A 57,671-nucleotide genomic window follows, 5' to 3' on the forward strand; every position below is an offset into this window, starting at 1 on the left:
CTTTTTTAATGCCACAACCTCGATTTGACGAATCCGTTCACGAGTCACGGACATGGACCGCCCTACCTGCTCTAAAGTCCAAGCTTCATCCACTCCAATACCAAAGCGCAAACGGATGACTTGTTGCTCGCGAGCAGTCAAAACCTGAAAAATCTGATTCAACCACTGGGCATTTGATTTACGGGACACTTCCTCGTCCGGAGATTGGCACGCCAGATCAGGGATTAATTCTCCTAATTCAGTCTCTCCATCAACGGATGGAGCATCTAGAGATATCGGTTCCTGAAACGCTTCAATTGTTTCTTTCACCCTATCGCCGGTCATCTCCAGATGTTGTCCAATTTCTTCAAAGGTAGGTTCTCGATTAAATTGCTGCGCGAGACGCTGCGCAGTTTTGGCGATTTTGGTGGATGCCTCATTCGTATGAACCGGCACACGAATGGTCCGACTTTGATCGGCAACCGCTCGCGAAATACCCTGGCGAATCCACCACGTGGCATACGTACTGAATTTAAACCCACGGGTGTAGTCAAAGCGTTCTGCCGCTTTCATCAGTCCAATATTCCCTTCTTGCACAAGGTCCAGAAAATTCATCCCTCGCCCTAAGTATCGTTTCGCGACATCTACGACCAGACGAAGATTCCGTTGCACTAAGGCATCTTTGGGTTCTTCGATATCTACTCGGACTTCACCAATCGACCGACGAATTTCTCCAAACTGCCGACTGAGCTTTTGGCCTGCCTTGCCATACGTCGCTGAGAGAGACTCGATGTTAGACAAACATTCCAAAATATTTTCCACCACAGGAGCTGAATACCCATTGAGCTCTTTGAATTTCTTCAATTCTTCTTGAAGCGACTCAACCTCAGGCTGTGGACTCAGCCCTTTGGAAAGCTCTAGAGCCTGCTGTAACAATAAGCGAAGATCGGCCGTTCCCTGATACAGTTGAGTGGCAAGAGCTAATTCCTCCTGAGCATTTAAAAGTGGGCGCGAGCGAAACCCTCGAAAATACATGGATTCTAAATTTACCGATCCTGGTTCAGCAATGGATTTTGAACTCTCCTCCTGATCCTGATCCATATCCATCTTGTTAATGGAATTTCGATACCTTACTGGAGTCCGCTTCTTGGATCGGGCCTTATGCAAAGACGATGTGTGATTTTTCTGAGTTTCCGAGAATTGTGAAGCCGTTTGAAGTGTGATCATGAATTCCCCCTCCGAACATTACAGGGTTAAAGCCAAGTAGACTTGGCCGGTACATGAATTTGTCTAGGCAGATCAACCAGGATGCGAAAGGATCCAGACTGTGCCATTCAATGCAACCAAAAATTCGATTTCTGGCAACAGAAATTTTACTTTCCGTCATTCCTGGTCAAGGGTTACCTCCCTTAAGATTTGCTCAGTACAAAGAAATGTACCACCCAGAGATGAAAGAGAAATTAGGGGAAAATTAAAAATTTTTAATAGAGCGAGAAGTGTTTGTGTCTTTCACTTTCGCCGCGGAGGGAGCCAAAGGCAGGAAAACCGTAAAACAGGAACCACCATGAACGTCACTTTGAACCTCAATGGTCCCATGATGAACTTCCACAATCCACTTACAAATCGCCAAACCCAGTCCTGTCCCTTTTGCCGCATGAGCACGCGCTTCATCTGTCCGGTAGAACCGATCAAAAATTCTGCCATGATCCTCAGGGGCAAGACCAATACCGTGGTCTCGAACCACTAGTTTTCCCTTGTTTCCGGCAACAATTAAAGACAGCTCCACCGTTTGTCCTTCTTGAGAATATTTCACGGCATTATCGACCAAATTTAAAAGTAATTCCCGCAAACGCAGATCGTCTCCCTGGACAACGACGGGCTCAATGGCTTCGAGCACCGTGTGAATATTCCGTTCTTGGCCCAATACCAAGGCCTGCTGCTGGATTTCTCGCACTAAATCGTCCAACTGAACTGGAAACATCTTGAGCTTAATTTCTCCAAGATCGGCTCGTGATAGAAATAAGAGCTCATCCACAATTCGGCTCATGCGGTCAATCTCCTCCAAATTACTCTCCAACACCGCCCGATAATCTTCTGCTTGCCGCGGTCGCCGCAAGGCCAACTCAGTCTCCCCTTTTGTAATGGTTAAGGGTGTTCGAAGTTCATGTGAGGCATCCGCGCTAAACTGCCGGATTTGCCGGAACGACACTTCCAAACGTCCAATCATGTCATTAAAGGTCGAGGCTAATTGTCCGATTTCATCGTTGGAATGGGGAGTTTGAATTCGTTGGGTCCAATCTCCGGCCGCGATACGTTGGGCCGCTTGCGTAATAGCATGAACCGGACGCAACGCCCGTCCTGCCAAAAACCACCCTCCGACCAGGGATACAAGTAAGGCCAAAGGAGAGGCGATATAGAGACCGGCTAAGAGCCGATGCAACATTCGTTCTGTAGGATAAAGGGATGTCCCAACACGTAAAATATTCACCAATTGATCATCTTGACGAATAGGAACCGACAGCAATCGCAGGGGAACCCCTTTTTCAAATTGGACAGATTCAAACGTTGATTTTCCATCAAGAGAGGCACGAAACGATGTCTGACTCAATGGAATCTCTCGGCTTTGAATATTAGCCGACTGAATCGTCACTTGCCCCGCCGGGCCAAAAATTTGAAAAAATTTATCCAAAAGGGCAATCTCAGGAAAGTCCTGAGATAAATCTTCAAAAATCAAGAACGGGCCAAACCGATGTTCTCCCAACGTTCGAATCGCCACAGCAGCAGCCTCATCCAACGAGGCATCCACCTGTTCCCGAAGTGCGCGGGACATCACCAAATATAAAGCTACGGCAAAAAGAACCAGAATGAGAGCTAAGGCAGATCCATACCACAAAGTTAATCGAACTCGAATCGAGGTCGTTTTCACCCGTCCGACCTCATCATATATCCGCTCCCCCTAACCGTTTGAATTAAACTTCGTTCTCGTCCTTTATCGATTTTATTTCGTAAGTAGCTAATATACACATCAATCACATTCGTAAACGTATCAAAATCTAAGTCCCACACATGTTCCGTAATCATGGACCGCGTTAACACCCGCCCCGCATTTCGCATTAAATACTCTAGGAGCGCATATTCTTTAGTTGTGAACTCAAGTCGCTGTCCGGCACGAGTCACCTCTCGAGTAACAGGATTTAATATCACATCATCCACCTGAAGAATTCCGGTTGGTGCCCCTCCTGCTCGACGAAGGAGCGCTCGAGCTCTAGCGAGCAATTCTTCAATCGCAAAGGGTTTCGTTAAATAATCGTCAGCCCCCGCATCTAGCCCCTTAACCCGTTGGTCCACTTCTGAACGAGCCGTTAAAATAAGCACCGGAGCTTTGACACCTGCAGCCCGAGCACGTTTAAGCACTTCTAATCCAGGCAATCCCGGCAACATTAAATCCAAAACAATCAAGTCATAATTGACGGCTTGAGCCCAATCCAACCCTCCTGGTCCATCTGCGCATACATCGACCGCATAGCTTTCCTCCTCCAGCGCACGCCGGATAAAGGAAGCCACCTTTGGTTCATCTTCCACGACTAAAATTCGCATCTTAGGAAAAGCATACCATCTACATACCCGGACCGAGAAGGGGAACACAGAATGAGTGAATAGAGAATAAAGGATATGGCAAAAAAAAAGGCCCCGTCATATCCATGACGGGGCCTTATCCATTTAAAATATACTCAAATTAGAGATGATCCACCAAACTCCGAAGCTTGTGACTGCAACTCGGGTGACGAAGCTTCTTTAGTGCTTTGGCCTCAATCTGGCGAATCCGCTCACGAGTCACGTCAAAATCCTGGCCAATTTCTTCCAAGGTATGGTCGGTACTATCACCAATCCCAAACCGCTTTCGGATCACAGTCTCTTCGCGAGGGGTCAACACGCCCAAGGCATTCGCAATCTGACGTTGCAGATCATACCGGTTTGCCGCATCCATGGGAGAGACTGCATTTTTATCTTCAATCAAATCCCCTAACTGGCTATCCTCTTTTTCCCCGATCGGCGTTTCAAGAGAAATGGTTCCCTTGGAAATATCCAACATCATGCGGACCTTTTCAGGAGTTAAGCCCATCCGTTCGGCAATTTCCTCTGGGGTAGGTTCACGTCCTAATTGTTGCACCAACTGCCTTGCCGTCCGTGCTAATTTTGTATTGGCCTCAATCATATGTACTGGAATACGGATGGTACGGGCCTGATCAGCAATGGCACGTGTTACACCCTGTCGGATCCACCACGTTGCATAGGTGCTAAATTTATATCCGCGCTGATACTCAAACTTATCGACAGCCCGCATTAATCCAATATTGCCTTCTTGGATCAAATCGATAAACTGCAGTCCTCGATTCGTATATTTTCGTGCAATACTGACGACCAGTCGCAAATTAGCCTCGATCAATTGAGCCTTCCCTCGCTTCACCTTTTCCTCAGCAGTCTCCAGAATAGTCAGAGCAGCCGTAAATTCTTCCATCGGCATACCCAGCACCTCATTCTGAAGGCGCAAGAGGGTAGCTTTCCCCGCTTCAACTTCTTGTTTTAATTTTTCAATTTCTTCCGGGGTCAGTTGTTGTTTGCGCCTCAGGGAACTTCCCTTTGTGGTAGCACGTGGTTTTTTCCCAATCACCTGAATACCGTCCTGCCCAGCAAGCCCAAGCCTTTTCGTATGACGGGCAGTCATCATTTCAACTGATCGAATTTCCTGACCAATGTCTTTAACACGTCTTAACATTTGATCTTTAACACGCTGATGCAGATTAAGGGCTTCGATTTGATCCACAAATTGATCCGCCAAACCAATCCGGCGCTTCTCAAGTTGGGCCTTTGTATTTTTCGTTGTTTGCCCGTCCCTATTTTGGGTGTAAAGGGAAAGCAACCCACGCCCAAGCTTTCGAACCGTTGCCAGACTCTCTAGCGTTCGGAATCGGAGCTCCTCATCCTCCTGTTCACTGGCCATGGCCTCTTCTTCAACTTCCTCATCCTCCAGGGTCTCCTGAAGGAGCACAATATCTCGAACACGGATCTCCTCAAGTTTTAATTGGTCGTGGAGTGATTCCAGGTAATGGATATTTAACGGCATGCCATAGACGGCACATGCCAACTCACGCTTGCCTTCTTCAATGTGTTTCGCAAGCTCAATTTCGCCTTCACGGGTGAGCAATGGCACCCGTCCCATTTCTTTCAAATATAACCGGACCGGATCATCGATACGAGTAGGTTCACCTGGGGTCAAATCAATATCCAGGGAAGAATCCGTTTCCTCATCGGAATCATCTGAATCCTCTTGCCCCGCGTTCTTTTTTAAAGCTGCCAACTGCGAGGCCGTCCGCTTTGAAGGATCGATCACTTGAAGATTGACTTCGTGCAACTCACTCAAAATCGTATGTAATTGATCAGAGGTAATCTGATCGGCAGGGAGAATGTGCGTTAGGTCTTTTATGGTGACATGCCCTTTGGGCTTGCCAATCTCAATTAATCGCTGAATCACCTCCGGCAATGACGCTGTCTTCCCCATTAACATAGCTCCTTCAAAATTAATAGCTTAACCCAAATCATACCACTTATAGTACTGAACCAATGGGTGTTCCTCTCCATAGGAGGAACCTATCGCTCTTCTCTCGTCCTTTTTCTCAATGGACCACATTAGACTGCAGAATGGTGTGGTATCTTTTATAAAGATTTAGAGAGGAACCGCACCTCAGTCTATAGACTAAGTACGTCATATCCTCTTTGAGGCGAAACCAGGAAAAAGACCTATTGTTAAAAAAAATCGAAGGTAAAAATACAAGGCGCAATTTGATAACACTATATAAAAATTTTGACTATAAAGTAAAGTTAAATTTTCTAGTGAATTATGGAATAGCCTAGTATATAGTACTTATTACCTTATCTGAAATATTTATCGAGATTTGCTCCCTACAATCAGGAATAACCGATTGTTTTTATTATATATTTTGAACTTTACGATCAGGCCATCTATTGATGGTACTAACTCACTAAAATGGACAAAATATAGAGAACTATCAAGAAAATACTGTTATATCCGACAAGATAACTTAGGACCCTCTTCTCGAATCCATAAAATCTCCGGACAAAGGAACGAGCTGAAATGGGGAGAACGCTGCAATCATGATTTCACTTTTGTTGGTTGAAGATAACCCAAAAGAAGCGTTGGTTATCAAAAATATGCTGAAAGAAGGACTCCAGAACCAATTTACCTTGAAGCATAGTCGTTCTCTCGGTGACGCTCTCGACCTCATTCAACAAAATCAGTTTCAAGCCATTATTCTGGACTCCCATCTTCCGGACGGCAAATCATTTGAATCCATTCCTCAATTCCTGCAATTTTGCCCTGATGCCCCGATTCTGATTTTAAGCAGCGTGGAGGAAGAAGACCAGGCGATTCAAGCCGTGAAAAGTGGAGTCCAGGACTATTTAATCAAAGGCCAGACCAGCAGCTCGACTCTCTGTCGGGCCGTTCGCTATGCCATGGAACGCCAGAGGGCCACGCAACGCATTACCCAGCTGGCTCATTACGACCATCTGACAGGACTCGCAAATCGAGGTCTTTTCTATGAACGATTAAATTGTGCGGTGGCTCGCTGTCATCGGAACGACACGGCAATCGCTCTGATGTTTTTGGATCTGGACCATTTCAAAGACATCAATGACACGCTCGGCCATGATTGTGGGGATTCCTTACTCAAAACCGTGGCCGCACGCATCAAAAAATGTATCAGAGAAATTGACACAGGAGTCCGATTAGGAGGAGATGAATTTGCCGTCCTTCTGGAACAAATTGTGTCGATTGAGGATGTGGCCTCTGTTGCACAACGTATTCTTCACCTACTGGCTCAACCCGTCATCATCAAGCAGCACCAACTGCATGTGACCGGAAGCGTCGGGATCACCATCTACCCTTGGGATAGCGCCAATCCCCAGGAACTTTTATCTCATGCCGATGCCGCAATGTATCGAGCCAAAGCCCAGGGAGGAAATACCCATCAATTTTACACCGCCGGTATGAAAACAGCTGGCCTCGATGGCTCCACGCTTGAGATGGAACTCAGTCGAGCTTTGGCTAAAGAAGAATTTCTCCTCCACTATCAACCACAAATGAATCTTTGCACCAAGCAAGTCATTGGCATGGAAGCATTATTGCGCTGGCATCACCCCTACCAAGGCCTCATTGGTCCGAATCAGTTCATTCCTCAAGCCGAGGAAAATGGCATGATCATTCCCATAGGTGAGTGGGTTTTACGTACAGCCAGCAAACAAGCCAAATACTGGGAAAAGCAGGGATTTCCGGCTCCTCATGTCGCCGTAAACCTCTCAGCCAGACAAATTCATCAGGGAAATCTCCCTGCACTCATGCAAGATATCCTCAAGCATTCACATCTAGACCCGGAAAATCTCAAACTGGAACTGACGGAGACATTTCTGATTCATGAATCAGAAGAAACCATCCGGACGCTCCGTGAACTCAAGGCGATGGGCATCCACCTGTACATTGATGATTTTGGAGCAGGGTATGCTTCGCTTCGATACCTGAAGTCATTTCCCATAGACGGCATCAAACTTGACCAAAGCCTCATTCAAAATCTCCCTCACAGTACTAACGATGCCGCTATCGTCATGGCCGTCATTTCTCTAGCCAAAGCCCTGGGGCTACAAGTCATTGCCGAAGGAGTGGAATCACAAGAACAAGTCGATTTCCTGGAAGAATATGGATGCGATGCGATGCAAGGATATTGGATCGCGCCGCCACTCCCCGCCAATGAAAGCACCCAGCACATGGTGCACATGTCATAAGGACAGTTGGCTCACACCTTCTCTCTCTATCCTTAAAACTTCGGTCATCCTTTCTCTGATATTCCGTTCTCACTTTTCACTCTGAATTTCCCAATAGGTTGTTGTCTATCAATTCGGTTCTGAATTCTCTGGTTTCTTGCAGATTTTCCTAATAGTCCTATTTGAGGGCCGACGTAAGAAAAGGGGTCTAGGCTCTCTAATACTCATGGCGCCGCTCGGCGTCGGTATGGAACGCTCAATTTTTTGGTGATTGGGGCAATCCTTATTGGGAGTGTTGAATAAAAAAGATTTTCAAGGGCAAATTTGCCCAGGATTAGATTACTCATCAAGGCTCCGGGTCGGTTCAAAAAAGTCTGTCCAGCAAGGCCGCAGCCGTTTTTACGCGTGGAGCGTACGCTTAGTACGTGAGCACGGGAAAATGGCGAGAACGCCGCTGGCGGCTTTTTTCAACCGACCCTCTTTGGGATCATTCCATCAGTATTACTCAGACCCATCAGCATAACTAATTTCGAATATTGGAGCGATTGCTCGGCCATAATAAATTCGGAGCCGGGAATGTCCCGACCTCACCATTGTGAAAAAAATCGTCAATCACTCTGGCGGAACGGCTCCGATGCGGATGATTATCGTCACCATGCTGCCCATCTCACCGGACGAATGCACCTTCGAAGCCTAGAATTAGGAAGAGGCCAACAGTTATATTGTGAAACCCTTTGAAAACGATTACCCATTTAAAGCCATGGTAAAGGTAAAAAATACCGGTTTCCATTAGGCGTCCACTCGAAACTGGGCAAAGAACACCAACTGAATAATCCCGCGGTGATGGAGGGCCGTGCTTTTGATTGACGAATGCCTTTTTGCAGTACCGCTCCATCTCAGTTGTTTCACTTTCATTCATGGGATCGCCGTCAACCATGCCAAGCCGTGTTGAAAAACCTCAGCTCACCACTCTCCGAATTCTAATCGTCGATGATAGCCCAAGTGACCGATCCACCTATACTCAATGGATCCGGCGCACCGCCTCAATTCGCCTCGACATTCAAGAAATGGAAACAGGAACCCAGGCATGGGAAGCCTGCAAGATCTCCCCGCCTCACTGTCTGCTTTTGGATGACCAATTGCCGGATATGACCGGATTAGAATTCCTGGCGAAAGTACGGGGACCGCACGTACAGTCGAAAACTCCTATCATTTTTCTCACCGGATACGGTAACGACGAAATTGCAGGTCAGGCCATTCGATTTGGTGCACAAAAGTATTTCAACAAAAACACCCTAACGGAAAGATTCCTCTGGCATCATATAGAGCAAGCGATCGAGCAGGTCATCACCATACCTCGCATACGCTCGCTTGAACGTCAGGCCAGCATCATTTTGCAATCATCCAGCGATGGAATCCTTGTTGTCGGACATGACGGACTGATCCGTTATTCCAATCCTGCAGCAGAGCAGCTCTTCCAAAGGACATCCGAACAACTCACCGGGTCCCCCTTTGGTTTCCCGATCTCCGCAAACCAGACGACGGAAATAGGCATCATGGGCGAATCCGGACAACCGACTCCCGTAGAAATGCGAGTTGTCCCTATTGAGTGGGATGAAGAACCCGCCTATTTGGCCTCCCTCAGGGATGTGACAGAACAGCGAAGGGCCGAAGACGAACGACGCCGTCATGAAATTGAACGCCAATATTCACAAAAACTGGAAAGTCTGGGAGTGCTCGCCGGAGGAATCGCTCATGATTTCAACAATCTCCTGATGACTATTGTAGCCCGCTCCGGCCTCGCTCTTCGCGCTCTTCCTCCTGACGCTCCGGCTCGGGAACACTTGGACTTCATTGAAAAAGCCGGTCTTCGTGGTGGGGAACTGGCCAATCAAATGTTGGCATTTGCCGGACAGACCCGCCTAAACTTTCAAGTCATCAATCTTCCAAAACTCCTCGAGGACATGACCCCTTTCCTCCGGGCAACCCTTTCAAAACGATTAACGTTCGAATACGATCTTGCCCCTTCCCTTCCCCCCATTCGAGCCGATCAAGCTCAATTGCGCCAAATCATCATGAATATTGTGATAAACGCATCAGAAGCCTATGGAGAAGGAGATGGAGTCATCACCATCCGGACATTCGAATGGGAGCCTACAATAGAGAATTTTCAGAGTTGGTTTGTGATTGGAGAGCTTCCGGATAACCGAAGCGTTGCCCTGACCATTCAAGACACTGGGTGCGGAATGACCTCGGAGACAATCCCAAAAATTTTCGACCCGTTTTTTTCGACTAAACTTCCTGGGCGAGGGCTGGGACTCGCAGCCCTTCTTGGACTCGCTCAGGCCCATGCCGCCACCATTGCCGTCCGAAGTCAACCAGATGTCGGTACAGAATTTACGTTACTGTTTCCTGCCACCACGCCCAATCCTTCAACAAAGAAACGACCGGTCTTCTCAATTCCCACTCAGGAGGCCTCACTGCCAAAAAAAACCAAGGTGTTGGTGGTTGATGACGAAGAAGACGTTCGGGTGGCCTGTTCGATGATCTTTGAAGAAATGGGATTGCAAACATTAGTCGCTTCTGATGGACAGATCGGCATTCAGGTCTTCGAGCAACATCAACACGAAATTATGGTCGTGCTCTTAGATCTCACTATGCCCAATATGGACGGTCAACAATTCCTCGAACACATCCAAGGGCTTAATGCAACCATCCCGGTTATTTTGTCAAGTGGATATTCCGAGGAAGAAGCGATGAAAAGATTTCTCAACCCGGACATGGCAGCGTTCATTCAAAAACCCTATCAAGTGGAAACACTCATCGCCAAAGTCGAAGAGATCAGGCAGAAACAAATGGCCTCCTCCAATAAACCTGGTCTGTAGAAAGGCCCACCTCCATGCTCCACCATCTTCCAGCTCGCATGACTGCTGGAAACGACGGCCTCCTCTTAGGTGGCGTCCAAGCGTCGAGGACGGTTCCAGATGTTTCCAATACAAGGCAGAAATGACAATTGTCGTATTCTGAGAATCCACCTCCCCTGCCTGTCGAAATTGTCGAGTCTCTTCCTAATATTGATCCGGCATGTGCAGCGTTCATGGAGCCATAAACTGCCGCCTCCCAAAAATGCGGATCAATCTACAAGGCTGGGTCAATCGACTCAACGGCTTCCATCCAATTTCCAGACTGATAGGGATCAATGCCCGTCAAATTCAGATGAGTGCCAGGGGATGATCTAATTCGTAGGGAAGCCAGAAGAAGGGAAGTCGCTACACAGCCACTTAAAAAATAACGCCAGTCAATACCGAAGGACACAGAACGCAGGCCGTCCGGCAACTGCCTTTCCTCCTTGAAACCGTTCATGCTACATACTTCTACTCTTAATTCGACCATGTGAATATGCTCAATTCATCCATCAGAACAAGGCTTCCACATGACCCATTCTCATGACCTCATCATTATTGGAGGGGGCTCGGCAGGCTATGCGGCCGCTCGCACCGCTCAGGCGGAAGGAGCCGATGTCGGCATTGTCGATCAAGGTCCGTTGGGTGGCCTCTGCATCTTACGAGGATGCATGCCTACCAAAGCTATTCTCCGCTCCTCCGATCTCGCAGCGCTCATCCGCCGAGGTCCGGAATTCGGGCTTCACTCAACGAACCTCAAAGTGAACCTCGCAGCCATCATTGAGCGAAAAAACCGGTTAATCAAGGAATTTGCTGAAGATCGCATTCAAGCACTCCAGCACCCTCGATTTGCCCTCTACCAGGAACATGCACATTTTGTTTCGCCGACGACCATCCAAGCCGGCCCGCATCGGCTATCCGCGAAGGCCTACATCATCGCCACTGGATCTGTGGTGTCGCACATTCCCATTCCAGGATTGGAAGAAGCAGGGTACCTTACCAGCGATGAGGCATTAGAACTGGAAACCCTTCCTGAATCGATGATTATTCTGGGCGGGGGGCCGGTCGCATTGGAATTCGCCCAATTTTTTTCCCGCATCGGAGTCGTGGTATCTCTGATTCAACGAAGTGCCCACATTCTCTCGGACTCGGACGAAGACCTTGTTCGGCCGGTTGAGGCACACCTTCAGGCCGAAGGTATGAAAATGTATACCAACACGCAAATCCAATATCTCAGCACGTCCGGTGGACAGAAAACCATTCACTTCCTCCATCAGGGACAAAAAAAAGAGGTCACCGCCACCTCAATCCTCCAGGCCCTCGGCCGCCGCCCAAATATCGACGGTCTCAATTTGGAAGCGGCTCAGGTTGCTCATCAAACGAATGCCATTTTAGTCAACAAGGACATGAGAACATCCCAACCACATATTTTTGCTATTGGAGATGTCAACGGCGGGTATGAAATTGTCCATATTGCCATCGAAGAGGGCGAAATCGCCGGATGGAACGCCGTTCATCCCAATCTCCCTCCTAAACACTTTGATTCCCGCCTCAAAACCCAGGTCGTCTTTACTGATCCCCAGTTGGCCAGCGTGGGACTGTCCGAACGGGAATGCCTGGACCGTCAACTCCCCTATATTGTCGCTTCTTACCCCTTTAACGACCATGGCAAGTCTCTCTGCCTGGGAGAAACGTATGGACACGTTAAAGTGCTCTGTGATCCTCAGTCTGGTGAGATTCTCGGTGGCCATATTGTCGGACCCGAAGGTTCTGAACTTATCCATGAACTGATTGCCATCATGTATTTTCGTGGCACAGTCCACGATCTTCTCCGCATACCTCATTACCATCCCACTCTCGCTGAAATTCTCACCTATCCTGCTGAGGAGCTTATTGGAAAATTGTCGCCCATGTAGAATGACTTTGCACATTCAGAATCGCCCCTGTGTCAAAGATAAATTAAACGGTGGCCAAACCAGAACGGAACCGCCGCCTTTGTCTCTCGAAATTTCCTCGTAACAAAAATCACCAAATCAGGACTACAACTCAATGTCGCCAAATACGCAACGAGGCAATCGGCCAATGAATCAAAAATTTCTATCCCTGACCAACGAGAAGATTGGCGATACCTCGAACTCATTGCCGAAACTATGACTGGAGAATTGTCATGAAAACCCACATAATGGAGCCTCACATGTCCCATCCGTCTACCACCCCAGCCGACTCGCCGAATTCATTGATGGGAAAGATGCTCATCGGGTGTATTCTGTTAGGGGGGATCGGTACATTTTTCTATTTTGACCTTGGTCACTATCTCTCGCTCGAATCATTGAAGGAAAATCGAGACACCTTACTAGCCTATACCGCCTCACATTATGAAACCGCAGCCGCAGTATTTATTCTCGTCTATATTCTCCAAACAGCCTTCTCACTTCCAGGCGGAGCGATCCTCACGTTGACAGGAGGATTCTTATTTGGAAGCCTGATGGGTACCCTATTCGTCAATGTCGGAGCCACCGCCGGAGCCACGCTCGCCTTTTTGGCCGCCCGCTATCTGCTCCACGATTGGGTGGAGCGCAAATTTGGCGACCGGCTCGGGACCATCCAAGAAGGATTTGCCAACAATGCGTTTAATTATCTCATGACACTTCGACTTATTCCGGCTTTTCCATTTTTTCTCGTGAACCTGGTCTCCGGCCTCACCCGTGTCAACCTCGGCACCTATGTGCTGGCGACGTCCATTGGCATTATTCCCGGCAGTTTTGTTTTTGCCTTTGCGGGCCGCCAATTGGGCACAATCAATTCCTTGAGCGAAATTGCCAGCCCGCCGGTCTTACTCTCCTTTACGCTCCTGGGCTTGTTAGCCCTCATGCCGGTGGCCTATCAGAAATGGAAGAAGACTCAAAGCGGAACCATCAATTCTAAACCGTAAATGACTGAACCCTTTCCTAAACTAGAGGCCTCAGATGGACATCCCACAATCACCAACCCATAGCGGTTTAGTTCTTCCCCATGACGACTATAACCAGGAGTTGGTCAACAATGTGCATCCGCCCCACTGGCAGAATCCTAGGCCATCCGGACGATATAACCTCGTCATCATCGGGGCCGGCACAGCTGGATTAGTCACCGCTGCAATTGCGTCAGCCCTCGGAGCCAAGGTGGCGTTAATTGAACGACACCTGATGGGCGGAGACTGCTTGAACGTAGGATGTGTGCCCTCCAAAGGCGTCATACGGGCGGCTAAAGCTTGGCACGCCGTCAGAGAGGCCGAACAATTCGGGGTGCATATTTCCGGTGAGGTCAAACAGGATTTCGGTGCAGCCATGGCCCGCATGCGAAAACTCAGGGCCCGGATCAGTCATGTCGACTCAGCGCATCGCTATACCAAACTTGGGGTGGATGTCTTTATCGGGAACGGCAGGTTCACCGGCTCAAGCACGATCGATGTAGATGGAACGACACTACAATTTGCCAAAGCGGTCATCTGCACAGGAGCCCGCGCCACCGCCCCATCGATTCCAGGTTTGGCAGACACCGAATATCTCACCAACGAAACCATCTTTTCTCTGACGGAACTTCCTCCGAGGCTAGGGGTCATCGGTGCCGGCCCCATTGGCTGTGAATTGGCCCAATCATTTGCCCGATTCGGCAGTCAGGTATATTTGGTGGAAACTATGCATGGCATTCTTCCCAATGAAGACCGCGACGCGGCCGACATCGTGGAGCAATCGATGTTGCGGGACGGAGTGCAACTGCTCTGTTGCGGAAAAGACTTGAACATTCACTCGGCGAACGGCACCAAACACCTCATGGTGGACTCGCATGGCACACAGTATGACATCCCGGTTGATGCAATTCTGGTTGGAGTCGGCCGCAGTCCCAACATTGAGGGATTGGAACTAGAGGCCGTTGGGGTCGAATTCGACAAAACCGGAGTCAAGGTCAACCACCGGCTTCAAACCAGCAACCCTAAGATTTTTGCGGCAGGAGATATCTGCTCTCAGTTCAAGTTCACCCATACGGCCGATGCGCAAGCACAGATCGTCATTCAGAACGCGTTGTTTCCTCACCCGTTCGGCCTCGGATACGGCAGCACGGAACACCTGGTCATTCCCTGGGCGACCTATACCCAACCGGAAATTGCCCATGTCGGTCTCTATGAAAAGGATGCGAAGGACAAGAACATCCCGATCGATACCTACACCTTTCCTCTTAATGAAGTCGATCGGGCTATTCTCGATGGAGAAGACCAAGGCTTTGCCAGAGTGCATGTAAAAAAAGGGACCGATACAATAGTTGGAGCCACCATCGTAGCGGCCCATGCGGGGGATATAATTAGTGAATTCACTCTGGCCATGAAAGGAGGCCTGGGACTCAACACCATCGCCGGCACCATTCACCCCTACCCGACCCAAGCGGAAGTCGTCAAAAAGTCGGCGAATGCCTGGCGAAAAACCACCCTGACGGAAGGAAAGAAACAGTTCCTCCGCAAACTCTTTGCGTGGACCCGGTAATGTCATGTCCCATCAATCACCTAACGCCCGTATGTTGTGGCCCTTTGACCTGCCCAGGGCGAACGGAGTCAGTCAACAAATGATTCAAACACCACTCAGGCATTATCGGCAATCAGACATGACACGTATCACACCTCGCCCCGCATTCTTCTCTGTCCTCACACTCGTCCTCGGACTCTTGAGCCTGACCCATTCGAATGCGGTCATCGCCGCAAGTCCCGATCACCTCGTCGTCGGCAACTTCTCCATTGCTATTCCGGGAGAACCGTTTCCTCAAGGATGGAAGCCACTGACCTTTGACAACATCCCCGAACAAACCCGATATGATCTGGTCAAAGACGAACAGCAGGTGGTGGTCAAGGCCACCAGTCATCAATCCTCCTCCGGCCTGACTCGGGAGATCTCGATCGACCCAAAGGAATATCCGGTGATTGCGTGGCGATGGAAAGTCGAAAATATTCTTCAGAATGGGGATGTCACTCAAAAATCAGGAGATGACTATCCGGCACGCCTCTACATTACCTTCCAGTATGATAGCAGTCAGGTCGGGTTTTTTGAAAAGGCCAAATTTGAAACCATCAAATTGATTTATGGCCAATATCCCCCCATTGCAGCCATCAATTATATTTGGGAAAGCAAGAGCCCCGTCGGCACGATGGTTCCCAATCCTTATACAGACCGGGTCTACATGTTCGTCACGCAAAGCGGAGGTGCCGAATTGAATCAATGGGTAACGGAGGAACGCAACATCTATGAAGATTACAAAAAAGCATTCGGAGAAGATCCCCCAAACATCTCAGGAGTCGCCATCATGACCGACACGGATAACACCAAAGAGTCGGCCGTCGCCTATTACGGGGATATTGTGTTCAAAAAATCCGTAAAGGAATGAGAGGAAAAGAATGAAAACAATACATCAGTAGAAAAAATTCCTGGATCAACCCACATAAGGAAATCGTTGCACTCTACTTCTCGCGCATTAACGTTCCCTCCTCACACATTGTGTATCAATAATCCGGCTCATTTCCAGGCTTCCATTTAATACTGCAGCCCGCACTAGGCTTTTGCTCCACGGAAACAGGTTTCTTATCCAAAACGGCCTCCAGGGCCATACGTAAATCCCGTCCGGTCACGGGCTTCCCGTTTCCCGGTCGGCTATCATCTAATTGTCCCCGATACACCAGTTTGCCTTCTTCATTAAATACAAAAAAATCCGGTGTACAAGCCGCAGTCAAAGCCTTCGCCACCTCCTGAGATTCGTCATAACAATAGGGAAAACGAAAATCCAATTCCTCCGCCATTTCCTTCAGTCTTGCGGGAGAATCCTGAGGGTAACGTTTCACATCATTACTACTGATCGCCACAATGCCAACATTTTTCATTTGATAATCTCGACCGAGTTTGGCTAATTCCTCTTGCACATGAACGACATAAGGACAATGTCGACAAATACACATCACAAGAATGGCGTGTTTCCCGACAAAACTTTCATGAGACACCAAATGACCTGTCCGAACATCCGGTAGTTCAAAGTGAGGCAAGGGGGTCCCCAACGGGAGCATCGTCGAATCTTTCAAGGCCATGGTTCACTCCTTTAGGCTAATCAAGACTAAGGGTTCGTGTGAACGAGTACAGTCAGAAAATTTGAAGTCCTGTTTACCACATCGGGTGGAAAGGGAGAAGGGGGCCACTGGTCATCACTGCGATGAATTAATCGGTTTTAGAGTTGACGGAAGACTGAGGGGAACGCTGCTTCCAGGCCCGAAATCGCTCAAGAAGCTCCTCTTTCACATGTTGGGGGACGGGCTCAGGAGGTAATTGGCGTAGAGTCGCAATGGTGTATTTCATCTGACGCAAATAATTACGGCAGGCAAAACACAGGCCCAAATGCATTTGAAATCGAATTCCCTCCGTAAGAGTCAGCGACCCATCCAGGTAATCGGTGATGAGTTGGGAGATTTCCTGGCAGGAAAAATTTCCCACTAAATACCGCATAAGTTTGTGTTTCAGATTTGTATCCATTGTCCTTAGGAGTTCTTTCCCTGAACATAGGGATTAAGCTCTCGGCGCACCCTGGTGCGCGCCCGGTGTAACAGCACCCGTTGATTGGTCTCACTGATCTCAAGGATGTTACAGACTTCTTCAGAGCTGACACCCTCGATATCGCGCAAGGTCATCACCTGCCGCTGCGTAGCCGGCAAGTTTTCAATCGCGGTTTCTATAGCTGCTCGACATTCCTTTGACAGCAATATCCGTTCCGGTGTATCCGGTTCCCAGTCGTGAGGTGGATCTTTCCAATGACCCATTCTGGAACCTTCCGCCACGAAAAGCGAATCTTCCAAGGAAGGCCCCTCGTCGGCATCCGGAGGAGAAGTGCTCAGGCCAGACGGCTCATAGCGACTCTCTCGTATTCCACGTGTTTTGGCCCGATTCGTTAAAATTCGGAAAAGCCAGGTTTTAAAGGATGACCGGCTCTCAAACCGATGAATGCCCTCAAATACCCCCATCCAGGTTTCCTGCACGACTTCTTCGCCCACAGCCCGGCTGGGGACATAGGACATGGCTAACCGCAATAAGGAACCGGAGTACCTATCCATCACGGCCGCGAACACCTGCTCATCACCAGCTTGAAGAGCCCGCACCAACCCTGGCTCATCAAGATTGAGCTTATCGAGCACAGTGTGAGGAGAGGGAGAAATGAGCAACCTCTGAAAATTTGAAGCAACGCCAAACGGGGACAAGAGAATTATCCTTAGCCTGACAGTCACAATCAAGGGCTTCCTCAAAAGAAATCTCGTCCGGCAGATCCATCCTTCTAAGCAGACACGATGAACCAATAGAAAAAAATAGGCAGGCACTGCAGATCGACAGTCAAACGGATTATTCCATGATGGCAAGATTGAAGGGAAAATGAGAGAAGGGGCAGCCGGTCGGACGCCTGGATGCGTTAGGTATCCTGAAAGATTTGGGCAAGAATGCCCGTGCGAGTAGTGGTTTTCGTTTTTTTGAGAAGATGGCGAACATGTTCTTTTACCGTATGTTCACTAATCTCCAGATGCCGAGCAATTTCCTTATTGGTCCATCCCTCACTGATATATTTCACAATTTCTACTTCTCGGCTGGTCAAACGATACTGCTCCTTGGCCTGATTAGACACCACCCGCCGTTCACGTCCGATTTTCTCCATGATGATGAGCATACAGGCTTCATCTTTTTCTGTATGGGCCGCTAATGGAAAACCCCTCAGCAAGACGGGCGATTTCACATCACCGGTCACTCGTCTCAACTCATGCTGGCCCTCGACCAACTGGTTCTCGGGATTGGCTAATAGTGTCCGAAGGGATTCACATAACTCCAAGACATCAGCAGGCCACACACCTCGCGCCTCGGCATCATACGCGTCTCCCATGATTTGGCGGCTTAAGGTTTCTGCCTCGGCATTCATAAACAGCACGTCTCCGGATCCCGAGAAGAGCAACACCCCGGGAATTGATCGTCGATCGGCAATTTCCTGGAGCCGGGACAGACCACTTCCCTCTGTGGATTTTGGAACAGTCGTACAAGGAATGCCGATAGATCGTCGACTCAAGGTGTACTCCGTGGATCAGGTTATGTAGCGATGTAAAATCCCCTACCAACAGCCTGCAAGGGAGCAACAACTCACGGGGCTTGATGCCCCGCTACCGCTACGAATGATCTTATTGAACTGTTTTCGGAGTGTGACAGAAGAAACTTAAATAAACAGAGGGGGAGGATAAAGAAAACTTCCAAGATGCGGCACAACGCAATGGAGCCATGAAGACTGAAGCCTTTCTTGCTTATGCCCCATGATGCAAGAAGGAAAACACGAGTCTCCCAATGAAGAATCTTTTTCAAGCCGGATTCCGGTTCGGAAAAACCACCCGCCGGCTCCCACAGCCCGTACAGGACACCGACCCTCTTCCGTAGAACCAAAATCAGGGGAGGGGACACAACTAAAAACAATACATAACTGAAACTCGGAAAAAAGTCGACACAGTCCAAAAGACTCTAACCGTCGCACCTGCTGAACGGCTTAAAACCGGGCAGCCGTCAAGGTCACATCCGCATCGCTCCATACCTGACGAAACGACTGAAGGGTGCTTTCCGCCTCGTCGGTTTTTCCCTGGGCGCGTAAACTCTGTTCCAATCCGAAAAGCGCCCACCCGTTTTGAGGATGATCCTGGAGATCTTCTCGAAATGTGCGCTCAGCTTCGACAGCTTTCCCGGCCTTCAGGAGCACCGCACCCAACACCTGGCGCGAGGGAAGATACCAATCCTTCGGTTCCGTATAATTTAAGCCGTCTTCAAGTTCGACTGCGCGCTGCAACTGCCGCACCGCCTCATCGTAATTTCCATGACCTGCTGCTATTTCTCCTGACAAAACCGCTTCCGCAATGGCCAGGATATCGACGATATTATTCAGATCAAAAACAGTCAGCTTGGCTACTGCAGGGTCACGGGCAATCTCCCTGAGTTTCATGGATTCCTGTTGGGCAGCCTCCAGTTTCCCTTGACGCACCAATGCTAATCCCCGGGCATAATGCCAGATAGCCGTGGGATACCGTAAATCCACTGGAGGCGCTGGCTCAGCGAGAATGTTCGACCACTGCCCGAATGCAATTTTGGTATAAAGGGGAATAGTCCAAAAATGTTGCATGGTGCCGGCGATGCCGGGAGCGCGCATCATCTCAGGCTTGACGGACGCCGCGGTATCGAGAGCCGCCTGCATCGCCAGCTGCTGTTGCCCGAGCTTAATCGCCGCCGCCCAGAGGAAATGTGAATTGTGCGGAACATAGGCCGCCGTATACAGACTTTCCTCGTGAGCATGGTTCAAATAGTGCTCATCGACTTTGACCGCATGTTGATTCGCCAACACGGCATCCCGATACCGCCCGACACGAATATAGATATGCGCGGGCATGTGCACGAGATGTCCTGAGCCAGGGACAAGGGCGGGTAATCGTTCGGCACTGGGAAGAGCCTTCTCGGGATGTGGCGAGGCTTCCATGATATGAATGTAGAGATGATTGGCCAATGGATGACTGGCCGATTGATCTAACACGGTCTCCAGTCTCGACACAATTTCCGGGGTCCAGGGTTTAGGCTCTCCTCCCCTACTCCAAAAGTCCCAGGGATGCAGGTCCATCAGCGCTTCAGCTAATAAAGCGCCAATGGTCGGGTCGTCAGGAAACTGCCGGGCCACAGTCCGCATCGCCTCGGCATAGGCCACGTCGAGTGGGGAACGATCGGCCATCACCTTTTTGGAGTAGCGCATCCCCAGCGCCTGAATGAGCGCGGCCTCTTTTTCGGTGGCCTGATCCTTCAGCGCAACCGCCTTCTCCAGGGCTTCGAAGGCCTGGGGAACGACCGACGGATCCATCGGCGCATTGATATTCGGACCGAGTACTAACGCCTCACCCCAATAACACATGGCGCAGTCGGGATCGCGTCTTTGAGCTTCCTTGAAAGACCTGGCTGCTTCGGCATGATTAAAGCCAAAGGACAGGATGAGTCCTTGATCGAAAAACCGCTGTGTCATTGCTCCATTGGAGGAGATCGGAAAATGATGTCTCCCTAAGCCCTCTTGAAGCAGAACAGGCTCTGCCAAGGCAGTACCATACATGGCCATAACCCCCAAAACCATTGACAGCATGACCCGACTATGCGTGTTCATTGCATTCCTCCTCTTTTAGCATCCTAGTACCACATCTCTCACTATGGGCATTCTTAGCGCAATCTCCATTTTTGGCGCAACCCATTTCTCTGAACATTCTTGGTCCATGCATGTGTTTTTCAAAAATACCATCCTGATGGCTTCCCCTGTAGTCATCCCGTCACTTTTCCGGTAGGGTATCCCGCGGAGACACTGGGTCATCACCTTCACCTGGAGGACCAGACATGTTTGGAACGGATATCAGCATGGATTTAGTCATTCAGTACGGATTCCAAGCCGCGAGCGCATTTCTGATTCTGGCAATTGGGGCTTTCCTGGGCAGATCGGCTGGGCAATACACTCATCGCTCCTTAGCAAAAATTGAGATGGATGTCCCTATCAGATTGCTCCTTGTACGAATAATCAAGGGCATCATTTTTCTGTTTACCCTGCTGGTTGTGCTTCAACAATTCGGGATTCAGATTTTCCCCCTGATCGCCGGCCTCGGCGTCGCCGGCGTCGGTATCGGGTTGGCGTTACAAGGCGTGTTCCTCAACCTCTTTGCGGGACTGAGTATCATATTCACCAAACCGTTTCGTGTTGGGGAATTTATCGATATCCTTGGAGAGCATGGCGAAGTTCAAGCGATTGACATTTTTACCACCAAGCTACTTCATCTGGATCGTTCCATCGTCGTGATTCCCAACCGGAAGATCATTGGCGAAATCTTGCATAACTATGGAAAAATCCGCCAACTCGACCTGACGGTTGGCGTGGCCTATGCGACGGATCTAACCCAAGCTCAGGCTTCTGTGCGAAAGATCGTCGCGGCTAACCCACGCATATTACAAGATCCTGAACCGGTTATTGGCATTGCTCTTTTGGGAGATTCCTCAATTAACATATCTGTCAAACCGTGGGTAACCATCCCGGATTATGTGCCAGCCCAAGCTGAACTGTATCAGAGCTTTGTGGAAGAGTTTCGAACTATAGGCATTCAGATCCCCTTCCCACAGCGGGAGATCCGGATGCTCAAGGCGGAATGAGTCTCCAGGCGGCCAATTCGTTGAACCATGGCACCTTTAAAGCAGGTGATTGCGTAAAAGATTGCCTCCTCGAAAGAGAGAAAGGCAGAAAGGATTGTCTCAATGACGTACTTGTATTTGTTCCTGGCTATTGTGGCAGAAGTGATTGCAACCAGTTCACTCAAAGCAGCCGAGGGTTTCACCAAATTAGGCCCAAGCCTGTTAGTCGTCATTGGATATTTCGCGGCATTTTTTCTGTTAAGCCTCGTGTTGAGGAGCATGACGGTCGGCATCGCTTACGCGATCTGGTCGGGCGTCGGCATCATTCTCCTGGCGCTCGTGGGTGCAGTCGCCTTTCGGGAAATTCCCGATATGCCGGCAGTCATTGGAATGGGATTGATCATCGCCGGCGTGATTGTCATTCATGTCTTTTCGGAAACCGTTCGGGTATAGGGCTCCCGCCCCCACCCCTTAAATCCAATGCTTCTTTCGGAAAGCCCACAGCATGCCGATCGCAAGAACGAGCATGAGGCTCATCACAAGCGGATAGCCCCAGGGCCATTCCAATTCCGGCATCACTTCAAAGTTCATTCCATAGATCCCCACGACAAACGTCAATGGAATAAAGATCGTCGCAATCACAGTCAGCACTTTCATGGTTTCATTCAGCCTATTACTTAAACTGGTGAGATAAATATCCATCATGCCCGCCAGCATATCACGATAGGTTTCGGTGGTCTCGATCAACTGAATGGTGTGATCGTACACATCCCGAAGATAAATATGCGTGGACGAATGAATCAGCGTTGAGTCGCCTCGTTCCAAATGACTGAGCACTTCCCGAAGCGGCCAAATTGCTCGACGAAGGAGAATCATCTCATGCTTAAAGGAATGTAACGTTCTCAGCGCCTCCCGATCTGCCTGCGTGATAAGTCGTTCTTCAAGCTGTTCAATATCCTCACCCAATTGTTCCAACAGAGGAAAGTATTGATCCACGATCGTGTCAAGATGGGCATAGGTGAGATAATCACACCCCATTTTTCGTAAACGGCCTTTCTCATTGCGCAGACGTCCCCGGAGATCCACAAAAGGGTCATCCTTTCCTTCGAGGAAACACAACACAAAATTCTTTCCCACAATCAGGCTGACCTGTTCCACTATCAGTGACTGAGCAGGATCATTCCTTGATACGGCCTTCATCACCAAAAACAGATACTCGCCATAGTCTTCAACTTTTGGTCGCTGCTGGGTATTGACGATATCTTCCATCACCAAAGGATGCAGTCCGAATGCCGCACCCAATTGCTGAAGGCCTTCGATTTGATGGATGCCTTGAACGGTGATCCAGACATGTTCTGTGGTGTTTGCCAGCGGCAAGACCTCTTCCACTCGATGGGTTCGAATTTCGTGAAATGCGTGCTCTGAATACGTCAACGCCGTCAGGGACATCTCCTCGAGTTTCTGCTCACCAATATGCACCGGTGTCCCGGGCGGCAGTCCCGATTTACTGGATCGTTTTTTCCGGTGCCCTTTCATCGTCTGCTCCTTCGATACTTTCCATCAAGAAACGGCATGCGTGAACCGGCTCTCATTGTCTCACAGACCATGATCGGTTTGCATAGGAAGAGCGAGGAGGAGAACTCCGGAATCGCCTTCTTTGCTCCGTCTCCCCACAATATGTCCCCGGGCAGCCCTTCTCTTTCAAATAAGGCTTTGATGCCATAAACTTCCCTTCAAGAAAACGCCACATTCATACCTGAACACCTTCTGCTCCTTCTCATGGTTCAGACCAGATTGAACAACCTCGAAAATCTTTCCGGCACGACTTCACTGTAACGTCTTCATTTTAAAATAGACCATATCTCCAACATGCGAAACTCCGACCAGACATTGATGTCCCGCCGCCGGTTCCTTCAATTAAGCGGGACACTGTTCGTGGCTCCCTTATTCTTGTCAAAACAATCGGCCAGGGCCGGCATGTGGAGCCAGCTGTTCGGTTCCACCAAACGAACCACAAGACCCATCACCTCAAACGATGAATTTTATATCACGTCTTACCGTACTCCTCCGTTTGTACCTGCTGATCGGTGGGCTCTGACAATCCGAGGAACGGTCATGTCCCCGTTTACCCTTACCTACCAGGACCTGCTCGCCCAACCGGCGATCACAGAAATCGTCACATTGGAATGTGTCGGCAATGGGGTCGCGGGAGAAGCGATCGGCACGGCTGAATGGCAGGGAGTCCGGCTCAAAGTCCTCCTGGACAAGGCCAGGGTCACATCACCCACCCACGACGTGGTCTTTCATGCCGCCGATGGATACTCCGACAGCCTCACCATCGAACGGGCCATGATGGATGACATCTTGGTTGCCTATCGCATGAACGGGGTACCCCTGCCTTTGGGACATGGATTTCCAGCCAGAATGATCGTACCCGGGCATTACGGCATAAAGCATGTCCAGTGGCTCACGGGAATCGAGCTGGTGTCCTCGGATTACAAAGGGTATTACCAACGTAAAGACTGGTCGGATGAGGCCATCATCAAAACCAAGTCTTGGATTACGGATCCGCAAACCGGAGATACCCTGCCCGCCCAAAAATTATTCACCATGCAGGGCTTTGCTTTTGCCGGATCACGGGGGATTCGTCAGGTGGACATCAGCACCGATGGAGGGGAATCCTGGTCGGCCGCGACCCTGGCCCCGTCACTTTCTCCCTACTCATGGGTTATGTGGAGTTATCCATGGAAACCACAAAGACCTGGTGACTTCTATATTCTGGCTCGAGCGACTGATGGAACAGGGGAACAACAACCGGCGCAAGAACATCCGCCATTTCCCGACGGAGCGTCGGGCTTGCAAGAAGTAATCGTTTCAATTATCTAAGAACAGGGCCCTGCCAACATTATGGAATGGATCACGCGATTTTTAAGCCCGGTGAAAGCGCCCGTCATTCTTATCATTTCCTTTGTCCTTTCCATGGGCTGCTCGACTATTCCCCATACGTTTACTCCTTCTCATCCCATTTCTCCGGAGGCTTTTAGCCATGAAAACTTTCATCAAGCACTCATGGCTCATGTGAAGAACGGCATTGTGGACTATCCCCAACTCGCTCACGATTCACACTTCACTCGTTACCTTCACCTCCTTCAACATATCGCCCCCCAGCAACTTCCGACTCCCAACCATCGTCTGGCCTTTTGGATTAATGCCTATAATGCTTTTGCCATCAAAGGCATCATTGATGGATATGCTCCAACCTCGCTGACCGGACGATACACGTTTTTTATCGGCAGGACATACCAGGTGGGAGGGGAATGGTTGAATTTGTATGACCTGGAACAGCACCTCCTGATTCCCGACTTCAAAGAACCCCGTATACATTTTGCAATTGTCTGTGCCTCACAATCCTGTCCAAAACTTCAATCGGCAACCTACACTCCCGAGTCCATTGACCAACAACTCACGGCAAGTGCCCGACAGTTTATTAACGATCCCACACGCAACCGGTTCGACCGTCAACGCCACATCGCCTATCTGTCAAAAATCTTCGATTGGTTTTCCGAGGATTTCATCAATCACTCAGGTTCACTGCTGGGCTATGTCGCACAATTCCTCACAGATCCGGATCTCGCGAACGAAATCCGCCAAAACCTATATACCATCGAATTTCTCGACTATGACTGGAGCCTCAATGGAGTCCCCCCTCTCCCCCATACATGAAATTTCCAGAGGGCTATTCCCATCTCTTTCGATCATTGGCCCCCAACTTTCTCCATGAAATTTTGTTGGTGGGCTGTAACATCCCATAACCCTCGGAGACTGCCTAAATGAAGACGCGTTTCCTGATGAAAGGAGAAAGCTCTAAACAGAGCCCTCATGCCCGTCTAAATGTTGCAGGGCGCAAGAGTTTGGAGAACATGTCGGTATGCTGGTGAAATCTGGCGAGCATATCCACCTGGCGCAATTACTCCAATTTATGGTCCTGGGCGAACAATTGGCCCACGATTGCGCGAAAGCGCAGGCCACCTTGGTAAGGGAACCAGGTCTGCAGCGGTTTCTCGCCGGTCAGGCCAAGCAGGAAGGGCGACATGCGGTGATCTTTCAGTGGGCGATCCGATGTCTGACTCCACGGGGTCCTCAGTCTCTTATCATTTCTCACCAGATGAATCAGTACCGCCGGCTCATCATGTCCGCCCTGACACGTAGGGACCTTGCGGAATCTCTTCTGGCGGAACAAATTATTCTAGAGGGATTAGGCCAAGCCATTTTACAAAGGCTGGAAACGGGTCTTCTCAAACGAGGCGCCCCGTTTCGAAAACTACGCCGAATACTCCTCCAACAGGAAGAGGCCCACCATGGCTTTGGACTTCGGACGTTGCAGAGACTGTTGGACGATGGTCACACATCCACCGACCGCCTGAGGGAATTAGCTCCCGCATATTTGGAATTGGGAAAAGCCCTTCTGTTTTCGGCCCAGGACTCCTTCTATTTCATTCAGGAAGATCCTCACGAATATTGGAACGACTTTCAACGCGGCCTTCCGGAATGGTTACGAGAGCATCCTCAGGATAGCTCCTCCCTCCCGAATGGTCTTTACGTGGCCCGGTAAACGGCGAGCACAGAAGAGTGTTATGATTTGGGTCATTATTCCCACCTACAACGAGGAGAAGGCCCTACCGCACACCATCAAGTCCGTGTTGTCGCAATCAACACCCTACCGGGTCATCGTCGTGGATGGAGGAAGTACCGACCGCACGCTTGAAATCCTTCGCCAGGATCCACACATTTCTTGGTGTATGGCCCCCAAAGGGCGCGCATCACAAATGAATGCAGGCGCCCGAATGGTGATCCAGATGCAGGCCTCCGCCGATGACTGGCTCCTGTTTCTCCATGCAGACACTCAACTCCCTCGCGGGGCCTTCCGGCAATTACACCATCTTGCCTCCGACCCTTCCTCTCAGGCGGGAGGATTCCGCCATCGCTTCTCTGGAAAGGATTGGCGGTTACGCATGATTTCCTGGTTGGATAATCTCCGATGCACACATTCCCATATCGTCTATGGGGATCAGGCCTTATTCGTGAGACAAGGCCTGTTCACTCAATTAGGTGGATTCCCTATGCAGGCCGTCCTGGAAGATGTCGTGTTTGGACAGACCCTTCTGACGAAAACGACTCCCCGGCTTTTGCCTTTGACGGTCATCACCGATTCCCGGAAATTTGTCAAAATGGGAATATGGCGAAGTTTTATTCGTGTCCTCATGATTATCCTGCATGTGGAATTCGGGCTGCCCACATTTTCTCCTGCTTTTTTCCGGGATGTCCGGTAAACCCCGTCGGCTTGTCTCATTCTGTGGGATTTCCATAATTTTGTAGTGGATACGAGGAATCTTCTTCGCGCAGAAACTAACGCTCAGGAATGGTACACAATGAACACATTCGCCACTGGGCATCATGCTTCGATGGCAGAAGCCCCATCGGGTTACTGAAGAAATTCTCCCGAAAACCTCAAGAGTTCAGGGGGCCCGCACCGATATGTTTTTCATAAGAGATTCCATCATGAGCCATCGCCACGAACCCATGCCCCATACGGAAGATTTACCGAACTTTCTTCGGGAATTCGACGACAGTGATTTGCAGCGCTATACCTGTTTTTCCAGCGAATTCCGCGATCAACGGATGGAAGCCGGCGCCATGGCCGAAGCAGGCTTTTGGAATGCCGTCGTGAACCTGTGTATTGATGAACGATTGCGGCGGGACCAGGATATTAAGCGATTAGAATATATGTATCGAACCGGCGTGGATCCGGAACACAACTCCTGAACGATTCACACCCATCACGTTCCCTCTTCCGGCTTCTCTGTCTTCCAGACCTCTAATCGCTTCCGAGCTTTTTCAGCAAATTCACTCTCAGGATGTTGCTGAATAATCTGTTCGTATAATTCTTGAGCATGGGGGCGATTATGCTGTTGCTCCTCGAACTGAGCCGTTTCAAATAATTGTCGAGGATCTTCCCCACAACCCCACACCATGACACACAATACTCCAATCCCGATCCACCGATAACAGGCGCTCATACTGAATGACATGTGTTTCATCGAGAAAATTCCTCCCAAGAATTCATCTCACACTAAGGAACGCGCAAAGAACCGCCGATACACATTCTCATGCTCGCTGTGACCAACAATCATTATTTACATCTCCAACTTCAGGAAGGCCAGTTGACTTATGCATGCTGAAGACGAACTGCTTGAATCGCTCAGAAGTTTTAACGATTGCGAAATTCGAGTGTATACCCGTTTTGCGACGGAATGGCGAGACCAACGGTTAAGCGACGGGTCACAGGCTGAAGTCTCCTTTTGGAATTCTGTGATCTCCATGCTGGTGGAGGAGCGTCACCGCCGCAAAGAGGAAGTACAGCGACTTGAGGCCATGTTTCAAACCGGTCACGATCCCGGGTAAAAGACCCGGGGGCACGCCCCTTACACGTGCACGTGGAATATCTTTTTGCTCAGGCTCCCTGCTCACCTTCCAACACCAGACCCCGGTCATATGCCCCTCCACATGGATCCCCCTCACAGCCCCGCACCCTAGCTCTCCCCAAGAACGGTTTCGTACAACGCCTTCGTGCGTTTGGCAATTTTGTCCCAACCAAAAAATTCTTCCGCCCGTCGTCTCCCGGCTTGTCCCATGGGCGCCCGTAATTCAGGATCCCGCATGAGTTGATTCAACCGATCGGCCAAGTCCTGTGCAAACCGCTCAGGATCCTTCGGACTAAAGGGAGCTTCTTCCAATTGGTCAACCGGCACCAAAAATCCCGTCTCATCCTCCACAACGACCTCAGGAATGCCGCCGACGGCAGAAGCCACCACAGGCACCTCACAAGCCATGGCCTCTAAATTAATGATCCCGAATGGTTCATAAATAGAAGGACAACAAAAAACCCCGGCATGAGAATACAATTCAATGAGACTCGGTTTGTCGAGGATATCCGCTATCCAATAAATATGCTTTCGATGGGCCGAAATCTGGTCGAGCGCCTCTTTCATTTCCGCGGCCATGGCGGGCGTATCAGGAGAGCTGGCGCACAACACTACGGGAAACTCCTCATCCAAATAGGAGAGAGCCTGAATTAAATAGGTAATACCCTTCTGCCGGGTCATTCTCCCCACAAACAACACATAGGGTTGTCCCGCAGGAATCCCATATCGGGTTAACACGTCCTGGCTTTGGACATTCCGAAATTCCTGAAGGTCGATCCCGTTATGAATGACATGAATCCGTTCTTCAGGAACCTGAAACAATTTAAGAATGTCTTTCTTGGTTCCTTCCGAAACGGCGATAATGGCATCAGCCATCTCCAGGGCAGTTTTTTCAACCCATAGAGAAAAATCATACCCGCCGGCTAACTGCTCTCGTTTCCATGGCCGGAGGGGCTCCAATGAATGCGTGGTGATGACCAGCGGAATACCGTAATTAAGTTTGGCCATAATGCCGCCAAAATGGGTATACCAGGTATGGCAATGGATCAGGTCCGCGCCCAACCCCTCGGCATTCATTTGCCAGCAGCGCTGCACCGCGCCAAGGACCGAATGCAAGGGCTTGGGAGCTGTAAACGGAGTGTCTCCCAAGGGAATCCCATGCACTTTCAAATTGCCTTGATCCAGGCGTTGATCACCAAAACAGCGGACTTCGATGGGAAGAAGATGTGATAATTCCCGACTCAAATACTCCACGTGCGCCCCGGCGCCCCCATAGGTGTATGGGGGAAATTCATTGGTGAACATCAAGACTTTCATGGGCAGCGACACTCCATTATGATCGTAAAGACTTCCAGCAGCCTGCTACATTAAAAGATTATTCATACGAAGTCACCTTCCTTTCCAAAAAATGTACGGAGAAAAATGGAAGGACCTGATTCAGACAACGCGCTACCGGTTTGACTGAGGGCTGTCACCCTCACAGGTTCCTTTCAAAATCACGGAGGGATCTTCTAAAGTACGGAAGACTAAAAACTCGAGACTCACTTGAAGTTTCAATGAAAGAAAACGCACAATCAAGGTTCAAATGGACACGAGATTGCCAAGCAGACCGGAGAGCGATTTGGACGAACCATCAGATCTTTTAGGTTATAGACGAAAAGGGGAATGAGAAACATGGGCGAATTCCAGTACCAGGAAATATTTGAACATCAAGCAGATACGACCAGCTATCGAAAACTCACGTCGGACTATGTCTCTACCACGACCTGTGACGGCCAGGAACTCCTCAAGGTCCACCCCGAAGCCCTCACACTTCTGGCGAGAGAAGCCATGGATGACATTGCCCACTTATTACGACCAAGCCACCTCGCGCAGTTGGCCAAAATTCTGAAAGACCCCGAGGCCTCCGACAATGACCGGTTTGTGGCGTTAGAACTGCTCAAAAATGCCAACATTGCGTCCGCCCGCGTGCTGCCAGGCTGCCAGGATACCGGAACGGCCATCGCCATGGGGTATAAAGGGCAACAGGTTCTCACCACCGGCGATGATGCCGAAGCCCTCTCCCGCGGTATCTTCGAAGCCTACGATACGCGCAACCTGCGGTACTCACAGATGGCGCCACTCGACATGTACACCGAAAAAAATACGGGCACGAATCTTCCAGCACAGATCGACCTCTATGCCAAACCGGGATCGGAGTATCATTTTTTATTCATTGCCAAAGGGGGCGGCTCCGCGAACAAAACCTTTCTCTATCAAGAAACCAAAGCTCTTTTAAATCCCAAATCCCTGCTTGCGTTTGTGGCGGAAAAAATTCGTACCCTGGGCACCTCGGCCTGCCCGCCCTATCATCTGGCCTTTGTCGTGGGCGGCCTATCCGCAGAATTCACATTGAAGACCGTGAAACTGGCCAGTTGTCATTTCCTGGATGATCTGCCTACCTCAGGCAATACGCAGGGGCGTGCCTTTCGCGACCTCGACCTGGAAAAGCAGATTTTTCAACTCTGCGCCGAAACCGGCATCGGCGCCCAATTCGGCGGAAAATACTTCGCCCACGACGTACGCGTCATCCGCTTGCCACGCCACGGGGCCTCCTGCCCGGTCGGTTTGGGCGTCTCCTGTTCAGCCGATCGACAAATCCTCGGAAAAATTACCAAGGAGGGCGTTTTTCTGGAACAGCTCGAAACCAATCCTGCGAAATACCTCCCCGATGTGACAGAAGAAGACCTGGAAGGGCATGTCGTCAAGATCGACCTTAACCAGCCGATGCCGGAAATTCTGGCTGAATTGCGCAAGCATCCGGTGGCCACACGTCTTTCCCTCACCGGTCCCATCGTCGTGGCACGGGATATTGCACATGCCCGACTCAAAGAACAATTAGATGCTGGAAAAGGATTGCCCCAATACCTGAAAGATCATGTGGTCTATTACGCCGGACCGGCAAAAAAACCCCAGGGGCATGCATCGGGATCGTTCGGCCCCACCACGGCCGGACGCATGGATTCGTATGTGGATCAGTTCCAAGAAGCTGGCGGCAGCATGGTCATGCTGGCCAAAGGCAACCGCTCCAAACAAGTGCGCGAGGCCTGCGGAAAACATGGAGGGTTTTATCTCGGCTCCATCGGCGGCCCCGCCGCACGCCTGGCCGAGCATAGCATTAAAAAAGTGGAGGTCCTGGAATTCGAAGATCTCGGGATGGAAGCGGTGTGGAAAATTGAAGTGGAAGATTTCCCCGCCTTCATCGTGATCAACCACGAAGGCAAGGACTTTTATGCCGATCTGACCAGCCAGAAGTCTTCGGGGCTCATCCAGGTTGGCAACGCCGAACAAAAATGAAACCCTCAACCAGCGAGCAATTTCATTCTGTGCGGAAGTCACCATGATAGCCAAAAAATATTCATTGAGTGGGAGGAGGCGACGTTTCCTGGGCTTCAATCTCTGTTTAATGCTCCTCTTTCTTTATCCCCCTCTGTATTCATTCCCTCAACTGTACTACTCTCCCCATGAGGAAATCGATACAACCACGGTGTCCTTCCGCCCTGATGGAAAATACATCCTATCTGCAGGTTTCGATGGAGATTTTCGGCTTTGGAAAACCGACCGGTGCGAACTACAAGGGATAGGCTTTATCCCTGACCCACGCATTCCAACCACAGAATCGGACTCCGTCCTTCGACCATATTCAAGTCTCCTAAAAGGCATTCTTTCCCTCGCCTGGAGTCCCGATGGAGGCAAATTCGTTATTGGACTGCGAGACGGAACGATGCGCATGTATGCCATTCATCCTCCCCCTACTGGCAAGCCACTATTTGAGGAACAGGCAGTATTCGATGAACATGTGGGCGGTCTGCGAGCGGTGGCCTATAGCGCGACTGGAAAATATATTGCTTCGGCAGGACACGATGAGGCCATCCTTCTTTGGGATGCACATAAAATTGGATCGAGTGTAAAACGGTTGTGTTGTCATTTCCCCTTTTTGAAAAATAAAAGCTGGATTATGGTGAATACCCTCGATTTCAGTCCTGACGAAAAATTTCTTGCATCTGGAAGCTCGGACAGAACAGTTAAATATTGGGAAACCCATTCCGGAAAAAGCATTCGGACCTTCGAAGTGCCTGGTGAAGTGTATGCAGTGGCATTCAGTCCAAATGGCAGAACAATTGCCGCCTCATCATTTTTGGGGGACGAAAGCTCTATTTTCTTATGGGATAGGGAGACCGGAAAAGAAGAAAGAAAGCTATACCACCCAGGTGGCAGCTGGAGCATACATTTTAGTCCCGATGGGCATTTTCTGGTTTCAGGAGGTTACAATGATGCAAAAGTCATGATTTGGGATCTGCAATCGGGCGAACCCATTCAAACACTAAGCTCTCCAGAGCCTCAAACAATTCGATCTCTATCCCTTAGCCCCGATGGGCAATTTCTTGTCTCAGGGCACACTCGTGGTCCCCTTCCACTTTGGAATATGAAAACGGGTGAAATGGTCCGGGAATTTGGAAAATGCTCTCAACAGTAAACCGTCTCCGTTTCTTTCTCATTCAGCTTGATATTTTTTAACTTATTTTCACATTTAAAGAAGGCAGGGACTTTTATACCAAACCCTGACTTCTCAACCATCATCCAATCTCACTCAAGCCAGTGATTCAGGGGAAAACAAAACATCCTGGGAGGACTGGAGTTTGAACGTAATCGACAGGATTCAAGGCAATAGCCAATTCATCTTTTGTCCGTGCTATTCATAGCGAGAAAAACACTTTCCAGTAGCACCTTGGCGAGATCATAGATGTCATGATCTTCGCTCGCTCTGGGGCCGGCCACATTCAAGATGGCCGGGTGAAGATTTTGTAACCATCGGCAGACCTCTGGCACGACCTGGTCCATCGATTCTCGATTGAGATCCACATGAAAAACGGCCTTGCCCAGACGCATGGCGACTTCAACCGTGAACGCCGATCCTCCGGTCGGTGCCCCACGGGTAATCAGTATCGTCGCGTCAGAATCCCGCACATTGAGCTCAGTCCGGATATTCGGATCGTCGGAGTCTGTCTCGACGAGGTTCGGGTAATGTGCGGGAATGACGCCGTCCTCCCCCATGCGCCCTTTCGGAACCCACCCGCCGCACTCGATTCCAAATTTCAGCGCGAAATCAAGGGCTGCCCTGTCAGCACCCGTTTGTCCGCCTGAGACAATTCGATGAACCATAGGAATGGAATGTTTTCCTGATGTATTATCTTCATAGGTAGAATGAAGGTTACTTTTTCTGCGCCGCATCAATCCTTTATCACGTCCCAATTTCTTTCCCCAGGTCCGGTCTATTCCATGAACAAATCATCCACATAACACCATCGCCAATCTTCCCCTGGTTCGATAGAACGGATAATGGGATGGCTGGTTGCATGAAAATGCTTCGTAGCGTGTTTGTTCTTGGAGGAATCGCAGCATCCGACGTGGCCACAGGTGAGGCACATTCGCAAATGGACCCAGCGGTCATTCATGTTCACACATGCCCCGCAGACAGCGGCGTCCGGTAGGACATTGCGGATCTGGTCGAGATGGGTGCAGGAGGGTTGGGACATCATGTTGGCCTTTCTCACAATTCCTTGAGGTATTCATGCACGAACTGAACAGCCATCGCCCCTTCACCGACGGCCGAAGCGACGCGCTTGATCGAATCGGCGCGCACGTCCCCTGCGGCGAAAACGCCAGGACGGCTGGTTTCCAGCAGGAATGGTGGCCGGAGAGAAGTCCACTGTGAGGACTGTGCCAGTGTGGTGCCGGTCCGGACAAAGCCTTTGTCGTCCCGCTCGATCTCAGTCGGCAACCAGTCCGTTCGTGGCACGGCTCCGATGAACGTGAATACGGCAGCCATCTCGACTGTTCGCTCCTCACCCGTTTGGCTATTGGCCATATCGATGGAATCGAGGTATCCATTCCCGTGCATCCGGCAGATTGTGGTGTGACGAAGGACCTCAATGTTGGCTGTCTGTTCAATCCGTTTGACCAGGTAACTCGACATATTCTTATACAAGTCATCCCCTCGAATCACGAGCAGGACCTTCCTGGCCTGTCCCGAGAGAAACACCGCAGCCTGGCCTGCGGAATTGCCCCCACCTACGACGGCTACCTGGCCTCCCCGACACATTTGCGCTTCAACGGGTGTTGCAGCGAAATACACTCCCCTTCCCTCAAATTTCTCCTCATCTTCGGCGCCGAGTCGGCGATAATCGACGCCCGTTGCAATCAATAGACACTTCGTCGTGATATATTCCTCACCATCAAGATGGACGATGGAGTAGGCTTTGTCGAATGTCAGTTGGGTGACCGGAGTCGGGACGGAAAGGCGGACACCGAATTTATTCGCTTGGATCATAGCGCGGTCAGTGAGTTCACTACCCGTCACGCCGGTAGGGAAACCGAGATAGTTTTCAATCCGCATGCTGGTACCGGCCTGCCCGCCGGGAGCCGTGCGCTCGAGCACGGCGGTACGTAACCCTTCCGAGGCACCATAGACCGCAGCGGCTAAACCTGCGGGACCGGCTCCCACCACTACTAAATCGTAGACCGCCGCCTCCAGGGGATGGCGGATACCGATGCCATCAGCCAGGTCGCGGTTCGATGGGTTGCGGAGGAGCAGCATCTTGCTGCAAGCCACCACGGGCGTGTCAGCTTCGGTCACGCCAAACTGCTTAAGAAGCTGGTCCACCTGCGAATCCGTCTCCACGTCCACCCAGGTGAACAGCACATGGTTCTTAGCCAGGAAATCACGAACCCGGAAGGTGTCGGCCGAAAAACGCGAGCCGATCACCCGCAGACCGGTAAAGTCCGGCGACTTGTGAAGAAGTTGCCGCCGGGCAATGAAGGCCTGAAGAATGATGTCACTCAGGGTCGGACATTGATTCAAGACCTGCTTGAGCGCATCCCCTGAGATTTCGTACACTTCACAATCTCCCTTGGCAACAGCGCTGACCACCGAAGGATTGCCGGTGAGGTGAGAGATATCGCCCGTGAACCCGCCTTGACAATGGACCGTCAGGGTCTTCGGCACATCTCCGGAATAGTCAAGGATTTCGACCTCACCTGATTTGATAATATGGAATTTGAAATTGCGGTCTCCGACGGCAAACAGCGTCGTTCCGTCCGGATATACCTTCGGCATGGCGGCGGCGCAACGGCTGAGATCGGCGATTTGGGATTCGTCGAGGGTTGGGAAGGCGATAGATTGAAGGTCAGATACGGCCATACTCTTCTCCTTTAGTCCAATTATTTATGGCGGTGCATTCATGGGAAAAGAGATACATGCATTACGCTGGAGGCTTCTCTCTTTCATAACGTCCAAATCATCAAGACAACCAGACTCACCCGGCCACAAGGCCGGTGGCGGCAGGGGCCGGTATGGCTTCAAGTGGAAAGTTCCGTGCGCGCCAGGCGTCGAGGCCCCCGGCCAGGGGCCGTACTTTCCTGATTCCCCGCCTCCGCAACATTAACGCCATCATGGCAGCCGTTGCCTCGTTCGGGCAGGCACAAAATAAAATGATGTCACTCTGTCGCGGGATATCGCCATGCCGCTGTTCTAATTCATCCGCGGTCATGCGAAGAGCTCCTGGAATGGTGTAGGGGTCCGCTTCGTGATCCAACGGACCGCGCAGGTCCAACACAAACACCTCCTGGCCGTTGTCCATCATCTCTTTCAGCTCGTCTACGGTCATGCGGGCCATTCGCAACTCGCGCAACACCCATTGCCGATGGACAAACTTGAAGGCGATATAGGCCACGAGGCCGATACCCAATGCCACCAGGAAATACATGCCCGCGCGGGACTGTTGCGCGGCAATGGCTTCGATCTCGCTGCTGAAGATATACCCCGGCAATACGAATGTCAGAGCCCAAAGCCCGGCACCCAGTCCGTCATAGCCCAGGAAACGCGTGAATCTGATCCCAAAAAGACCGGCCATCGCCGGCGCCAGGGTGCTCAAGCCCGGCAGGAACTTGGCGAGAATCAGCGCGCGGATCCCGTGACGGGTAAAAAAATTCTCGGTCCGCCGCACACAAAAATCAGGTTCCAATGAAATGCGGCAGAGAAGACTGAGAGCCTGCCGGCCCCGACGCCGGCCCACCTCGTACCACACCACATCGCCGGCCAGACAGGCGACGAGAGAAAGAACTATGGCAACACCGAGATCCATCTGCCCGACACCCGCCAGGGCACCGGCTGCCAACAGGACCGGGACTGCCGGAATCGGAAGGCCGACCTGCTCGGCGAAGACGATGGCAAACAGCACGATTCCGCCATACTGGGAGACGAATACGCTGATTTCGTTCACATGGACTCCTGCGCAATGGGAAGAGTGTTCAGATGACCTCAGAGGGGGCAATATGCGGTTGAAGGGAGTGTTGAATAAAACTAAATTCCACGGGCATATTGCCCCCCAGACACGTTGCATATCAAAGGCCTCGGGTCGGTTCAAAAAAGCATGACCTGAGTGTTCCCGAAGGGTTCGTCCAGTCCAGTCCTGAGGCCCCTCGAAGGAAAGGCCTCAGTCATTTTTGCGCGCAGAGCGTACTTCCAGTACGTGAGCACGAAAAAATGGCGAGAACGCCGCTGGCGACTTTTTTCAACAGTCCCATTAATACACCACAGAAGGCAGAAAGGCCCCGTCAGGTTCGTTATAGAGCCCCATACTCATCAGGGTCATCGGCTGAACAACCCGCAGCCCTTTCTCCAAACACCAGCGAAGCAACTCACTATTGCGCGTGGGGAGCAGGAAACCCGGCCCGGGAAAAGCGGGAGCCGCCCCGATGAGCGCCTTCAGATCTTCGTTGTCCTCGGCGACCGCATGGCCGAAAAAACCAACCACAGTGGCATAACCGGTAATGCGGCCCTCGCATTCGACCACGGTGGCGGTCTGTTGTTTGATGGCGTCCAGCAGCTCGGATTTCCGATCGTGGCCATGGACCTGAATACACAGCCGGTTGCAGCCCGGCACATCCCCTTCAACCGCCGGACGGACCGCATGGCCGGGTATCCCGATTCCAAGAACCGATCCTTGAATCGTCGAAAGCGGTTCACGGGCGTTGAAACCCAGCTTGGTATAAAGAGACAGTGAGCGATTATGATACGCGGCTTGCACCAGCCGGATGCCGGCAAAACGAATCTCCCGCGCCCGTTCCAACACATGCTCCATCAAACGTCTGCCCACAGTTCCATTTTGGACCGCCGGGTCCACGGTGATCGGACCGACCCCGGCAATGACGGTATTCGCCCAGAGGAAATTGCTCCCGATGACTCTTCCGTCCATTTCCGCCACAACGGAATGGACGTCAGGATGCGAGAACAGGTGAGAAAATAATTGAACGGCCATCCCCGGGGCGGGGAAATCAGGAGGAAAATTATGCTGTCTGGCTATAGCCGTAAACGCGTCGAAGCAGATCGAGCCGCATGTTTCAGCATCTGCAGGACCACCATTTCGTAATCTGAGGTTCATCGCTCTCATTACCCCCACATGGTCAATCGTCATTCGCTCGGGGACGACCGGCCCTGTTGTTTTTTCCATTCATCAGTCAGCAGTCCGGAAAATCCCCAGTCTTCCTCATTAATCTCTTGAATCACCACATGGATGTGGGCGGGGTTTTTTCCCAACACGCGAATCAGGGAATCCGTGACATCTTTCACCAATTCCGCCTTCTGTTTTCTGGAAACACCCTTCGTCACTTGAATATTCACATATGGCATAAGGCGTCCTTATGTGAGTCAATTATTTACATGACATATTACACACCTTGGCAGACAACAAAAAACTATCCTACCGAGGTGCCGAGGCGATGGCTGCAACTCCCGGAAGAAGTCTCCTATTCGGCAACATGCCGTCGTACTTCATAGTGGCTTTGCACCAAACCATTCACAAACGGTCGTGTCTCAAGATGCTGCAAGTGGATCTCTCGAGAAAGCGGCCCGAACAAGGGAATGCCCGTCCCGAGAAGAATCGGAACCGTCGTAATAATCAGCCTATGAATCAGGTCTTCGCGAAGGAATCCTTGAATGGTCTTGCCCCCGTCGATATAGAGATGCCTCCATCCACGTCCGGCCAGGCGTTGCACCACCTCATGCGGTGGTGCATTTATGGACTCGACCGTCCTTGCGATGTCTTGACCAATAGCTACCGTTCGACTGCTGAGAACCACAACGGGCTTTTCTCCATACGGCCAGGCACCGAAGGATAATGCCATCTCATAGGAGTATCGCCCCATAACAATTGCATCAATGGAATCAATAAATTCGTGATATCCGTAATCCTCCGTCCCGACCTCTCCCACCCCGGGAAGCCAGTCGATCCCGCCATCCTCGCGGGCAATAAATCCATCGAGGCTTGTAGCAATAAAGACCGTGCCGATCATCTCTCCCGCTCTTTGGCTCCTGACGTCCATATGACCATCAGTTTCTCTTCTTCGCTTTCTTTCCCGGCTTTTTTGCACGCACGGCCGCCTCATACGATCGGAGAGCCCAGCCTTTCGCCTCCGCAGGATCCCCAAAGATCTCCTCCGGGGCCATATAATACGACATTTTGAACGTCTTGCCCTGTTTTTCATACTGGAATGGTTCTAATCCCCGTTTTTCAAAAAATGGAGCCAAGGTCTCGTCGGCTTTCAGATACAACACATCATCCGCCACCAGCCCGAACATCAATCCTTTGTGAAAAAGTCCGTAGCCCCCGAACATCCGTCGGGGATGAACGGGTCCGAACTCCTCGAACACCTCTTTGAGAAATTCGACGTATTCGCTCATAAAAATTGTTTGGGATATTGCGGCAGCATGACGGTCGGAGTCTAGCGACCGCCGAGGGGAGTCTGCCGGAATGAAAAGTTAGACATGGGTTGTGAGCTTGAGACCAACGATGCCGGCAAAAATAAGAGCAAGACTGAGCAGCCGCGCGGGATTCGCCTGCTCCTCAAACAAGACAATGCCCAATATGGCTGTACCGACGGCACCTACACCGACCCAAACCGCATACGCCGTCCCGACGGGAAGTGATTTCATCGCCAGACCGAGCAAACCAAGGCTGATCACCATGGCAACCACGGTACCGACTGTTGGCCAGAGACGCGTAAAGCCCTCCGTGTACTTGAGACCGATCGCCCATCCAACTTCAAACAGCCCGGCGGTCACAAGAATCGCCCAGTTCATAACAAATTCCTCCAAAAATTGTGGGGTCGTCTTCGATACCAGGCGGAGCTGTGAGATCCTCCTTACCTCATAGTGGTGCCTACCCTTGAAGTTTAGCAGCCACCGAAGTCGGCCCGCTGGAACGACAAGTGAGACACGACTGTATCTATACCAAAAAGTGATTGCCCAAGCATTATATCTTTTGGACAGTGTGGAATGGGTCCGGATTGCTGGAATATCCCTTTAGGAAGTACAACGTATTCGCTCACAGAATTGTATTTTTTGGGGGATCGAATTGTTCCGCCACTGAGTGGCAGAGGAATGATAATGCTTTCGAGCCCTGCTCGTCAGCCTGCTCTGAAGTGCCCATGAAAAAGACCATCCGGATCATAGGTACCACCAAGCACCAGGGTCACTTAAGCAGTGCGTAACCTGTTGGCAGGGCTATTCACCAAGTCCATCCAAATGAACCACCCGCCCACTGAAGTCTGGATTGTGTTCAATACTGCTCACTACTGAAGGGAGTTGCTCCAGTTCAACTAGGTAGAATGTGTCGAGTGTTTTCCCATCCTCGAAGCGAAAACGAAGCCACGGTTTTTCGTTGATGTTACCATTGGGCGCTCGACGTTTCGCAATGATTTCGATACCCGAGAGAGTTGCGACTGGATAAGATTCAGTGATGGGGCTGAAGAAGCCACTCATCGATATGTCGCTATTCGAAACCCGTAGGAACGTATCAAAAGCAACACAGTTTAGTATGGTGGCGAGACCCGCAATCAACCATAAATCTGTAGAAAAAAAACGAAGCTCTTGTCGAATTGTGGATGGGGTTCGGCTTCGGTTTGGTCTATCGAGGATCTCATATAACCGTGAGCCGAGGCGCCACTTGTGGAGTTGATATGTGAGAGCGAATGACAGGAATATGGAGACAAACAGACTGGGAATAAAAGGGTACACTGGATTATCCGTGGCGCGATTGAGAAAGACAGCACCGTCGTCATTGACCAGACGGAAGAGGGAGTCTTGGGCTATCCCGATAGGATATGCAAGTAAGACGAACCCGATTGCAAACGGAAGTGAGAAAGATAGGTGTTGCGCCAAGGTCAGCTGCGAGGTGTCAGGTTCGGAATGAGACTGTGCCGATGGCTGAGATTCGGGGAGTCGCACTGGGATCAGAATGCGAATGGCCCCGGCAAAAATTAGAGGAAAAAAGCAGGCAAGGGTGGTCTCAATCACGATCATTCATTTGCAAAAAGATGGGCGAATCGACATAAAACATCAAAAATTGCCATTGCCCGTCTTACTGAATGAGTCGAGTATTGATACGGCCATCCCCATTCTCGAATGTCGCGTTCACAACATAAGAAGCTATGGTGACCTTGCCATGCTCAGTTGTAAAGGAAATGTGAGAATCACTCTTCACATCGCTAAAGAACCTCAAAGCACCAAGATGGGAAAGCTTCCGAAATAGCTGGTCAAACTGCTCGGGCTTTTCGTTGACAGCTTTTAATAATTGCGGTGAGGACCGCTTTAGCAACTCATTCGTGGACCAGGTGTCAAGGATGACGGGGAGGTTTGCCTCGACATAAGCTTTGCTCGATGCGTCCAAAGCTCGTCCATGAAAGGCGGCGTATGCTATAACACCAAACCCGATAAGAATAAACACCAAAAAGATGCCACCAATGATGGATAGGAAATTCTTCATGAAATTATGAGAAATTTCAAGAACCCCTCACCTTTTTAATTTGCATTTCGAGTCCAAAACTTCTATTGCATTCATACCCTCTGAAGCCTGGAAACCGGAAGATAGCTATTAGTCGTCGATAATTAAAAATAACTTAACCGCAGGGAAAAGTGAGTGAGGACAAGACGTTCTGTTTGTGCGTGTTTTTGTTAGATCTAGGGTTTATGAATATTTTTTCTTAGCTTTCTGCTTGGGCGTATTTGATCGAACTGCCCCCTAAGAGGAGGGGACATCCCAGATTTTGGCATCCTTTAGATCGCCAATATTTTCCTGGAGTGCCATATAGTAGAACACCTTGAAGGTCATTCCATCGTTCTTGCATTGAAACTGTTCCACCTGTTCCACGCCCTTGATAATCAAAGAGTGGTAAGGCCGCCGTGAAAAAGACTATCAGGGTCGTAGGTACGGCGGAGAGCCTGAAGCCGTTGCCAGTTCGCAGGCGCAAATGACCGTTCGGCACGCCTCGGTTCCGTGACAATGTCCGACTCCCCCACGTAATGCCCCACGGCAAACCGGTTCAGTTCCGCAATTGTCTTACGATGCCAGTCGGCATTCACATCGTCATCCTCCTGTTGTTCCCATATCGCATAACAGAGAAGTAACGTCTTGGCTGTCATCGAGAAGGCCGCGTCGGGTCGTACAGCCGCACGCCCCCCCACTCCGGTAGAAAATGCACACAGCGCGAGTGACTTCGGTGAGGGTGCCTGCAGAAAGGCATCGCGCACGGTCGCCAGTTGTTGCTCCGGTGGGGAGTTTGACCAAACCGTATCAGCCAAACAGCGATGGTGCTCCGGCCAGAACCGGCCGCCCAAGTCAAGCAAGGCCTCCATTGTGGCGGTCTGGTTCACGTCCTTTCCCAGGCATTCAGAGATAACGGGGCAGGTCTCCAGAAGACTCAGTGTACCGACGGCTTCATCGTGTGTATCGAAGAACCCGGTCGCGCTCAGAATACAAATAAAGCCGTTGCTGGACCGACAGTGCTCGTCGAAAGCGGGTGGCGCCTGCGCGCAGAAAATCGCCAGCTCTACTTCTCGCGGCAACTGTCCGGCAATACCCGCTGCCCATGCGCCAACTTCTCCAATGCGTTCCAACGGGTAAAAATAGGTGCTGGTCGTGATGGCACGCGGCATCGGATACAGCTTGAGAAGATATTGTGTGACGACGCCAAAGAAGCCGGGCCCCGCCCCGCGGATCGCCCAGAGCAGGTCGGCATGCTGTTCCTGATTGGCAACGACGAGACTACCATCAGCCAGCACGACATTGGCCGCCTCGACACTAAAGCAGGCCGGCCCCCATGTGTTCCAGTTCCAGCCTAGCCCGCCATTCAGCAGATAGCCGCTCAAGGGAACCGACTGGCAATGCCCGACAGGAAAGGCGAGCCCGTGCGGAGCCAACTGTTGGTTGAGTGCCTGCCCGGTGACCGCCGGCTGAACCACCGCCGTGCGAGTCTGATGATCAATCGAAATTCGTTTAAGCCGTCCGAGATCGATTAACAGGCTCCCGTTACAGAGCGGGAAGCCCACCCAACTATGCCCCCCGCCACGCACGGCAATGTTCATGTTCTGCCTGCGGGCAAACCGGACGGCCTCAATGACATCCTGCTCACTCGCCACTTGGACGACCACCTGCGGATAACGCATCGGCATCAATTGATTCCAAATGAGCGAGCGCCTGAGGTCTTCGTATCCGGCGTCGGTTGCCACCGTCACTTTGCCCTCAATACGGCTCTGCAGCGCTTCCACATCCATTTTGACATTCTACCCTCTTCGAAGGCCGGCAGGCAGCCGGCAGAACAAATTGGTTTATCCGGTAAAAGGTGGTCTTAAACAGCCTATGCTCTTCAGGGGCAGTCTTTCTGTTTTGATCAATCATCCGCCATCAGACAGAACAACAACCCTTTTTGAGTCAGCGTTCCACGGCCGGAGAAGTGTAATGAATGAAGGGGTTGGGGATGATTTTGCTAAAGCGGGCGATGTTGCGTGCCCGACCCCAGCGTCACATGAAGCATACGACTTGGTGCATGTACCTTGGCGGTGTGCCAGACGCCTCGCGGAACCACCATGGCCCCTGAACCCCGGATTTCTATAATACGCGTGCCCTTCTCCTGTTCAAGCAACATATCGATGTCGCCGGAAAGCAGATAGACAAACTCGTCACCGTTGGGGTGCATCTCCCAGTTCAACCAATCCGAGGTCGTCTCAAACTCCGAGATGAGCCAGCTATGGCCATAGCGCTCGAGATCAGACTCGGGCAACGCCCAGAAGGCTTCGCCACCCGGCAGTCGGGTCGCGGTTCCTTCCGGCCCGAGATGAATATATGTCTGCTGTGGGTTCAATTCCATGCGGATGTTCTCCCCGGTTATGTGAAGTGCCTGCCAACCAATGTTCGTATTCAGGAAAATCAGAACTCCTGCAACAACCTTCCCCCACCCACCAACGGCCCTTCGAACCCGTTTTCCCGGAGCGCATACCAGAAAGTCACCGCGTTAATCCCCAGGATAGGAATCCCTAGCACCGGTTCCAATTTCTCCGTCACGTTGATCAAGCTCATGTTCGTTCCACACTGAATAACGGCATCCAAGGCATGTTCCTCAGTTGCCAACAATTCCAGAATGGCCTTTTCCTTGGCCGAGTCCGGAACATGCGCGATATGCAGCGCGTTCGCGCAGGAGAATCCCACGCTCGACACCACCTCGTATCCCAGGTCTTCGAACATGTGTGTCGCAGACTCATTCCCTTTCTTGTCGAACGGCGTCAGGAGGCCGATCCGCTTCGCGCCAAACTTTCCCAGCGCCGCGTGAACGGCATCATGCCAGGTGGCCCAGGACAGGCCGGAGTATTCTTCAATCTCCTCCATCGGGCCTCGAATGGCTTCGATGCTGCCAATGATATGCTCCAGGCTCATGCCCATGATCATGTATTGGGGCTCCGCTAACAGCGCCACGTCCACCGCTGCCCGGAGTCCGCCCAGGAACTGCTTCTTATACGCCCGCAAATCTTCTTCCGTTTCCAATCTCGGTCTCGGCGTCATGACGGTGGCCGTATGAAGGCCGACCCCACGTAACCCGTCCGGCCCCTGGTTCTGAAAAATGATGCTCCACAGTTCGTGCTCCATACTGGTATTGGTGGCGGGAATGATCAGCCCGAACTTTCTTCTGAAACTCCTCACATCGGGATATCCGATGGACGAATCGATCTCGTCCAAGTTCTCCGCTTTGGTGCCATTGTGAATCACGCCGGGAGGTGCCAGAGAAGGCATCGGCGGGACATTCACATCGGGAATGGTGATTGATTTCCCGGACAGTTTGCCAATGATTGTCTGGTCGCCGCGAGGATTGGGGTTCGGTTGGTCGGGCATAGGGTCATCCTTCATTCATGTATAAGAGTTCATAATAGACAACCTCTCATGGGCTTTAGAATACAAGGTAGGATCCGTTCTCAGCAAAAACCCTTTATTCTTGTCCAATAGTTTCCGCTCTGTCTGGAAGTGCCGGGTTTCGGCCCGGCAGCCGACCCACTTTTGTTTCGGCAAAAGTGGGCAAAACCAGTGACGCCCCGTCCGGCCTCATTGGATTGATCGGACGCGAAACAGGGAGACGGGCTAACTCGCAGGGCTCAAACAAGCCCGTCAAGGATAAAAGCGTCCGATCAGGGGGCCGACCGGCAGGCGTCGGTTTAATGGGAGACCGGGAATTCCATATGACTAAGGTGACCTAGCACCACGTTGCCGAAAAGACAGGATTACTTGGGAAACTATGTGGAATCATTCTAATTAGGAGATGCCGGGTGTCGGCCCGGCAGCCGAAGTCCTTTTGTTTCGGCAAAAGGACCCAAAACCATGGACGCCCCGTCCGGCCTCATGGGATTGCTCGGCCGCGCAGAGATGGGAGAGGGGCTAACTCGCGAGGCTCAAACAAGCCCGTCAAGAACAAGAGCGTCCGATCAGGGGGCCGAACGGCAGGCCTCGGACAAGGGAAAAAAAAGCGTGCCGTCTCGCCTCCTTGCCAACCAAAATCAATTTTAAGGGTTTTTGCCAGTACCCAATCCCTTCATCCTGTCCTAAAAATTGAAGGAGTTAATTAATTAATTACTCTGACAGGGAATGTGGAACGATTTATAAAATGCATGCAGGCAAAGAAATTCTGTTCGGTGATGTGAGAGAAGGAGCTGACGAGGTGAAATCGCCCTCGAACACTCTTATTATCACCGGCAGCAGCGGTCTGATCGGCAGTTCCTTCATTGATCGCGTGGGGGAGAGCTACTGGGAAATGGGCTTTGATCGGGAAGGCCCGCCTCATCCTCCTCCTAGCACCGAGCAAGTTATCGCCTGCGACCTCAGTTCTGATGAGAGCGTTAGCGCCGCGCTTAACGAAGTGCGTCAGCTCGGATGCACACACATCGCCTCGGTCATTCATCTTGCCGCCTATTACAGTTTTTCCGGAAATCCCAGTCCGCTTTATGAACAGGTTACCGTACGGGGCACCGAGCGGCTGTTGCGTGGATTGCGTGACTTTGAAATCGAACAGTTTATATTTTCCAGCACGATGCTTGTGCATGCACCATGCGAACCCGGTGAATCCATCAATGAAGATTCCCCCCTCGGACCGAAATGGGATTACCCGAAGTCAAAGGTAAAGACGGAGCAACTCATTTTGCGGGAACGAGGCGACGTGCCGGTGGTGTTCCTGCGTATCGCCGGTGTGTATGACGACCACTGCCATTCGATCCCCATCACGCATCAGATCAAGCGTATCTATGAAAAGAAGATGGTCGCCCGTGTGTTTCCCGGCGACATCACGCACGGACAATCCTTCGTGCATCTTGACGACCTCATCGACGCCCTGGTGCGGGTCGTCGAACGTCGCAAGTCACTTCCGGCAGTTACTACGCTGCTCATCGGCGAGCCGGAAACGATGAGCTACGACGAACTCCAGCGCACGATCAGCCGTCAGCTACACAACAAGGACTGGAAGACCTATCGTATTCCCAGGGCGGTCGCCAAGTTCGGGGCCTGGCTTCAGGGCTTGTTGCCCGGCCCAGGTCCGTTCATCAAGCCATGGATGATCGATTTGGCAGATGACCATTACGCGCTCGATATCAGGCGCGCCCGCAAGCTTCTCGGCTGGAAACCGCAACATTCCCTGCGCGAGACATTGCCCAAGATGACCGCTGCGCTGAAGGCCGACCCGGCCGGCTGGTATAGGGAAAACAAGCTGAAGGCGAAAACAACTTCACCGGATCGGCCGACGTGGCCGCATGTGGCCAACATGTTTCTCGGTCTGTGGCTGATTGGTTCTGCGCCCGCCCTCGGCATGATGACACCCGCGCTATTCTGGAGCGATCTGGCGAGTGGGGCGGCAGTGATTCTCTTTAGCTCCTTCGCGTTTCGTCATGCCTGGGCAGCCTGGGCCGGGTGTGCGGTCGGTCTTTGGGTGATGAGCGCCCCGCTGCTGTTTTGGGCGACGAATGCCGCAGTTTACAATAACGACTTGATTACCGGTGCACTAATAGTCACCTTTTCCGTCATCATTCCCCGGCTCGGGCTTTCCTCCCCTACCCGCAACTCAAAAACAGGGAACGTTGAGCGAGAAAACGATTCCGGAACCGAATTGTCCGGTTCAGGTATTCCCCCGGGCTGGAGTTATTCTCCTTCCGGGTGGGAGCAACGATTGGGAATCGTGTTTCTGGCGATGGTCGGATTTTTTCTCTCGCGGTATTTGGCGGCCTTTCAACTCGGTCATATCCCGCATCCGTGGGATCCATTTTTTGGCAATGGCACGAGGCAGGTGCTCACCTCGGACATCTCAAAAATGTTTCCGGTGTCGGACGCGGGACTAGGCGCGTTCTCGTATCTGCTCGACGCTCTGGCCGGTTTGATTGGGGGACGTCGGCGCTGGCGTACCATGCCATGGATGGTGTTGCTGTTCGGATTGTTTATTATTCCGCCGGGCGTGACCAGCATTGTGCTCGTGATTCTCCAGCCGGTCAGCATTGGCGCCTGGTGTACACTTTGTCTGGTGGCGGCCGTCGTGATGCTCCTGATGGTACCGCCGGCGTTAGATGAAGTGATTGCCACCAGTCAATTTCTTCTCCACACGCGGAAGGAAGGTGGGAACGTCTGGCGGGCCTTGTGGTTAGGGGAAGGCCACGCGGAGGAAGAACCGGAGTCCTCACAAAGGCGCTCATCTCTCAAGGAAATCATCCACGGCATTGAAGTATTCTCCGCCCCATGGAACCTTTTGCTGAGCGCACTCGCGGGCATGTGGCTCATGGCCATGCCTTCGGTGCTCGGACTGAGCGGGGCGGCGGCGGACAGTACCCACATCGTGGGCGCGCTGGTCGTGACCGTAGCCGTGGTGGCGTTCGCCGAACCGGCGCGCTTGGTGCGGTATTTCAACGTGCTGTGCGGCGTGTGGCTCATCCTCGCGCCGTGGCTTGTGGCAGGCGGCACGTCAGCCTGGCCGTGGAGCAGTGTCGCCAGTGGACTTGCGCTTATGGCCTTGAGTTTTCCCCGCGGCCCGGTTGAAGATCGATATGCCGGCTGGCAGCGATTGATCCGTTGAGGAGACAATGAATCAACGAACGAGATTGGTTTGGTTTCGGTTGGTCGGTGCTAAGGTCATCATTTATCTATAAGTAAACTTATGCAATGAACAATGTTTCGTCGGATTTTGCCGGGTTTCGGCCCGGTAGCCGAGGTCCTTTTGTTTCGGCAAAAGGACCCAAAACCATGGACGCCCCGTCCGGTCTCATTAGATTGATCGGCCGCAAAGCAGGGAGACGGGCTAACTCGCAGGGCTCAGACAAGCCCGCCAAGAATAAGAGCGTCCGATCATGGGGCCGGCCGGCAGGCGTCGGATTAGGGGAACAACCTCAGACTTCAACCCTTGGTAATAGCTATGGTCTTAAGAGGGCGACTCTTGTCTTGAAGATTCCCCGCCTTTGTAAGGCGGGGTTAGGGGAGGTAGAGTTTTCCCCTTCACACAAGAAACAATGAGCCGGGAAAAGGACCATGACCGTTTTTTGGTCATACCTGTCGTCTTGGTGTCAGCGTAATGTTCTGTGTTGCCGGGTGTCGGCCCGGCAGCCGAGCCACTTTGGTTTCGGGCAAAGTGGCCAAACCCAGTGACGCCCCGTCCGGCCTCATTGGATTGATCGAACGCGAAGCAGGGAGACGGGCTACCTCGCGGGGCTCGAACAAGCCCGTCAGGAACAAGAGCGTTCGATCAGGGGGCCGGACGGCAGGCGACGGTTAGGGAAAGGGATAAAAATGAAGAAGGAAGAATTCATAGCCACCGAACATCCATCGGGGATGTATGGGTCCGAATTGTTCGAACATCTCTTTGAGATATTCAAGATACTGGCTCATATAGATTGCTGGAAGTCTTTTAGTATGACGCACACTCTACGATTGTGGCGGGCGAAGATCATTTCCAGCCTCGCCGAACTCAATCGGCATCCGCCACCCCCTCCGATCGCGGGTTAGGTTTCTTCCCCTGCGGATGAAGAACGTTTAATGAGGTCCACACATTCGCGTCGAAGCACAGGCACGTCTGTCACAACGATGGCCCAAACCAGAGCGTCATCCACAGTAGAATACTCGTGAGTCAGTTGATTGCGAAAATCGACAATCCGGCGGGACCGCGTGATCGCGCTAAAAGTCGAGGGCGCAATGCGGGCAAGCGCTGCCATCGCTTCACCCATTATGATGAATTCCCGTTCGACCGATGAGCGAATAAGACGATTATCCTGGTATGCCGTCAAATCTAGGTTCCGCACTGCGCTCTCGATTGCGTCGCAGGCTTCAAGAATGTCGGCCAGGTAGGCTCGCCCGTCACGAGGCATAGAGCAACTGCTTGGTCCGTTCGATGTCGCGAGAGATGTATGGATTCTTTACCGCCCCGACCATGACCAGATCGATTTCCCGATCCAACAACGCGCTGAGTTCGGCGCGAAGGTCGAAGTACGCATCGACTCGCGCATACAGTTCCATAGGTCCGAACTCGACGAGCAGATCCACATCACTCTTCTCCAGCTTAAAATCTTCGCGAACCGCCGAGCCGAACGCGTCAAGTCGGGCAACGCCGTAACGCCCGCATATTTCCGCTATTGCTTCGCGTTTAGTCTCTAGTAGTCTAATCACGGTAACGTCTGTCTCACTTTAGTCATTGTACCCGCAAAGCCGACGGTGAAGATAATAGCATCAGATCTCAACAAATCTCAAAAAGCGGCCACCCCTAGCTCGAGCTAACAGATTCTACGGCTGGGTGGCGCGGGGCCGGAGGCACCTTGGGTCCAGCGACGAATTTAGCCAACACGGAAGACGGAGGAGCAGCTCCAAGTTTACTGTCAAATAATTTCCGCTTTTCAGGGGCATAATTATACTAACTGGACGGTTTGAAAGGTATGGGATAGATGGCGGGTTTCGGCCCTGCAGCCGAGATCCTTTTGTTTCGGCAAAAGGACCCAAAACCATGGACGCCCCGTCCGGCCTCATTGGATTGATCGGACGCGAAGCAGGGAGACAGGCTAACTCGCGGGGCCCGAACAAGCCCGTCAGGAACAAGAGCGTCCGATCAGGGAGCCGACCGGCAGGCGTCGGACAGCGAAAGGGAGGAAACATATAGTGGAAAGAGAGGTTTTTCCCACAGAGCCTGAATTGGTCGGAATTGCTCGAACACTTCCTGGAGATATTCCTTACTCGCTTAGGAATGTCCTGAGTTATGAGCTGGAGTATTGAAGGATTCGGGCGATTAAACTTTGATTGTGGATCTGTCTTTCCTCATCTGGATCGTCCACCGATTCAATCGATTCGATGGAACGAACGTAGGCATCGGGAAACCGTAAATGCCTGGCACCCAGAATAATCAGTTCCTTATACCAATGAAAAGGCTTTAGGCTATTCTGAATGTACGATGGCTGAGCCAGGTATGTCAGGCAGGAGTACGCTTGCCCATGGAATTCTACCGTGAGTTGGCTATCATGATAACCATTCCCCTCGAAACGGTCGAGGATAGGTTTATGGGTTGAATCAATTTGATAAATGGCCCCATACACTCCATCCGATTCGTCTCCCGTGCGGGCCAGGCTGCACTTACTCGACCCATCCTGCCCTCTTTTCTGAAAAGTCAGTCGATAGTGTCTCAACTCAACCACATCAAGCAATTCGGCAGACGGCACGCGTTCCCGTAACCGGACAGGGTGGAGGTTCGAACCATAGGCCAAATAATAGAGCAAACTCTCACTCATCCTTTATTTGAATTTCGTAGAAGCAAGCGTCTTCTAAACCACACTACGATTCAAAAATCCCTGTCGGCTTCCCGTCTATACTGAGCTGATTCTTCTTTTGCCAATACTCCGAGATCCCTTCCTCACCCTTCTTCTCAGCCCACGTTGAAAGCACACGACGGTCCTCAACATAGTTCAAAAAAGGCACGGCATACCTGCAGGAGGTTTGTACTAACTCAATAGACACCAAAAAGTATTGTCGGGTCCCTATCGTGGAAGGCAACTGAGTCGAAAACTCCGCCCAACGAGCATCCCTCGGATGAAAGACCTTCGCCGTCCCATAGACGCGAAGAATTCGCGGCGGCCCTTCAAAGGCACACCACATCATGGTTATTCGGTTGAATTCGGCCAGATGGGCTGCCGTTTCGTTCCCGCTCCCGGTCAAGTTCATCCAGAGTATCTCGCGAGAGTTAAGCACACGTAGCGAATCCTGCCCCTTCGGGGAGAGATTGATTCTCCCGTCGGGGGCAGCCGTGGCCACAAAAAATACTTTTTGGGCGCCGATAAATCGGCTTAACTCATCACTCAGCTCTGGAAATTGAACAGCCACGATTACGCTCCATTGATGTTAGTTGCTCACACCGCTGCCCATTTCTCAGATCATACCTAAATAGGGCACAGAGGCTAAGGATTTCTACAGCGTAGCCTAACGATAATTTCCCTGACTGTAAAATTTTGAATTTGATGCCGGGTCTCGGCCCGGAAGCCGAGGTCCTTTTGTTTCGGCAAAAGGACCCAAAACCATTGACGCCCAGTTCGGCCACATCAGATTGATCGGACGCGAGGAAGGGGAGACGGGCTAACTCGCCAGGCTCAAACAAGCCCGTCAAGATAAAGAGCGTCCGATCAGAGGGCCGCACGGCAGGCGTCGACCAGAGAAAGAGAAGGAAGTGGAATTTAATTGGGATGCTTGCAAGCCAGCCGTGGAAGATCCTGTATCCCCGAAACATTCATGCCCCAATGGAGCCACTGCGGTCTCCTAAGACTCAATTTTTGATGTCTAGCCAACCTAACGGCATTAGTCCTTCTAAATCGCAACTGTCTGACGCGCCCTTAATCATTTCATCATCCTGTTTCCAAAAGCTAACATAATAGCCATTGGGACGATTAGATTCATACTCGAACCAGTGCTCTGTGCGCCACCTTCGGCGATCCCTGCCTAATGCAGATTCATAGATAAGGCATAGTGCAGCACGGTAGACCTCTTCGCCTTGACGAATTGGCATAAGGTCTCCACTTAATTCAAAAGTAAAAATGTGGTTGGTATTCCCTGGTGGAAGGAGGATTGTCTGTGCCTTAGAAGTCTCAGTTCCAGAAATTCCGTTTAACCAAGTCATTCCTCGATTCTGAATTATCCGAAGTGGGTCCTCAGAAGAGTTCTTCACGATGGCCACAATTTTGCCAGGAGCTTCTGCATCATTAAAAGAAACACGCAGTAATGGACGGTGTTCATCAATCAGGCGTTGAAGATTATTACGGTCTTTTTCTAACTCTTGAAGAGTACCCTTAAGGTGGCGCGTTTGTAACAGTTCTTTATTTAGCTGAGATTGTGTTGCTTCAAAGTCTTTCTGCTGTCGTGAAATTTCGACGCGAAACTTTGCATTTTCTTCCCGCTCATTTTCAAGTTTTACTTGAAGGTTTTGGATCTCAACCTGGTGGCGCTCCAAAAGAAGCTCCATCTGATGCCTAAGGTGAGATAATGATTGTTCGTAGAGTGTCTTGTGTTCTTCAAGGCTGCTACTTCCGAGCATCTGGCCGTACTGTATGAGTAAAAATATCCCGCCAAAAATGCCAGCTGCTGTAAGGAAATATGCTATCGCTCTCTTGAATAAACCTTTCTTCCTCGTTCCCTCGCTCCCCATATATTTCATTGTCCGCAAGCAATGATTATATTGATCCGTATAAGAACCGGAACTGAAAATTTCTGTCCATATTACACGCAGTCAATTTTATGAACAAAACGCCATATTCGTTGCCATTTTAAGTTGAATGGGTCGGAATTGCTTGAGCTCTTCTTTGAGATATTCCACACAATCGGTCATCGGGAATACTCATGTGATTTTTGTAGGACTTACACCAGCGTCCAGGCGCTACCTACTGGCACCCAAACCTAAATTTCCATGAAACGCTTTGTTGGCGAACTCAATACAAAGTATTCTGCACCATATTTTCCCATATCTCTTCCCGCTGTAATTTGCTCCCTTGAAAGATCACAGTGCCGAAAGTGTCGTCGATGAGCCGACGCCCATTTTCGTACACGTGTACATGTATCCCTTTCTCTTGTGGCCTACCTGCGGTCCATAAGACGGCAGGCGTGGATGCCCAGAGCTCAAATCTGATCCCAGCGTATTCGTCTAAGTTAAGTGACCTTTCTGGGGCTATATAGGTATTGCTATTACTGAACTGATCATTCAAAGGTTTTAATGGAGTCGATACAATTGGCTTTGAACTCCAAATGCTGTCGTTTCCGCAGTTGCCGCAGAAGTGCTTTGTATGCGGTTTATTCGCAAAATCACCTAAATCCAAATGTGGATAGCCACACTTTTTACAAGTAACGCACGACATTTCGCGCCCCTCTTCAAGAGACCTGACAAATTCAAAGGCCGCTGGAGGTGTGACTTGGATTTTGGTAATTTCTGGGTTTTCAAATAAGCCCAAGTCTTGATTGTAAGAGCAGACAATGGCATCGAAGTCCCTGTCTAGCACCTTTCTTTCCTTTCCACTAAATCTCTTGTGAACATGTATTTTCGGCGCCCTTTGTTCAATCGATTCGCTTGATAAACCTGGAGGAAGGGAGCACCAGATGCCGATCTCCTCGAAATCCTTAAACTCTATTTCCAGTGGATTAATAACATAGCTCATCTTTGTAAGATGATTGCTGCAATTTACCTCCCCTGATTCGGACGCTGCCGCGTAATCAGCTTTTATGCCCCAATGAATTTGGTGGGTTTTGCAGTACCATCTACTGGCACCATTTCGAAACTTTCCAGCTGGAATAATTTGGCAGGGCAATATTGCATCATTGCCAGAGGTACCCTCGAAGTTACCGAAGGCTTCCTCTGAACTAACCGCAATATTTCCGATGGTCCTACCAGGTGCCCAACAGACTGCATCGGCAGCACTATAATCATCGTGAGAGAACTCAATATCTTCTTCATCACCAACCTTACGTAGGTAATCCTTTCTCGCCATGCCAGTGCCTTTGTTCGACCACTCGCATTCCCAGACTTCAACTTTCCTAGTTTCTTGGTTAATTTTTCTTGAGTAGAACATGTTCTCTAGACAGCCTATTCAGGTGACAAATGGCTTAACCCCTAAGTTAACCTGCGGACCTTTTGGAATGGCAAACTTGAGGAGCCAGGACCGTCGGGTTAAACGTCTGATTGAGCCTCTGAAGATTCACTCCGCATTTGCCTCTGATTGATTGGTCCAATCACAGACGCCACAGCTTACGTAATAGTCTCCGTCAGGTTGTATGGAAATGTCGAAATGGGTTCTGACCTTTCGTGACTTACAGATTGGGCATTCATCCGTCTTATCAGTGCGTGCTCTCTCAAGAATCTGCACGACATGTCCAATGACCGTCTGGCATGCATTAATTGCGATCGAAGAGGCCGTCCTGTTTGCATTTCGGTCGTGGGTCAGCCACCCAACCAATTGCCACGTGTCCTTTGCTGTATTTTTCAGATGCTGACGCAGCTCCTTATTGCTGCTGCCTCCACAGAGGTGATTCATCAGGACCTCTATCCATCCAATGAAGTTTGCCGCTTGCGGTTCCTCGATTTTTCCGGGCAGATCCGTCCGTCGTCGCACGGCCACTACAAGCGAAATAAGCGCTTCGCGAAGCGACATCCCCACTGACTGGAAGTCTTCTGGCTCGATCGCGCCATCATTCTTACTCTCAGCCTGCTCTACGCGTCTGAAGACCTCATCAAATGGACTTGGATCATCTGCATCCACCCGACCAGAGCGATTCCGTAGCCGCGCCATCAAACCGATGTGAAACGATAGGGTGTAGTCGAGGCTCGGGAAGTGCTGCTGAGAGTAAAGATTGGTCAGATTGGTCAAGACCCACCAACGGCTCTTGTCGGTGGCTACGTCCCAGATCTCATAGGCCTCACCCAAAACAATCTCTTGCTTGATCCTCTCGACGTGCTGAACTGTCTCGTCTTTCGCCTGTCCGTGCACGTAGGCGGCTATGTCCATTTCTGAATGCGGGTCACCATCGACGCTGTAGCGACTGAGCTCCCCAGCAGGGACCGGGTGGGTATGAACGATGCACCCATCAGCTAACAGTGCCTTTTCTCCTTCATTGCTCATCTCATGCTCTCAAGGTGCCCAACAGTGATTAGGGGGATACGCATAACTCCAACTTCTTGAATGCGTTCAAAGCTCATTCACCGGACTGCAGATTCATCCAATAGCCCTTCTTAACCTCCAAACCAGAAACATAGTTTAATAATTCTTGAATTTTGTCAAGGAAAGGTTTGTGTCTCTTCCAGATTTATTCGAGATTGAAACAAAACGCTTCCATCCACCTGTTCCCTTTTTTAAGCTCCAAGACCGTCGTTCGGCTGGACACAGATTCTTCGCCGGTGGCTCAGAATGTCAATTCAGGTGAGAACTCCGACGCCTGCCGCCCGTCCCCATGATCGGACGCTCTTGCTCTCGACGGGCTTGTTTGAGCCCTGCGAGTTAGCCCGTCTTCCTGCTTCGCGTCCGATCAATCTAATGAGGGCGGGGCGTCACTGGTTTTGGCCACTTTTGCCGAAACAAAAGGACCTCGGCTGCCGGGCCGAAACCCCGGCATTCCTGAAATCTGCTAGGACACGAGAGAAAGTTGGTACCTTCACATTTGCATGTCATCCCAACGTCGGTTTTTGACTGCAAAAAACCAAGATGGATTCCCGCTAACAACCGGCGGGAATGACGAATTAAAGAGAGATTCCTACCTGGAAACGCAGATGTGAATACTAAAGGGTGGGCTGAAATTCCAATGAGGCAACGAGGCGACGGTTAACTTTTTTGGGTGAGTTGTTGGAAAGAAATTCCCTCAGCCAGGCAGAAGTGGTTTTGGGGTTATTGCCCAAACTAAAGGCGATGAGACTATGAATACTGAAATAGCTGGTTAAGAGGGTTTCCAGTTTCTCTCACCGTGGACAACTCCAGTGATCCACACATCCTTGTCCTCAACTCGATACATAATGCGATAAACTCCATAAAGTATTTCTCTGGAAGATTTGTCACCTATTTCTGGAATGATACGTCCCGAGAGAGGAAAATTTTGCAACTGATCAGTTGATTCGATAATCCTAGAAACAAAAAGGGCGGCTCTATCGACAGAATCTTTCGCGATATACTCCGCAAGCGCATCTATGTCATTCAAAGCAGATGGAGACCATATTACTTGACCCATTTTTGCAGTCTCTGTTTGGCTGTTTCATGGGGAACCCCTTTACCTTCCCGGATTTCACGCTCACCATGTTCAAATTTGGTTTTCACGTAAAGGGCATGGATAATGTCATCCATTGTGGCTTCATCAGGCAATGCGTCAATGACTTGTTTGGCAATATCTTTGACAGCCATTTCATTCCTCCTTTTTTATAGGAATAGATGTAGATTCCATGTAAGGAAAGGTAGGACAGAGTATAGGCCATGTCAACTAATGCCATACTACCTAAAAACCATAGGTGGTCTGTGCCCAGATTCTTCGCAAAACTCAGAATACAATTCAGTTGAGATCTCCGACGCCTGCCGCCCGTCCCATGATCGGACGCTCTTGTTCTGGACGGGCTTGTCCGAGCCCGGCGAGTTAGCCCGTCTTCCCTTCTTCGCGTCCGATCAAACTGATGAGACGGGTGGGGCGTCACTGGTTTTGCCCACTTTTGCCGAAACAAAAGTGGGTCGGCTGCCGGGACGAAACCCGGCAACACGGTATATCACCCCTACCCCAACTCAGCGCGAATAAGTAAGTGTTGAGAAACGAGGTTGTCCCCCTAGTCCGACGCCTGCCGGCTGGCCCACGGGAGGACGCTCTGATTCCCTGGCGGACCTTGTTTGAGCCAGGCGAGTTGGTCCGCCCTCCGAAAGTTGGCGTCCGTCCCCTCTCATGAGGCCAGACGGGGCGTCAATGGTTTTGCCCACTTTTGCCGAAACAAAAGTGGGTCGGCCGCCGGGACGAAACCCGGTAAACCTTCCAAAAACTGTAAGGCTGACGAACGAAGAGAAAAATAATTAAAAGACTCTACCTCCCCTAACCCCGCCTTACAAAGGCGGGGGATCTGCAAAAAAAAGAATTGCCCTCTTACGACCGTAGCTATGACCAAGGATTGGAGTCTTCGGTTTATCTAGCTTGGCCTACGATGCGGGGATATCCCCGCATCCACTCATTCGTCCCCGCAATCCCCGCAAATCAAGCAACGCCGTATCACTCCTAACCCACTGTTTCACAACAGCTTTTTCATTTCATCGTCATGGCAAGCCCCTTGCGATAGGACGGTTTCAACAATCGCAATCACACCCGGAAAGGAGGTGAACATTCTCATGTGCTAAAGGGCGGATTATCAAATGAGTTCGCAAAACAACAACAGGATCGGAAATGCCAACGACAACTAAACGATTACACAAGGAGACAGCCATGAACGTGAAAATTTCTCAGCCAACCACACCACAACATCACACGGAGCCCCCAACCCCTGAGACCGATGCCGGTCCATCGGATACCAAGGAGATTATCTACCTCGCCTCCGGGTTACTCATCCTGGTCTTGGGGATAGGCGGCCTCTTGATGTATTCCGAGGACACGCCCCTGCCTGCAACCGCTTCCCAGGGAATGGATAAAGCGCAAATGGCGAGTGCATTTACCTCTTCCGAACGCCAACCCGCTTCTGACGACCCCCTGGCATTGAGCCAGGCCCTGGCTGAAGAGCCAGTGACCAATACGATCATCCCTACCACCGGGCCGGGGGAGAACAAACCGATGGCAGAGACGGATGTCTATTTTGGGTTTAACGAGTCGACCTTATCCGATGAGGCAAAGGACAGACTTCAAACCCGAATGGAAAAC

Annotated in this window: 55 protein-coding genes (1 of these 55 running past the window's edge); 19 read left to right on the plus strand and 36 right to left on the minus strand. The window is 50.9% G+C overall.

What is annotated here, in order from left to right:
* The 4 genes from ACTRXD_RS04335 to rpoD form a co-directional block, all read right to left on the minus strand.
* Positions 1-1,206, minus strand: a 1,206-nt coding sequence (locus ACTRXD_RS04335; protein ID WP_442430617.1) for a sigma-70 family RNA polymerase sigma factor, incomplete at its 3' end; no start/stop codon positions are given.
* Between the two features lie 244 nt (positions 1,207-1,450).
* Complete coding sequence (locus tag ACTRXD_RS04340; protein ID WP_442430618.1) at positions 1,451-2,905, minus strand: heavy metal sensor histidine kinase; 1,455 nt, start codon at positions 2,903-2,905, stop codon at positions 1,451-1,453.
* Entirely contained in the window at positions 2,902-3,576 is a 675-nt protein-coding gene (locus ACTRXD_RS04345; protein WP_312642465.1) for a response regulator transcription factor, read from the minus strand. Before ACTRXD_RS04345 ends, ACTRXD_RS04340 begins: the two co-directional genes overlap by 4 nt.
* Positions 3,577-3,715: 139 nt before the next feature.
* Positions 3,716-5,539 carry an RNA polymerase sigma factor RpoD gene (rpoD, locus tag ACTRXD_RS04350; protein ID WP_442430619.1) on the minus strand — a complete coding sequence of 608 codons (1,824 nt, stop codon included), beginning with the start codon at positions 5,537-5,539 and terminating at the stop codon, positions 3,716-3,718.
* Between the two features lie 614 nt (positions 5,540-6,153).
* On the opposite strand from rpoD, the gene ACTRXD_RS04355 reads away from it, so the two are divergent.
* Together ACTRXD_RS04355 and ACTRXD_RS04360 are read left to right on the plus strand one after the other, a co-directional pair.
* Positions 6,154-7,836: a two-component system response regulator gene (locus ACTRXD_RS04355; protein ID WP_442430620.1), complete on the plus strand. Its 1,683-nt coding sequence runs from the start codon at positions 6,154-6,156 to the stop codon at positions 7,834-7,836.
* Positions 7,837-8,750: 914 nt separating this feature from the next.
* A complete protein-coding gene (locus tag ACTRXD_RS04360) occupies positions 8,751-10,700 on the plus strand; it encodes an ATP-binding response regulator (RefSeq protein ID WP_442430621.1) in 1,950 nt (649 codons plus the stop codon).
* 253 nt (positions 10,701-10,953) lie between these two features.
* On the opposite strand, the gene ACTRXD_RS04365 is transcribed toward ACTRXD_RS04360, so the two are convergent.
* The gene (locus tag ACTRXD_RS04365) at positions 10,954-11,178 is read right to left on the minus strand and encodes a hypothetical protein (protein ID WP_442430622.1); all 225 of its coding nucleotides are present in this window, start codon (positions 11,176-11,178) and stop codon (positions 10,954-10,956) included.
* Positions 11,179-11,248: 70 nt separating this feature from the next.
* Between ACTRXD_RS04365 and ACTRXD_RS04370 the strand changes: the two genes are divergently transcribed.
* From ACTRXD_RS04370 to ACTRXD_RS04385, 4 genes are all read left to right on the plus strand, one after another.
* A complete protein-coding gene (locus ACTRXD_RS04370; protein WP_442430623.1) occupies positions 11,249-12,634 on the plus strand; it encodes a dihydrolipoyl dehydrogenase family protein in 1,386 nt (461 codons plus the stop codon).
* A 278-nt stretch (positions 12,635-12,912) separates the two neighbouring features.
* Positions 12,913-13,650, plus strand: a complete 738-nt coding sequence (locus ACTRXD_RS04375; protein WP_442430624.1) for a TVP38/TMEM64 family protein — start codon at positions 12,913-12,915, stop codon at positions 13,648-13,650.
* 34 nt (positions 13,651-13,684) lie between these two features.
* Positions 13,685-15,235 (plus strand): mercuric reductase, encoded by a 1,551-nt coding sequence (locus ACTRXD_RS04380; RefSeq protein ID WP_442430625.1) that lies wholly within the window; start codon positions 13,685-13,687, stop codon positions 15,233-15,235.
* 4 nt (positions 15,236-15,239) lie between these two features.
* The gene (locus ACTRXD_RS04385) at positions 15,240-16,127 is read left to right on the plus strand and encodes a DUF3047 domain-containing protein (RefSeq protein ID WP_442430626.1); all 888 of its coding nucleotides are present in this window, start codon (positions 15,240-15,242) and stop codon (positions 16,125-16,127) included.
* Positions 16,128-16,242: 115 nt separating this feature from the next.
* Here the strand turns inward: ACTRXD_RS04385 and ACTRXD_RS04390 are convergent, their stop codons facing one another.
* The 5 genes from ACTRXD_RS04390 to ACTRXD_RS04410 form a co-directional block, all read right to left on the minus strand.
* Entirely contained in the window at positions 16,243-16,818 is a 576-nt protein-coding gene (locus ACTRXD_RS04390) for a thioredoxin family protein (RefSeq protein ID WP_442430627.1), read from the minus strand.
* A gap of 127 nt (positions 16,819-16,945) precedes the next feature.
* Positions 16,946-17,257, minus strand: a complete 312-nt coding sequence (locus tag ACTRXD_RS04395; RefSeq protein WP_442430628.1) for an anti-sigma factor family protein — start codon at positions 17,255-17,257, stop codon at positions 16,946-16,948.
* A 5-nt stretch (positions 17,258-17,262) separates the two neighbouring features.
* Positions 17,263-17,976: a sigma-70 family RNA polymerase sigma factor gene (locus tag ACTRXD_RS04400; protein ID WP_442430629.1), complete on the minus strand. Its 714-nt coding sequence runs from the start codon at positions 17,974-17,976 to the stop codon at positions 17,263-17,265.
* A gap of 206 nt (positions 17,977-18,182) precedes the next feature.
* On the minus strand, positions 18,183-18,824 hold the full coding sequence (locus ACTRXD_RS04405; protein WP_442430630.1) for a response regulator transcription factor: 642 nt from the start codon (positions 18,822-18,824) through the stop codon (positions 18,183-18,185).
* A 465-nt stretch (positions 18,825-19,289) separates the two neighbouring features.
* On the minus strand, positions 19,290-20,930 hold the full coding sequence (locus ACTRXD_RS04410) for a tetratricopeptide repeat protein (protein WP_442430631.1): 1,641 nt from the start codon (positions 20,928-20,930) through the stop codon (positions 19,290-19,292).
* A gap of 224 nt (positions 20,931-21,154) precedes the next feature.
* On the opposite strand from ACTRXD_RS04410, the gene ACTRXD_RS04415 reads away from it, so the two are divergent.
* Together ACTRXD_RS04415 and ACTRXD_RS04420 are read left to right on the plus strand one after the other, a co-directional pair.
* Positions 21,155-21,955, plus strand: a complete 801-nt coding sequence (locus tag ACTRXD_RS04415) for a mechanosensitive ion channel family protein (RefSeq protein ID WP_442430632.1) — start codon at positions 21,155-21,157, stop codon at positions 21,953-21,955.
* Positions 21,956-22,057: 102 nt separating this feature from the next.
* On the plus strand, positions 22,058-22,387 hold the full coding sequence (locus ACTRXD_RS04420) for a DMT family transporter (protein WP_442430633.1): 330 nt from the start codon (positions 22,058-22,060) through the stop codon (positions 22,385-22,387).
* 18 nt (positions 22,388-22,405) lie between these two features.
* Here ACTRXD_RS04420 and corA read toward each other — a convergent pair whose 3' ends face one another.
* Entirely contained in the window at positions 22,406-23,470 is a 1,065-nt protein-coding gene (corA, locus tag ACTRXD_RS04425; RefSeq protein WP_442430634.1) for a magnesium/cobalt transporter CorA, read from the minus strand.
* Between the two features lie 333 nt (positions 23,471-23,803).
* Between corA and ACTRXD_RS04430 the strand changes: the two genes are divergently transcribed.
* The 5 genes from ACTRXD_RS04430 (at position 23,804) to ACTRXD_RS04450 (ending at position 27,757) form a co-directional block, all read left to right on the plus strand.
* Positions 23,804-24,820 (plus strand): molybdopterin-dependent oxidoreductase, encoded by a 1,017-nt coding sequence (locus ACTRXD_RS04430; RefSeq protein WP_442430635.1) that lies wholly within the window; start codon positions 23,804-23,806, stop codon positions 24,818-24,820.
* Positions 24,821-24,841: 21 nt separating this feature from the next.
* A complete protein-coding gene (locus tag ACTRXD_RS04435) occupies positions 24,842-25,657 on the plus strand; it encodes a DUF547 domain-containing protein (RefSeq protein WP_442430636.1) in 816 nt (271 codons plus the stop codon).
* Positions 25,658-25,862: 205 nt separating this feature from the next.
* On the plus strand, positions 25,863-26,546 hold the full coding sequence (locus ACTRXD_RS04440; RefSeq protein ID WP_442430637.1) for a hypothetical protein: 684 nt from the start codon (positions 25,863-25,865) through the stop codon (positions 26,544-26,546).
* 22 nt (positions 26,547-26,568) lie between these two features.
* Positions 26,569-27,264 (plus strand): TIGR04283 family arsenosugar biosynthesis glycosyltransferase, encoded by a 696-nt coding sequence (locus tag ACTRXD_RS04445; protein WP_442430638.1) that lies wholly within the window; start codon positions 26,569-26,571, stop codon positions 27,262-27,264.
* A gap of 229 nt (positions 27,265-27,493) precedes the next feature.
* Positions 27,494-27,757, plus strand: a complete 264-nt coding sequence (locus ACTRXD_RS04450) for a hypothetical protein (RefSeq protein ID WP_442430639.1) — start codon at positions 27,494-27,496, stop codon at positions 27,755-27,757.
* Between the two features lie 14 nt (positions 27,758-27,771).
* Here the strand turns inward: ACTRXD_RS04450 and ACTRXD_RS04455 are convergent, their stop codons facing one another.
* On the minus strand, positions 27,772-28,032 hold the full coding sequence (locus tag ACTRXD_RS04455) for a hypothetical protein (RefSeq protein ID WP_442430640.1): 261 nt from the start codon (positions 28,030-28,032) through the stop codon (positions 27,772-27,774).
* 130 nt (positions 28,033-28,162) lie between these two features.
* Here ACTRXD_RS04455 and ACTRXD_RS04460 point away from each other — a divergent pair, with 130 nt between their 5' ends.
* Positions 28,163-28,396, plus strand: coding sequence for a hypothetical protein (locus ACTRXD_RS04460; RefSeq protein ID WP_312642518.1), 234 nt, complete (start codon positions 28,163-28,165; stop codon positions 28,394-28,396).
* A 128-nt stretch (positions 28,397-28,524) separates the two neighbouring features.
* On the opposite strand, the gene glgA is transcribed toward ACTRXD_RS04460, so the two are convergent.
* Positions 28,525-29,733 (minus strand): glycogen synthase, encoded by a 1,209-nt coding sequence (glgA, locus tag ACTRXD_RS04465; RefSeq protein ID WP_442430641.1) that lies wholly within the window; start codon positions 29,731-29,733, stop codon positions 28,525-28,527.
* 348 nt (positions 29,734-30,081) lie between these two features.
* Between glgA and ACTRXD_RS04470 the strand changes: the two genes are divergently transcribed.
* Entirely contained in the window at positions 30,082-31,752 is a 1,671-nt protein-coding gene (locus ACTRXD_RS04470) for a fumarate hydratase (protein WP_442430642.1), read from the plus strand.
* Between the two features lie 43 nt (positions 31,753-31,795).
* Entirely contained in the window at positions 31,796-32,932 is a 1,137-nt protein-coding gene (locus tag ACTRXD_RS04475; protein ID WP_442430643.1) for a WD40 repeat domain-containing protein, read from the plus strand.
* Between the two features lie 200 nt (positions 32,933-33,132).
* Here ACTRXD_RS04475 and ACTRXD_RS04480 read toward each other — a convergent pair whose 3' ends face one another.
* The 14 genes from ACTRXD_RS04480 to ACTRXD_RS04545 form a co-directional block, all read right to left on the minus strand.
* Positions 33,133-33,618 carry a putative molybdenum carrier protein gene (locus ACTRXD_RS04480; protein WP_442430644.1) on the minus strand — a complete coding sequence of 162 codons (486 nt, stop codon included), beginning with the start codon at positions 33,616-33,618 and terminating at the stop codon, positions 33,133-33,135.
* Between the two features lie 110 nt (positions 33,619-33,728).
* The gene (locus tag ACTRXD_RS04485; RefSeq protein ID WP_442430765.1) at positions 33,729-33,992 is read right to left on the minus strand and encodes a ubiquitin carboxyl-terminal hydrolase 14; all 264 of its coding nucleotides are present in this window, start codon (positions 33,990-33,992) and stop codon (positions 33,729-33,731) included.
* Positions 33,993-34,006: 14 nt separating this feature from the next.
* A complete protein-coding gene (locus ACTRXD_RS04490) occupies positions 34,007-35,656 on the minus strand; it encodes an FAD-dependent oxidoreductase (protein WP_442430645.1) in 1,650 nt (549 codons plus the stop codon).
* Positions 35,657-35,771: 115 nt separating this feature from the next.
* On the minus strand, positions 35,772-36,881 hold the full coding sequence (locus ACTRXD_RS04495) for a DedA family protein/thiosulfate sulfurtransferase GlpE (RefSeq protein WP_442430646.1): 1,110 nt from the start codon (positions 36,879-36,881) through the stop codon (positions 35,772-35,774).
* Between the two features lie 159 nt (positions 36,882-37,040).
* Positions 37,041-37,898 (minus strand): GNAT family N-acetyltransferase, encoded by an 858-nt coding sequence (locus tag ACTRXD_RS04500; RefSeq protein WP_442430647.1) that lies wholly within the window; start codon positions 37,896-37,898, stop codon positions 37,041-37,043.
* A 29-nt stretch (positions 37,899-37,927) separates the two neighbouring features.
* Positions 37,928-38,146 carry a tautomerase family protein gene (locus ACTRXD_RS04505; RefSeq protein ID WP_442430648.1) on the minus strand — a complete coding sequence of 73 codons (219 nt, stop codon included), beginning with the start codon at positions 38,144-38,146 and terminating at the stop codon, positions 37,928-37,930.
* A gap of 116 nt (positions 38,147-38,262) precedes the next feature.
* Positions 38,263-38,808, minus strand: a complete 546-nt coding sequence (locus ACTRXD_RS04510; RefSeq protein ID WP_442430649.1) for a dihydrofolate reductase family protein — start codon at positions 38,806-38,808, stop codon at positions 38,263-38,265.
* A 37-nt stretch (positions 38,809-38,845) separates the two neighbouring features.
* Positions 38,846-39,196, minus strand: a complete 351-nt coding sequence (locus ACTRXD_RS04515; RefSeq protein ID WP_442430650.1) for a TfoX/Sxy family protein — start codon at positions 39,194-39,196, stop codon at positions 38,846-38,848.
* A 78-nt stretch (positions 39,197-39,274) separates the two neighbouring features.
* Positions 39,275-39,595, minus strand: a complete 321-nt coding sequence (gene sugE, locus ACTRXD_RS04520) for a quaternary ammonium compound efflux SMR transporter SugE (RefSeq protein WP_442430651.1) — start codon at positions 39,593-39,595, stop codon at positions 39,275-39,277.
* A gap of 423 nt (positions 39,596-40,018) precedes the next feature.
* A complete protein-coding gene (locus ACTRXD_RS04525; protein WP_442430652.1) occupies positions 40,019-40,810 on the minus strand; it encodes a hypothetical protein in 792 nt (263 codons plus the stop codon).
* A 64-nt stretch (positions 40,811-40,874) separates the two neighbouring features.
* Positions 40,875-41,279: a hypothetical protein gene (locus ACTRXD_RS04530; protein WP_442430653.1), complete on the minus strand. Its 405-nt coding sequence runs from the start codon at positions 41,277-41,279 to the stop codon at positions 40,875-40,877.
* A 395-nt stretch (positions 41,280-41,674) separates the two neighbouring features.
* Positions 41,675-43,066, minus strand: coding sequence for an FAD-binding oxidoreductase (locus ACTRXD_RS04535; RefSeq protein ID WP_442430654.1), 1,392 nt, complete (start codon positions 43,064-43,066; stop codon positions 41,675-41,677).
* 212 nt (positions 43,067-43,278) lie between these two features.
* On the minus strand, positions 43,279-43,659 hold the full coding sequence (locus ACTRXD_RS04540) for a cupin (RefSeq protein WP_442430655.1): 381 nt from the start codon (positions 43,657-43,659) through the stop codon (positions 43,279-43,281).
* A gap of 59 nt (positions 43,660-43,718) precedes the next feature.
* Positions 43,719-44,675 carry a maleate cis-trans isomerase family protein gene (locus ACTRXD_RS04545; RefSeq protein WP_442430656.1) on the minus strand — a complete coding sequence of 319 codons (957 nt, stop codon included), beginning with the start codon at positions 44,673-44,675 and terminating at the stop codon, positions 43,719-43,721.
* Positions 44,676-45,155: 480 nt separating this feature from the next.
* Between ACTRXD_RS04545 and ACTRXD_RS04550 the strand changes: the two genes are divergently transcribed.
* Both ACTRXD_RS04550 and ACTRXD_RS04555 read left to right on the plus strand, forming a co-directional pair.
* Complete coding sequence (locus tag ACTRXD_RS04550) at positions 45,156-45,341, plus strand: hypothetical protein (RefSeq protein WP_442430657.1); 186 nt, start codon at positions 45,156-45,158, stop codon at positions 45,339-45,341.
* Positions 45,342-45,438: 97 nt separating this feature from the next.
* Positions 45,439-47,880: a vitamin K epoxide reductase family protein gene (locus ACTRXD_RS04555; RefSeq protein WP_442430658.1), complete on the plus strand. Its 2,442-nt coding sequence runs from the start codon at positions 45,439-45,441 to the stop codon at positions 47,878-47,880.
* A gap of 919 nt (positions 47,881-48,799) precedes the next feature.
* Here the strand turns inward: ACTRXD_RS04555 and ACTRXD_RS04560 are convergent.
* The 9 genes from ACTRXD_RS04560 to ACTRXD_RS04600 all read right to left on the minus strand — a co-directional run bounded on the left by ACTRXD_RS04560 (position 48,800) and on the right by ACTRXD_RS04600 (position 56,191).
* Positions 48,800-49,162 carry a HepT-like ribonuclease domain-containing protein gene (locus tag ACTRXD_RS04560; protein ID WP_442430659.1) on the minus strand — a complete coding sequence of 121 codons (363 nt, stop codon included), beginning with the start codon at positions 49,160-49,162 and terminating at the stop codon, positions 48,800-48,802.
* A complete protein-coding gene (locus ACTRXD_RS04565) occupies positions 49,152-49,460 on the minus strand; it encodes a nucleotidyltransferase family protein (RefSeq protein ID WP_442430660.1) in 309 nt (102 codons plus the stop codon). Before ACTRXD_RS04565 ends, ACTRXD_RS04560 begins: the two co-directional genes overlap by 11 nt.
* 578 nt (positions 49,461-50,038) lie before the next feature.
* Positions 50,039-50,566 carry a gamma-glutamylcyclotransferase family protein gene (locus tag ACTRXD_RS04570; protein ID WP_442430661.1) on the minus strand — a complete coding sequence of 176 codons (528 nt, stop codon included), beginning with the start codon at positions 50,564-50,566 and terminating at the stop codon, positions 50,039-50,041.
* A gap of 43 nt (positions 50,567-50,609) precedes the next feature.
* Positions 50,610-51,155, minus strand: coding sequence for a pyridoxamine 5'-phosphate oxidase family protein (locus tag ACTRXD_RS04575; RefSeq protein WP_442430662.1), 546 nt, complete (start codon positions 51,153-51,155; stop codon positions 50,610-50,612).
* Positions 51,156-51,591: 436 nt separating this feature from the next.
* The gene (locus ACTRXD_RS04580; protein WP_442430663.1) at positions 51,592-52,476 is read right to left on the minus strand and encodes a hypothetical protein; all 885 of its coding nucleotides are present in this window, start codon (positions 52,474-52,476) and stop codon (positions 51,592-51,594) included.
* A gap of 271 nt (positions 52,477-52,747) precedes the next feature.
* The gene (locus ACTRXD_RS04585) at positions 52,748-53,797 is read right to left on the minus strand and encodes a hypothetical protein (protein WP_442430664.1); all 1,050 of its coding nucleotides are present in this window, start codon (positions 53,795-53,797) and stop codon (positions 52,748-52,750) included.
* 207 nt (positions 53,798-54,004) lie between these two features.
* Complete coding sequence (locus ACTRXD_RS04590; RefSeq protein ID WP_442430665.1) at positions 54,005-54,925, minus strand: gamma-glutamylcyclotransferase; 921 nt, start codon at positions 54,923-54,925, stop codon at positions 54,005-54,007.
* A gap of 808 nt (positions 54,926-55,733) precedes the next feature.
* Complete coding sequence (locus ACTRXD_RS04595) at positions 55,734-56,021, minus strand: type II toxin-antitoxin system RelE/ParE family toxin (protein ID WP_442430666.1); 288 nt, start codon at positions 56,019-56,021, stop codon at positions 55,734-55,736.
* Positions 56,009-56,191 (minus strand): hypothetical protein, encoded by a 183-nt coding sequence (locus ACTRXD_RS04600; RefSeq protein WP_442430667.1) that lies wholly within the window; start codon positions 56,189-56,191, stop codon positions 56,009-56,011. The genes ACTRXD_RS04595 and ACTRXD_RS04600 overlap by 13 nt, the downstream gene beginning before the upstream one ends.
* Before the next feature lie 1,051 nt (positions 56,192-57,242).
* Between ACTRXD_RS04600 and ACTRXD_RS04605 the strand changes: the two genes are divergently transcribed.
* A protein-coding gene (locus ACTRXD_RS04605; RefSeq protein WP_442430668.1) for an OmpA family protein crosses the window boundary here: on the plus strand, positions 57,243-57,671 show its beginning. Its footprint extends 441 nt past the window's final position; the window shows 429 of its 870 coding nt (coding positions 1-429); the start codon lies at positions 57,243-57,245; its stop codon lies beyond the right edge, outside the window.

This window comes from Nitrospira sp. T9 (assembly GCF_052156535.1).
Taxonomy (GTDB): Bacteria; Nitrospirota; Nitrospiria; order Nitrospirales; family UBA8639; genus Nitrospira_E.

Excerpts from the sequence above, each read along its gene's own strand:
- ACTRXD_RS04595 (WP_442430666.1), bottom strand. The coding sequence starts at position 56,021 with ATGGGTCAAGTAATATGGTCTCCATCTGCTTTGAATGACATAGATGCG.
- ACTRXD_RS04415 (WP_442430632.1), top strand. The coding sequence starts at position 21,155 with ATGTTTGGAACGGATATCAGCATGGATTTAGTCATTCAGTACGGATTC.
- ACTRXD_RS04500 (WP_442430647.1), bottom strand. The coding sequence starts at position 37,898 with ATGAACCTCAGATTACGAAATGGTGGTCCTGCAGATGCTGAAACATGC.
- ACTRXD_RS04390 (WP_442430627.1), bottom strand. The coding sequence starts at position 16,818 with ATGGCCTTGAAAGATTCGACGATGCTCCCGTTGGGGACCCCCTTGCCT.
- ACTRXD_RS04375 (WP_442430624.1), top strand. The coding sequence starts at position 12,913 with ATGTCCCATCCGTCTACCACCCCAGCCGACTCGCCGAATTCATTGATG.
- ACTRXD_RS04510 (WP_442430649.1), bottom strand. The coding sequence starts at position 38,808 with ATGATCGGCACGGTCTTTATTGCTACAAGCCTCGATGGATTTATTGCC.
- ACTRXD_RS04530 (WP_442430653.1), bottom strand. The coding sequence starts at position 41,279 with ATGAAGAATTTCCTATCCATCATTGGTGGCATCTTTTTGGTGTTTATT.
- ACTRXD_RS04515 (WP_442430650.1), bottom strand. The coding sequence starts at position 39,196 with ATGAGCGAATACGTCGAATTTCTCAAAGAGGTGTTCGAGGAGTTCGGA.
- ACTRXD_RS04430 (WP_442430635.1), top strand. The coding sequence starts at position 23,804 with ATGCGAAACTCCGACCAGACATTGATGTCCCGCCGCCGGTTCCTTCAA.
- ACTRXD_RS04365 (WP_442430622.1), bottom strand. The coding sequence starts at position 11,178 with ATGAACGGTTTCAAGGAGGAAAGGCAGTTGCCGGACGGCCTGCGTTCT.
- ACTRXD_RS04545 (WP_442430656.1), bottom strand. The coding sequence starts at position 44,675 with ATGCCCGACCAACCGAACCCCAATCCTCGCGGCGACCAGACAATCATT.
- ACTRXD_RS04550 (WP_442430657.1), top strand. The coding sequence starts at position 45,156 with ATGGACGCCCCGTCCGGCCTCATGGGATTGCTCGGCCGCGCAGAGATG.
- ACTRXD_RS04460 (WP_312642518.1), top strand. The coding sequence starts at position 28,163 with ATGCATGCTGAAGACGAACTGCTTGAATCGCTCAGAAGTTTTAACGAT.
- ACTRXD_RS04490 (WP_442430645.1), bottom strand. The coding sequence starts at position 35,656 with ATGGCCGTATCTGACCTTCAATCTATCGCCTTCCCAACCCTCGACGAA.
- ACTRXD_RS04420 (WP_442430633.1), top strand. The coding sequence starts at position 22,058 with ATGACGTACTTGTATTTGTTCCTGGCTATTGTGGCAGAAGTGATTGCA.
- corA (WP_442430634.1), bottom strand. The coding sequence starts at position 23,470 with ATGAAAGGGCACCGGAAAAAACGATCCAGTAAATCGGGACTGCCGCCC.
- ACTRXD_RS04455 (WP_442430640.1), bottom strand. The coding sequence starts at position 28,032 with ATGAAACACATGTCATTCAGTATGAGCGCCTGTTATCGGTGGATCGGG.
- ACTRXD_RS04440 (WP_442430637.1), top strand. The coding sequence starts at position 25,863 with ATGCTGGTGAAATCTGGCGAGCATATCCACCTGGCGCAATTACTCCAA.
- ACTRXD_RS04470 (WP_442430642.1), top strand. The coding sequence starts at position 30,082 with ATGAGAAACATGGGCGAATTCCAGTACCAGGAAATATTTGAACATCAA.
- ACTRXD_RS04540 (WP_442430655.1), bottom strand. The coding sequence starts at position 43,659 with ATGGAATTGAACCCACAGCAGACATATATTCATCTCGGGCCGGAAGGA.
- ACTRXD_RS04535 (WP_442430654.1), bottom strand. The coding sequence starts at position 43,066 with ATGGATGTGGAAGCGCTGCAGAGCCGTATTGAGGGCAAAGTGACGGTG.
- ACTRXD_RS04480 (WP_442430644.1), bottom strand. The coding sequence starts at position 33,618 with ATGGTTCATCGAATTGTCTCAGGCGGACAAACGGGTGCTGACAGGGCA.
- ACTRXD_RS04585 (WP_442430664.1), bottom strand. The coding sequence starts at position 53,797 with ATGGCGAGAAAGGATTACCTACGTAAGGTTGGTGATGAAGAAGATATT.
- ACTRXD_RS04505 (WP_442430648.1), bottom strand. The coding sequence starts at position 38,146 with ATGCCATATGTGAATATTCAAGTGACGAAGGGTGTTTCCAGAAAACAG.
- ACTRXD_RS04485 (WP_442430765.1), bottom strand. The coding sequence starts at position 33,992 with ATGTCCCAACCCTCCTGCACCCATCTCGACCAGATCCGCAATGTCCTA.
- ACTRXD_RS04355 (WP_442430620.1), top strand. The coding sequence starts at position 6,154 with ATGATTTCACTTTTGTTGGTTGAAGATAACCCAAAAGAAGCGTTGGTT.
- ACTRXD_RS04345 (WP_312642465.1), bottom strand. The coding sequence starts at position 3,576 with ATGCGAATTTTAGTCGTGGAAGATGAACCAAAGGTGGCTTCCTTTATC.
- ACTRXD_RS04385 (WP_442430626.1), top strand. The coding sequence starts at position 15,240 with ATGTCCCATCAATCACCTAACGCCCGTATGTTGTGGCCCTTTGACCTG.
- ACTRXD_RS04600 (WP_442430667.1), bottom strand. The coding sequence starts at position 56,191 with ATGGCTGTCAAAGATATTGCCAAACAAGTCATTGACGCATTGCCTGAT.
- ACTRXD_RS04360 (WP_442430621.1), top strand. The coding sequence starts at position 8,751 with ATGCCAAGCCGTGTTGAAAAACCTCAGCTCACCACTCTCCGAATTCTA.
- ACTRXD_RS04570 (WP_442430661.1), bottom strand. The coding sequence starts at position 50,566 with ATGAGTGAGAGTTTGCTCTATTATTTGGCCTATGGTTCGAACCTCCAC.
- sugE (WP_442430651.1), bottom strand. The coding sequence starts at position 39,595 with ATGAACTGGGCGATTCTTGTGACCGCCGGGCTGTTTGAAGTTGGATGG.
- rpoD (WP_442430619.1), bottom strand. The coding sequence starts at position 5,539 with ATGGGGAAGACAGCGTCATTGCCGGAGGTGATTCAGCGATTAATTGAG.
- ACTRXD_RS04380 (WP_442430625.1), top strand. The coding sequence starts at position 13,685 with ATGGACATCCCACAATCACCAACCCATAGCGGTTTAGTTCTTCCCCAT.
- ACTRXD_RS04475 (WP_442430643.1), top strand. The coding sequence starts at position 31,796 with ATGATAGCCAAAAAATATTCATTGAGTGGGAGGAGGCGACGTTTCCTG.
- ACTRXD_RS04555 (WP_442430658.1), top strand. The coding sequence starts at position 45,439 with ATGCATGCAGGCAAAGAAATTCTGTTCGGTGATGTGAGAGAAGGAGCT.
- ACTRXD_RS04445 (WP_442430638.1), top strand. The coding sequence starts at position 26,569 with ATGATTTGGGTCATTATTCCCACCTACAACGAGGAGAAGGCCCTACCG.
- ACTRXD_RS04410 (WP_442430631.1), bottom strand. The coding sequence starts at position 20,930 with ATGAACACGCATAGTCGGGTCATGCTGTCAATGGTTTTGGGGGTTATG.
- ACTRXD_RS04590 (WP_442430665.1), bottom strand. The coding sequence starts at position 54,925 with ATGAGCAATGAAGGAGAAAAGGCACTGTTAGCTGATGGGTGCATCGTT.
- ACTRXD_RS04370 (WP_442430623.1), top strand. The coding sequence starts at position 11,249 with ATGACCCATTCTCATGACCTCATCATTATTGGAGGGGGCTCGGCAGGC.
- ACTRXD_RS04395 (WP_442430628.1), bottom strand. The coding sequence starts at position 17,257 with ATGGATACAAATCTGAAACACAAACTTATGCGGTATTTAGTGGGAAAT.
- glgA (WP_442430641.1), bottom strand. The coding sequence starts at position 29,733 with ATGAAAGTCTTGATGTTCACCAATGAATTTCCCCCATACACCTATGGG.
- ACTRXD_RS04450 (WP_442430639.1), top strand. The coding sequence starts at position 27,494 with ATGAGCCATCGCCACGAACCCATGCCCCATACGGAAGATTTACCGAAC.
- ACTRXD_RS04560 (WP_442430659.1), bottom strand. The coding sequence starts at position 49,162 with ATGCCTCGTGACGGGCGAGCCTACCTGGCCGACATTCTTGAAGCCTGC.
- ACTRXD_RS04580 (WP_442430663.1), bottom strand. The coding sequence starts at position 52,476 with ATGAAATATATGGGGAGCGAGGGAACGAGGAAGAAAGGTTTATTCAAG.
- ACTRXD_RS04435 (WP_442430636.1), top strand. The coding sequence starts at position 24,842 with ATGGAATGGATCACGCGATTTTTAAGCCCGGTGAAAGCGCCCGTCATT.